At 33.6% G+C, this 57,231-nt stretch carries 64 protein-coding genes, 1 tRNA gene and 1 pseudogene (1 of these 66 only partly in view); 43 read left to right on the top strand and 23 right to left on the bottom strand.

The window, feature by feature from the left end:
• Nucleotides 1-378, bottom strand: partial view of a hypothetical protein gene (locus tag ACWA1B_RS13505; RefSeq protein WP_035643967.1) — the 5' portion only. The gene continues 27 nt to the left of window position 1, outside the view; only the first 378 of its 405 coding nucleotides appear in the window; the start codon lies at nt 376-378; its stop codon lies beyond the left edge, outside the window.
• Nucleotides 379-396: 18 nt separating this feature from the next.
• Nucleotides 397-1,260 carry a single stranded DNA-binding domain-containing protein gene (locus ACWA1B_RS13500; RefSeq protein WP_456907707.1) on the bottom strand — a complete coding sequence of 288 codons (864 nt, stop codon included), beginning with the start codon at nt 1,258-1,260 and terminating at the stop codon, nt 397-399.
• A gap of 267 nt (nt 1,261-1,527) precedes the next feature.
• Between ACWA1B_RS13500 and ACWA1B_RS13495 the strand changes: the two genes are divergently transcribed.
• The 4 genes from ACWA1B_RS13495 to ACWA1B_RS13480 all read left to right on the top strand — a co-directional run bounded on the left by ACWA1B_RS13495 (nt 1,528) and on the right by ACWA1B_RS13480 (nt 4,015).
• Nucleotides 1,528-1,959, top strand: coding sequence for a hypothetical protein (locus ACWA1B_RS13495; RefSeq protein ID WP_456907705.1), 432 nt, complete (start codon nt 1,528-1,530; stop codon nt 1,957-1,959).
• Between the two features lie 10 nt (nt 1,960-1,969).
• Nucleotides 1,970-2,617 (top strand): hypothetical protein, encoded by a 648-nt coding sequence (locus ACWA1B_RS13490; protein ID WP_456907703.1) that lies wholly within the window; start codon nt 1,970-1,972, stop codon nt 2,615-2,617.
• A gap of 98 nt (nt 2,618-2,715) precedes the next feature.
• On the top strand, nt 2,716-3,375 hold the full coding sequence (locus ACWA1B_RS13485) for a sensor histidine kinase (RefSeq protein ID WP_456907701.1): 660 nt from the start codon (nt 2,716-2,718) through the stop codon (nt 3,373-3,375).
• Entirely contained in the window at nt 3,365-4,015 is a 651-nt protein-coding gene (locus tag ACWA1B_RS13480; RefSeq protein ID WP_456907699.1) for a response regulator transcription factor, read from the top strand. The genes ACWA1B_RS13485 and ACWA1B_RS13480 overlap by 11 nt, the downstream gene beginning before the upstream one ends.
• A 145-nt stretch (nt 4,016-4,160) precedes the next feature.
• On the opposite strand, the gene ACWA1B_RS13475 is transcribed toward ACWA1B_RS13480, so the two are convergent.
• Nucleotides 4,161-4,673 carry an adenine phosphoribosyltransferase gene (locus ACWA1B_RS13475; RefSeq protein ID WP_456907697.1) on the bottom strand — a complete coding sequence of 171 codons (513 nt, stop codon included), beginning with the start codon at nt 4,671-4,673 and terminating at the stop codon, nt 4,161-4,163.
• Between the two features lie 115 nt (nt 4,674-4,788).
• Between ACWA1B_RS13475 and ACWA1B_RS13470 the strand changes: the two genes are divergently transcribed.
• From ACWA1B_RS13470 to ACWA1B_RS13445, 6 genes and pseudogenes are all read left to right on the top strand, one after another.
• Nucleotides 4,789-4,862: transfer RNA gene (locus ACWA1B_RS13470), tRNA-Arg, on the top strand.
• A gap of 201 nt (nt 4,863-5,063) precedes the next feature.
• Nucleotides 5,064-5,243: a hypothetical protein gene (locus ACWA1B_RS13465; RefSeq protein ID WP_456907695.1), complete on the top strand. Its 180-nt coding sequence runs from the start codon at nt 5,064-5,066 to the stop codon at nt 5,241-5,243.
• Nucleotides 5,244-6,004: 761 nt separating this feature from the next.
• Nucleotides 6,005-6,385 (top strand): hypothetical protein, encoded by a 381-nt coding sequence (locus ACWA1B_RS13460; RefSeq protein WP_456907693.1) that lies wholly within the window; start codon nt 6,005-6,007, stop codon nt 6,383-6,385.
• Between the two features lie 8 nt (nt 6,386-6,393).
• Nucleotides 6,394-6,957 carry a hypothetical protein gene (locus ACWA1B_RS13455; protein WP_456908111.1) on the top strand — a complete coding sequence of 188 codons (564 nt, stop codon included), beginning with the start codon at nt 6,394-6,396 and terminating at the stop codon, nt 6,955-6,957.
• Nucleotides 6,864-7,304, top strand: a complete 441-nt coding sequence (locus ACWA1B_RS13450) for a transposase (protein WP_456907691.1) — start codon at nt 6,864-6,866, stop codon at nt 7,302-7,304. Before ACWA1B_RS13455 ends, ACWA1B_RS13450 begins: the two co-directional genes overlap by 94 nt.
• A gap of 415 nt (nt 7,305-7,719) precedes the next feature.
• Nucleotides 7,720-7,881: pseudogene (locus ACWA1B_RS13445) on the top strand (IS1 family transposase); the annotation flags it as partial.
• Between the two features lie 357 nt (nt 7,882-8,238).
• Here the strand turns inward: ACWA1B_RS13445 and ACWA1B_RS13440 are convergent.
• Nucleotides 8,239-8,589, bottom strand: coding sequence for a hypothetical protein (locus ACWA1B_RS13440; RefSeq protein ID WP_456907689.1), 351 nt, complete (start codon nt 8,587-8,589; stop codon nt 8,239-8,241).
• Nucleotides 8,590-8,617: 28 nt separating this feature from the next.
• Nucleotides 8,618-10,216 (bottom strand): RHS repeat-associated core domain-containing protein, encoded by a 1,599-nt coding sequence (locus ACWA1B_RS13435; RefSeq protein WP_456907687.1) that lies wholly within the window; start codon nt 10,214-10,216, stop codon nt 8,618-8,620.
• Nucleotides 10,217-10,513: 297 nt separating this feature from the next.
• Here ACWA1B_RS13435 and ACWA1B_RS13430 point away from each other — a divergent pair, with 297 nt between their 5' ends.
• The 7 genes from ACWA1B_RS13430 (at nt 10,514) to ACWA1B_RS13400 (ending at nt 17,682) form a co-directional block, all read left to right on the top strand.
• A complete protein-coding gene (locus ACWA1B_RS13430; RefSeq protein WP_456907685.1) occupies nt 10,514-10,753 on the top strand; it encodes a hypothetical protein in 240 nt (79 codons plus the stop codon).
• 98 nt (nt 10,754-10,851) lie between these two features.
• The gene (locus tag ACWA1B_RS13425; RefSeq protein ID WP_456907683.1) at nt 10,852-11,802 is read left to right on the top strand and encodes a hypothetical protein; all 951 of its coding nucleotides are present in this window, start codon (nt 10,852-10,854) and stop codon (nt 11,800-11,802) included.
• 101 nt (nt 11,803-11,903) lie between these two features.
• Nucleotides 11,904-14,084, top strand: a complete 2,181-nt coding sequence (locus tag ACWA1B_RS13420; protein WP_456907681.1) for a hypothetical protein — start codon at nt 11,904-11,906, stop codon at nt 14,082-14,084.
• A 67-nt stretch (nt 14,085-14,151) separates the two neighbouring features.
• On the top strand, nt 14,152-14,961 hold the full coding sequence (locus ACWA1B_RS13415) for a mechanosensitive ion channel family protein (RefSeq protein WP_456907679.1): 810 nt from the start codon (nt 14,152-14,154) through the stop codon (nt 14,959-14,961).
• 133 nt (nt 14,962-15,094) lie between these two features.
• Nucleotides 15,095-16,729, top strand: a complete 1,635-nt coding sequence (locus ACWA1B_RS13410) for an FAD-dependent oxidoreductase (RefSeq protein WP_456907677.1) — start codon at nt 15,095-15,097, stop codon at nt 16,727-16,729.
• 177 nt (nt 16,730-16,906) lie between these two features.
• A complete protein-coding gene (locus ACWA1B_RS13405) occupies nt 16,907-17,296 on the top strand; it encodes a hypothetical protein (protein ID WP_456907675.1) in 390 nt (129 codons plus the stop codon).
• Nucleotides 17,297-17,505: 209 nt separating this feature from the next.
• Nucleotides 17,506-17,682: a hypothetical protein gene (locus tag ACWA1B_RS13400; protein WP_456907673.1), complete on the top strand. Its 177-nt coding sequence runs from the start codon at nt 17,506-17,508 to the stop codon at nt 17,680-17,682.
• Between the two features lie 86 nt (nt 17,683-17,768).
• Here the strand turns inward: ACWA1B_RS13400 and ACWA1B_RS13395 are convergent, their stop codons facing one another.
• Nucleotides 17,769-18,062, bottom strand: coding sequence for a hypothetical protein (locus tag ACWA1B_RS13395; RefSeq protein ID WP_456907671.1), 294 nt, complete (start codon nt 18,060-18,062; stop codon nt 17,769-17,771).
• Between the two features lie 25 nt (nt 18,063-18,087).
• Nucleotides 18,088-18,705, bottom strand: a complete 618-nt coding sequence (locus tag ACWA1B_RS13390; protein ID WP_456907669.1) for a YciE/YciF ferroxidase family protein — start codon at nt 18,703-18,705, stop codon at nt 18,088-18,090.
• A gap of 248 nt (nt 18,706-18,953) precedes the next feature.
• On the opposite strand from ACWA1B_RS13390, the gene ACWA1B_RS13385 reads away from it, so the two are divergent.
• The 5 genes from ACWA1B_RS13385 (at nt 18,954) to ACWA1B_RS13365 (ending at nt 21,634) form a co-directional block, all read left to right on the top strand.
• Nucleotides 18,954-19,343, top strand: a complete 390-nt coding sequence (locus tag ACWA1B_RS13385) for a YidH family protein (RefSeq protein ID WP_456907667.1) — start codon at nt 18,954-18,956, stop codon at nt 19,341-19,343.
• 299 nt (nt 19,344-19,642) lie between these two features.
• Nucleotides 19,643-19,789 (top strand): hypothetical protein, encoded by a 147-nt coding sequence (locus ACWA1B_RS13380; RefSeq protein ID WP_456907665.1) that lies wholly within the window; start codon nt 19,643-19,645, stop codon nt 19,787-19,789.
• Nucleotides 19,790-19,803: 14 nt separating this feature from the next.
• Complete coding sequence (locus tag ACWA1B_RS13375; protein ID WP_456907663.1) at nt 19,804-19,992, top strand: hypothetical protein; 189 nt, start codon at nt 19,804-19,806, stop codon at nt 19,990-19,992.
• Nucleotides 19,993-20,737: 745 nt separating this feature from the next.
• The gene (locus tag ACWA1B_RS13370) at nt 20,738-21,070 is read left to right on the top strand and encodes a hypothetical protein (RefSeq protein WP_456907661.1); all 333 of its coding nucleotides are present in this window, start codon (nt 20,738-20,740) and stop codon (nt 21,068-21,070) included.
• 117 nt (nt 21,071-21,187) lie between these two features.
• The gene (locus ACWA1B_RS13365) at nt 21,188-21,634 is read left to right on the top strand and encodes a YaaI family protein (RefSeq protein WP_456907659.1); all 447 of its coding nucleotides are present in this window, start codon (nt 21,188-21,190) and stop codon (nt 21,632-21,634) included.
• Nucleotides 21,635-21,800: 166 nt separating this feature from the next.
• On the opposite strand, the gene ACWA1B_RS13360 is transcribed toward ACWA1B_RS13365, so the two are convergent.
• Nucleotides 21,801-22,046 (bottom strand): hypothetical protein, encoded by a 246-nt coding sequence (locus tag ACWA1B_RS13360; RefSeq protein WP_456907657.1) that lies wholly within the window; start codon nt 22,044-22,046, stop codon nt 21,801-21,803.
• Nucleotides 22,047-22,353: 307 nt separating this feature from the next.
• Between ACWA1B_RS13360 and ACWA1B_RS13355 the strand changes: the two genes are divergently transcribed.
• The gene (locus ACWA1B_RS13355) at nt 22,354-22,482 is read left to right on the top strand and encodes a hypothetical protein (RefSeq protein ID WP_456907655.1); all 129 of its coding nucleotides are present in this window, start codon (nt 22,354-22,356) and stop codon (nt 22,480-22,482) included.
• Nucleotides 22,483-22,499: 17 nt separating this feature from the next.
• Nucleotides 22,500-22,676 (top strand): hypothetical protein, encoded by a 177-nt coding sequence (locus ACWA1B_RS13350; protein ID WP_456907653.1) that lies wholly within the window; start codon nt 22,500-22,502, stop codon nt 22,674-22,676.
• Between the two features lie 76 nt (nt 22,677-22,752).
• Here ACWA1B_RS13350 and ACWA1B_RS13345 read toward each other — a convergent pair whose 3' ends face one another.
• On the bottom strand, nt 22,753-23,241 hold the full coding sequence (locus ACWA1B_RS13345; protein WP_456907651.1) for a hypothetical protein: 489 nt from the start codon (nt 23,239-23,241) through the stop codon (nt 22,753-22,755).
• Nucleotides 23,242-23,749: 508 nt separating this feature from the next.
• Here ACWA1B_RS13345 and ACWA1B_RS13340 point away from each other — a divergent pair.
• The 3 genes from ACWA1B_RS13340 to ligD all read left to right on the top strand — a co-directional run bounded on the left by ACWA1B_RS13340 (nt 23,750) and on the right by ligD (nt 30,535).
• Nucleotides 23,750-24,124: a response regulator gene (locus tag ACWA1B_RS13340; protein ID WP_456907649.1), complete on the top strand. Its 375-nt coding sequence runs from the start codon at nt 23,750-23,752 to the stop codon at nt 24,122-24,124.
• Nucleotides 24,125-24,439: 315 nt separating this feature from the next.
• Complete coding sequence (locus ACWA1B_RS13335; protein ID WP_456907647.1) at nt 24,440-27,715, top strand: CheR family methyltransferase; 3,276 nt, start codon at nt 24,440-24,442, stop codon at nt 27,713-27,715.
• 246 nt (nt 27,716-27,961) lie between these two features.
• A complete protein-coding gene (ligD, locus tag ACWA1B_RS13330; RefSeq protein ID WP_456907645.1) occupies nt 27,962-30,535 on the top strand; it encodes a DNA ligase D in 2,574 nt (857 codons plus the stop codon).
• Here ligD and ku read toward each other — a convergent pair.
• Nucleotides 30,530-31,300, bottom strand: a complete 771-nt coding sequence (gene ku / locus ACWA1B_RS13325) for a non-homologous end joining protein Ku (protein WP_456907643.1) — start codon at nt 31,298-31,300, stop codon at nt 30,530-30,532. The genes ligD and ku overlap by 6 nt on opposite strands.
• Nucleotides 31,301-32,061: 761 nt before the next feature.
• Nucleotides 32,062-32,433, bottom strand: coding sequence for a winged helix-turn-helix transcriptional regulator (locus ACWA1B_RS13320; protein WP_456907641.1), 372 nt, complete (start codon nt 32,431-32,433; stop codon nt 32,062-32,064).
• 117 nt (nt 32,434-32,550) lie between these two features.
• Here ACWA1B_RS13320 and ACWA1B_RS13315 point away from each other — a divergent pair, with 117 nt between their 5' ends.
• The 3 genes from ACWA1B_RS13315 to ACWA1B_RS13305 are packed head-to-tail and all read left to right on the top strand — an operon-like array spanning nt 32,551 to nt 34,616.
• A complete protein-coding gene (locus ACWA1B_RS13315; protein ID WP_456907639.1) occupies nt 32,551-33,588 on the top strand; it encodes an NADP-dependent oxidoreductase in 1,038 nt (345 codons plus the stop codon).
• Between the two features lie 20 nt (nt 33,589-33,608).
• Nucleotides 33,609-34,052 carry a nuclear transport factor 2 family protein gene (locus tag ACWA1B_RS13310; RefSeq protein ID WP_456907637.1) on the top strand — a complete coding sequence of 148 codons (444 nt, stop codon included), beginning with the start codon at nt 33,609-33,611 and terminating at the stop codon, nt 34,050-34,052.
• A gap of 54 nt (nt 34,053-34,106) precedes the next feature.
• Nucleotides 34,107-34,616, top strand: coding sequence for a dihydrofolate reductase family protein (locus ACWA1B_RS13305; protein ID WP_456907635.1), 510 nt, complete (start codon nt 34,107-34,109; stop codon nt 34,614-34,616).
• Between the two features lie 431 nt (nt 34,617-35,047).
• Here ACWA1B_RS13305 and ACWA1B_RS13300 read toward each other — a convergent pair whose 3' ends face one another.
• The 6 genes from ACWA1B_RS13300 to ACWA1B_RS13275 form a co-directional block, all read right to left on the bottom strand.
• On the bottom strand, nt 35,048-36,367 hold the full coding sequence (locus ACWA1B_RS13300) for a DUF1214 domain-containing protein (protein WP_456907633.1): 1,320 nt from the start codon (nt 36,365-36,367) through the stop codon (nt 35,048-35,050).
• Between the two features lie 815 nt (nt 36,368-37,182).
• Nucleotides 37,183-38,487 (bottom strand): glutamyl-tRNA reductase, encoded by a 1,305-nt coding sequence (gene hemA, locus ACWA1B_RS13295; protein WP_456907631.1) that lies wholly within the window; start codon nt 38,485-38,487, stop codon nt 37,183-37,185.
• 255 nt (nt 38,488-38,742) lie between these two features.
• Nucleotides 38,743-39,336 carry a globin family protein gene (locus ACWA1B_RS13290; RefSeq protein ID WP_456907629.1) on the bottom strand — a complete coding sequence of 198 codons (594 nt, stop codon included), beginning with the start codon at nt 39,334-39,336 and terminating at the stop codon, nt 38,743-38,745.
• A 19-nt stretch (nt 39,337-39,355) separates the two neighbouring features.
• A complete protein-coding gene (locus tag ACWA1B_RS13285) occupies nt 39,356-39,790 on the bottom strand; it encodes a hypothetical protein (RefSeq protein ID WP_456907627.1) in 435 nt (144 codons plus the stop codon).
• A gap of 130 nt (nt 39,791-39,920) precedes the next feature.
• Complete coding sequence (locus ACWA1B_RS13280) at nt 39,921-40,760, bottom strand: DUF5777 family beta-barrel protein (protein WP_456907625.1); 840 nt, start codon at nt 40,758-40,760, stop codon at nt 39,921-39,923.
• Between the two features lie 27 nt (nt 40,761-40,787).
• On the bottom strand, nt 40,788-41,177 hold the full coding sequence (locus ACWA1B_RS13275; protein ID WP_456907623.1) for an OB-fold protein: 390 nt from the start codon (nt 41,175-41,177) through the stop codon (nt 40,788-40,790).
• A 168-nt stretch (nt 41,178-41,345) separates the two neighbouring features.
• On the opposite strand from ACWA1B_RS13275, the gene ACWA1B_RS13270 reads away from it, so the two are divergent.
• The 5 genes from ACWA1B_RS13270 to hemH all read left to right on the top strand — a co-directional run bounded on the left by ACWA1B_RS13270 (nt 41,346) and on the right by hemH (nt 44,939).
• The gene (locus ACWA1B_RS13270; protein ID WP_456907621.1) at nt 41,346-41,714 is read left to right on the top strand and encodes a hypothetical protein; all 369 of its coding nucleotides are present in this window, start codon (nt 41,346-41,348) and stop codon (nt 41,712-41,714) included.
• A 14-nt stretch (nt 41,715-41,728) separates the two neighbouring features.
• Nucleotides 41,729-42,268: a YceI family protein gene (locus ACWA1B_RS13265; protein ID WP_456907619.1), complete on the top strand. Its 540-nt coding sequence runs from the start codon at nt 41,729-41,731 to the stop codon at nt 42,266-42,268.
• A gap of 53 nt (nt 42,269-42,321) precedes the next feature.
• Nucleotides 42,322-42,867, top strand: coding sequence for a YceI family protein (locus ACWA1B_RS13260; protein WP_456907617.1), 546 nt, complete (start codon nt 42,322-42,324; stop codon nt 42,865-42,867).
• A 55-nt stretch (nt 42,868-42,922) separates the two neighbouring features.
• Nucleotides 42,923-43,810: an AraC family transcriptional regulator gene (locus tag ACWA1B_RS13255; RefSeq protein WP_456907615.1), complete on the top strand. Its 888-nt coding sequence runs from the start codon at nt 42,923-42,925 to the stop codon at nt 43,808-43,810.
• Between the two features lie 115 nt (nt 43,811-43,925).
• Nucleotides 43,926-44,939 (top strand): ferrochelatase, encoded by a 1,014-nt coding sequence (gene hemH / locus ACWA1B_RS13250; RefSeq protein WP_456907613.1) that lies wholly within the window; start codon nt 43,926-43,928, stop codon nt 44,937-44,939.
• Between the two features lie 273 nt (nt 44,940-45,212).
• On the opposite strand, the gene ACWA1B_RS13245 is transcribed toward hemH, so the two are convergent.
• From ACWA1B_RS13245 to ACWA1B_RS13230, 4 genes are read right to left on the bottom strand one after another with little or no spacing between them, the layout of a single operon-like run.
• Nucleotides 45,213-46,637, bottom strand: coding sequence for a cryptochrome/deoxyribodipyrimidine photo-lyase family protein (locus tag ACWA1B_RS13245; protein WP_456907611.1), 1,425 nt, complete (start codon nt 46,635-46,637; stop codon nt 45,213-45,215).
• Nucleotides 46,638-46,657: 20 nt separating this feature from the next.
• Nucleotides 46,658-47,308 carry a flavin reductase family protein gene (locus tag ACWA1B_RS13240; RefSeq protein ID WP_456907609.1) on the bottom strand — a complete coding sequence of 217 codons (651 nt, stop codon included), beginning with the start codon at nt 47,306-47,308 and terminating at the stop codon, nt 46,658-46,660.
• A 15-nt stretch (nt 47,309-47,323) separates the two neighbouring features.
• On the bottom strand, nt 47,324-47,740 hold the full coding sequence (locus ACWA1B_RS13235) for a DUF2452 domain-containing protein (protein ID WP_456908107.1): 417 nt from the start codon (nt 47,738-47,740) through the stop codon (nt 47,324-47,326).
• A gap of 18 nt (nt 47,741-47,758) precedes the next feature.
• The gene (locus ACWA1B_RS13230) at nt 47,759-48,064 is read right to left on the bottom strand and encodes a TIGR03643 family protein (protein ID WP_456907607.1); all 306 of its coding nucleotides are present in this window, start codon (nt 48,062-48,064) and stop codon (nt 47,759-47,761) included.
• A gap of 251 nt (nt 48,065-48,315) precedes the next feature.
• Between ACWA1B_RS13230 and ACWA1B_RS13225 the strand changes: the two genes are divergently transcribed.
• From ACWA1B_RS13225 to chrA, 7 genes are all read left to right on the top strand, one after another.
• Entirely contained in the window at nt 48,316-48,648 is a 333-nt protein-coding gene (locus ACWA1B_RS13225) for an ArsR/SmtB family transcription factor (protein WP_456907605.1), read from the top strand.
• 10 nt (nt 48,649-48,658) lie between these two features.
• Nucleotides 48,659-49,144, top strand: a complete 486-nt coding sequence (locus tag ACWA1B_RS13220) for a GNAT family N-acetyltransferase (protein ID WP_456907603.1) — start codon at nt 48,659-48,661, stop codon at nt 49,142-49,144.
• Between the two features lie 34 nt (nt 49,145-49,178).
• A complete protein-coding gene (locus tag ACWA1B_RS13215; RefSeq protein ID WP_456907601.1) occupies nt 49,179-49,652 on the top strand; it encodes a DUF6428 family protein in 474 nt (157 codons plus the stop codon).
• A 42-nt stretch (nt 49,653-49,694) separates the two neighbouring features.
• Nucleotides 49,695-50,309, top strand: a complete 615-nt coding sequence (locus ACWA1B_RS13210) for an arsenate-mycothiol transferase ArsC (RefSeq protein ID WP_456907599.1) — start codon at nt 49,695-49,697, stop codon at nt 50,307-50,309.
• Between the two features lies 1 nt (nt 50,310).
• Nucleotides 50,311-51,390, top strand: a complete 1,080-nt coding sequence (gene arsB / locus ACWA1B_RS13205) for an ACR3 family arsenite efflux transporter (RefSeq protein WP_456907597.1) — start codon at nt 50,311-50,313, stop codon at nt 51,388-51,390.
• A 192-nt stretch (nt 51,391-51,582) separates the two neighbouring features.
• Nucleotides 51,583-52,029 carry a DoxX family protein gene (locus ACWA1B_RS13200; RefSeq protein ID WP_456907595.1) on the top strand — a complete coding sequence of 149 codons (447 nt, stop codon included), beginning with the start codon at nt 51,583-51,585 and terminating at the stop codon, nt 52,027-52,029.
• Nucleotides 52,008-53,138 (top strand): chromate efflux transporter, encoded by a 1,131-nt coding sequence (gene chrA / locus ACWA1B_RS13195; RefSeq protein ID WP_456907593.1) that lies wholly within the window; start codon nt 52,008-52,010, stop codon nt 53,136-53,138. The genes ACWA1B_RS13200 and chrA overlap by 22 nt, the downstream gene beginning before the upstream one ends.
• Nucleotides 53,139-53,332: 194 nt before the next feature.
• Here the strand turns inward: chrA and ACWA1B_RS13190 are convergent, their stop codons facing one another.
• On the bottom strand, nt 53,333-53,914 hold the full coding sequence (locus ACWA1B_RS13190) for a Crp/Fnr family transcriptional regulator (protein WP_456907591.1): 582 nt from the start codon (nt 53,912-53,914) through the stop codon (nt 53,333-53,335).
• Between the two features lie 215 nt (nt 53,915-54,129).
• Between ACWA1B_RS13190 and ACWA1B_RS13185 the strand changes: the two genes are divergently transcribed.
• Nucleotides 54,130-54,864, top strand: a complete 735-nt coding sequence (locus ACWA1B_RS13185; protein WP_456907589.1) for an SDR family oxidoreductase — start codon at nt 54,130-54,132, stop codon at nt 54,862-54,864.
• A 324-nt stretch (nt 54,865-55,188) separates the two neighbouring features.
• On the opposite strand, the gene ACWA1B_RS13180 is transcribed toward ACWA1B_RS13185, so the two are convergent.
• Nucleotides 55,189-57,231 (bottom strand): DUF7507 domain-containing protein (locus ACWA1B_RS13180; protein ID WP_456907587.1); only part of this gene is annotated, 2,043 nt, incomplete at its 5' end.

Below are 57,231 nucleotides of genomic sequence, written 5' to 3'. Positions count from 1 at the left end.
ATATTTCTGGATGGCTGGCTGAATATATTTATTGAAAAGAATAAAATCTGGAACATTGTTGCCTGGTTTTCCAGTGCCGAAGCATTCAGGACAGTCTGGATTTTCTCCAAAACATTCTGTACAGGCGCCAATAGCTTTTGCTAAATCATCATTTTGATTTAATTCAAATTCCAATTGAAATTTCAGCCCTTCAATTATGGTAAAAAGTTTATGATTGATTTTTTTTAGTTTCTTGACTCTTTCCTCAAGTTCTAAATCAACTTTTGGGATTTCTTTTTCCTCTTCAGGCTCTTTTTTTTCCATCATGGGCTGCATAAGCTCAAAATATTTAGCCATTTCAGGATTATGTTCTTTCAAATATTCTAAATAAGCATCCATTGGTATAACATTTAGGTTTTATAAACTTGCAATAGAATTTTCAAGTCTATTGATTCGGTTAGGAGTATTTGTGCCAACGAATTGACCATATTGATCAATGTAATAATCTTCAGTTGGGATTAATCCTCCGTTATAATATTCATATAGAATATTTTCTGTCAGATAGTTAACACTTTCGATTAATTCGGCAAAAGAGTGGCTTTCAATTGGCGCATTTGGACTTGCAGTTCCTAAACTCTGCTGTGCCTGACCTGCCTGAAATTGAGGATTATTGATTACGCCTCCCAATTGATTGTACAATCCTTGCACCCTTCCAATATCTTGTGCTGCCTGTGGACGTAGTACTACTGGATTATCCTGCACATACTGCTGAATGGCTGGAAGAGCCGCTCTGCCGGCATCGGCCAAATAACGGGTCGTATTTCCCCATGCTTGTCGAATTGGAGAAGGTTGTGAAGGTCTGCGCTGTGGCTGTTGTGGTGCAGGTCTGTATTGTTGCGGCGGAGATGGTCGGCGTTGTTGCTGACGACTATTATCTAAGGCTGTACTACCTGCTCCTGCCAAATTACTGACTAATCCGCCTACAGCGCCACCAATTTGAGGCGCGCCAAAATAGGTCCCAACAGCAGTTCCAACTATCGGGGCTACAGCCGAAACACCACGCAAAACGCCAGAACCAATACTGCTGGCTACATTTCCTAAACTAGACCAAAATCCTTCTGCTTCACTTTCAGACATTTGATCAACTCGTGACAATAGGACATCTTCTAATTCACTTTCGCTTAAATTAGAATATTCTGGTCCCAAAACATATCGTACAGCTTCAAAATAATTGTCTTCGCTGAATGATTCTCCCTGAAAAACTTCATGATATAAACTCATAATTTTTAGTATTACAATTAACTCTTACTCTTTTATAGGCTTTTCAGATTTCGCCTATCCATTTTGTGCACAAAAAGGAACGATGTAAAATTGATTTTTTATAAATTACTACAAAACAGTACTTTAACCCATTTTTTTAAATAAATTTACCCTAAGAAAAAGGGTACATTTCCCCTTGTCAATTTTTGGGGTTTAAAATATTTTTGCTCTCAATGTTTTATCAAAACACTATTTACCAAACAATTAACCCATAAACTATTAATAATCATGGAAAGACAACCTGAAAGACCAACACAATTGATTACTAAAAAATTCGCAAAAGAATTACACACGAATTTTATGAAGTATAGAGCCAGCATTATTGCTAAATACATTAAAAAAGAAGATGCCAATGCTGTTTGGTTTTCTGTAGATGAACTCGAAAATTACATTCATTATATCAAGTCTAAAGGAGCAAAAACAGGTTATAATGTAAATGGGATACGAATTTATTTTGGAGTATATCCAGAGGAGAAAAAATATGCCGAAAAAGCAGGCTTGATGACTGTATTTTTAACCGCAACAGGCAAAAAAATCAAAACACCGAAGGCGGGAGAAATACAAGCTTTTGCTTTGTTAAGTGAGGATAACTCCGACATAGCAAGCATTGAACCAATGAATTATGGAAGCATCGGAAGACCACCTAGCTTAGACTATTAATTAAAAAATTATGTTCGAATTTTTACGATTCTATATTTTCTATTTAGCTTTATTTTCTGGAATTATCGGCTTGATTTCATGGCACAAACTTCCGGGATATAAAGCTAAATCACTCGTGATTTTAATTTGGTTTTCTGTAATTATAGAAAAAGTAGGTTATTATTTTACCGAGTGGACAGGCTTACTGAATTACTATGTTTTTAATTTTTATATGCTCGTAAGTTTTTCTGCCTATATATTGCTCCTGAGAAGTCTGTTAACTAAAGCAAATTATATAATAACCGGCTCTCTAAGTTTAATACTTTTTATATTATCCTTTTTTCTGAATATTTTATATTTCAAAGAAGATGTAAACCATTCCTATACTTACAGTTTTGCCATTGGCGTTATATTAATTATGATTTTATCCTGTTTGTATTTGGTAGAAATTTTTAATTCGGATAAAATATTGAATTTTAAAAAATCGGTCTTTTTTTGGTACATACTCGGAATATTAGTTTTTCATGTACCGTTTTTGCCCTTTATGCTGGCTTTGAATTGGTTTTTAATCAAACACGATGAATCGGTTTTTAGTTTAGTAGTTTTTATTTTAAACCTATTAGCGCAGAGTTGCTATATTATTGGATTTTTATGGAGCGAAAAGAAATACAATTATTAGTCATTTCGTTAGGTATTGTTTTTTTAACTTTACTGATCATTTTACTTGTGATATTCTTTTATTTCCTTAAAAAGAAAAACACGTATTTGGTTGAAAAAATGGAGTCAGAACTGTATTTTCAATCGGAATTGATTAAAACCCGAATCGAAATAAAAGATCAGACACTCAGCGAAATAAGCAAAGAACTTCATGATAATATAGGCCAAATCATTTCTGTAGGTATCATGCAGCTCAATATCTATTTGGACAGTGGAAAACCTATTAAAGCCAATGAACTTCAGGATCTTAAAGAAATACTCGCCAAATCATTAGATGAAATAAGGATTTTATCCCGAATCATTAATAAAGACAATTTACTGCAGAGCAATTTCATCGAAGCCATTAAACAGGATTTAGAGCGCATAAAAAAACTGAAAAACATTCAGTATAAATACAATCTTACGGGCGAAATTCCGAAGATCAGTCGAGAACACGATTTGTTCATTTACAGAATTTTTCAGGAAGCACTGCACAACAGCTTAAAACATTCACACAGTGATCTATTTGAAGTAAATATTGGCACTATTGATACCCTTTTCCGATTAGAAATAAAGGATTTCGGAATTGGTTATGATGCAAGTCAGATAAATTCTGGGATAGGTTTAAACAACATGAAATTAAGAGCCAAATTAATTGGCGCTAAATTAATTATGGAATCAGATTCATCAGGAACCACAGTAACTTTAGAATACCCCTTAACCTTAACCAATGAAAACTAACACTAAAAACCGAATTATTATTGTAGATGATCATCAGCTTTTTTCACAATCTCTGGAACTTTTAATCAACAGTTTCAAAGATTTTGAAGTAATTAATCGTTTTGAAAACGGCAAATTATTTGTCTCCTACTTGCAGGAACATACTGATGCTAATGTCGATTTAATTTTATTAGATGTGAATATGCCTGTTTTAGACGGTGTAAGCACAATGAAATGGATTAAAGAAAATAGGCCAGACTTAAAGGTGATCGCACTATCTGTAAATGATGATGAAGAAATTATCATCAAAATGATTACAAACGGTGCCAAAGGTTATCTGCTGAAAGATACTTCGCCCGAAATATTTAAAGAAGCCATAATATCTGTCATTGAAAAAGGTTTTTATTTCACCGAATTAGTTTCAGGCATGCTGGTCAAAAAAGCAAATAACGATTCAAAAAAAATCAATTTAAAAGAAAAAGAAATTGTTTTTATAAAACATGCTTGTACGGAAAAAACGTATAAAGAAATTGCGTCAGAAATGTGTTTAAGTCCCAAAACAATTGATGGATATCGAGAATGTTTGTTTGATAAACTCGAAATCAAAACCCGAATTGGATTAGTACTTTATGCGATAAAACACAAAATCGTTTTGGTTTAAGTACTCCTTTAGACATAATTATTTTCAAAACGTAAAGCATAGCTTTTGACCGCACTAAAAAGACGTTTCACTTATTAAACAAACATAGTTGGTATCTGAAAAAATATCTTTTTCTATTTGGTAAAATTATACCTAACAGATTACACTAATATGTAATGGCAGCAAATATGGGATATTCTTTAATTTTTTCTCTTCCGTTAAGGAAAGATAATTCCATTAGGAAATTGCATTGTACGATTTCACCTCCTAAACGCTCTACTAATTCGCAAACTGCTTTTGCGGTTCCCCCAGTTGCTAACACATCATCGTGAATTAAAACACGATCTCCTTTTTTAATAGCGTCAGTATGCATCTCTAAGCTGTCTGTACCATATTCAAGTTCATAAGAAGCTGCAATTGTTTCATAAGGCAGTTTTTTAGGCTTTCGAACTGGAATAAAACCAGCATTTAATTCCTGTGCCAATAAAATTCCGAAGAAAAAACCTCTGCTCTCCGCTCCTACTACTTTGTCGATTTTCTGATCTTTTAAAGAATTAACCAACACCGAAAGGCATTCCTGTCTTGCAATTGGATCATTTAAGAGCGGTGTGATATCTTTAAATAAAATTCCTTCTTTTGGAAAACCTTGAATATCACGTATATAATTTTCTATCTTCATTTTTTTTTATTTTTATCGTATTTTATGTTTGTATATCTCACATTTATGTCTATCTTTGCACCCGCAATAAGCAATCAACAAAGCTAATAAAAATTAGCTTAATGATAACAAAAAAGGCCTCGTGGCGCAACTGAATAGCGCATCTGATTACGGCTCAGAAGGTTACTGGTTTGAATCCAGTCGAGGTCACTCTTAAAGAAACGTTAAAACATTAGTTTTAGCGTTTTTTTTATGCGTTGTTCACATAATTTAACCCACTTTAACTTATAAAAATAAACGGCTTGTAAATCCAGTTAAGTTAACTCTACAGTATACAAACCATCTTTAAAACTCTGTAAACATTGATATTATAAAAAATAACTACCTTCATCTTAACATTAATTTAAGTTTATGGAAATTGAAGAAGAAAAATATAGAGGAAAAATCACAGCTAATAAAGCTCAAAAAATACTTAGCGATGAAGGAAAGAATGTTACTCTGGAAGAAGCAGAAGAGATTTTAGAATTTCTACAAAAAATCGCATATGTTCAAGTAAGAAAATTTCTAAATGAAAAAGATGAAGATACGTAATACCAAGATTGGGCTTGATATCCAAAAAAAGACTAATAAGAAGATAAAATATAAATAGAGTTTTAATTTAAATTGAGTACAGAATCGGTGTATTTATCTCAAAATACTGAATAAAAACAACTTACACGCAATCTTTAATTTGAATCATTACTAAAAAAGATCCTATATACCTTCGTTCTAATTCACTGCGTTCTTGCTTTACATACTCGAATATTACAAATTAAAAAACAGCCAATTCGACCAAAAGTTAATTACACTCCCAGAAATTAACTAAACATCTTTGGGTAAATCAAAAAGACTTTGAGATACAAAAAAGGTACAATTTGCAGTAGTACATTTCGAAAATAAAACCAAGGCTATTTTTTATAATCAATACTTAAAAATAAAATACGCTTGCTTTTTAATCGAGGTTTGAAACCTATCAAAAAAATTCTAATAAATCCTTTTTTTCATAAATATAGAAAATCTAAAAAATAAGTAATATCCTGCATAAAATTCTTTCATGCGAACGATAAAAGTCGAGAGACTTTTGAGAAGATTACAATTTATACGAAGCAAAAAAAATGCGCAAAGTCAGAGACATTTGCGCAGCTTTTTATGAGAACTCTTCAGTGATCTGGAGGGATATTACTAATGAAAAATAAGCTCGCTCTCATGTTCTAAAATACAGAAAACCTCGTCTTCCTGGCGAGGTTTTGCTTTTTAGAATTTACCGAATTTCTGTCTTGTCCTAAAATAGGTTTACACAAAAGTGTAAAAATATGGAAAGATATTCAAGAACATCATCTTCAAAATGGCAATCTCAGTATAGCGAAGAATTTAAACAATTTGTCTGCAATGATTTTTTAACTGGAACTTTGACGAAAAGAGAAATTGAGAATAAATACAGTATTGGACATTCAAGATTAACTTACTGGCTCAAAGAAATAGGTTTTGATTATTCAAAACCCAGTATTGTATCTTTACCTAAGATGAAAGATTACACAAACAAATTAGCGGATAAAGAAGCAGAAGAATCTGTATCGCAGTTAAAAAAAGAACTGCAGGAAGCTCGACTTTTAACCGAAGCGTATCGCAAAATGATTGAAATTGCTGAGCAGGAATTCAAAATTAAAATTGTAAAAAAGTCCAATACCAAGTAATTCAGGAGATGAAACACAATTATCCCAGGATTGGTTTAGGCAAATTTTGTCAATTACTTGGAGTAACCAGACAGGCATATTATCAGCACTTTTGGCATCAGCAGCAACTTGCTTTTGAAGATGAACTAATTGTTTTTGAGGTATTGAAAATTAGAAAAAATCATCGTCATATGGGAGGAAGAAAGTTATATGAACTTTTACAGCCTTTCTTATTAGAGCATCAGATAAAAATGGGCAGAGATAGACTTTTTGATATTTTGTCTGCCAATTTTTTATTAGTCAGACGTAAGAAAAAGCCAAATATCACTACTGATTCGTTGCATAGATTTAAGAAATACCCCAATCTTATCAAAGAATTTGTACCGATTTACCCTAATCAATTATGGGTAAGTGATATAACATATTGGAGAATTAAGGATAGTTTTATGTACATAAGTTTTGTCACTGATGCTTATTCTAAAAAATTATCGGTTATCATTTGGCGAATAATTTACAAACCTCAGAAACGATTCAAGCTTTACAAATGGCAATATCAAATCTTTCAGAAGAATCTAAAGATGAATTACAACTGATACATCATTCAGATAGAGGGACACAATATTGCAGTAATGAATATGTGAGGTTATTAGAAGCCAATAACATTGGTATTAGCATGACAGAAAATGGAGATCCTTTGGAAAATGCAATAGCAGAACGAGTTAATGGCATTATAAAAGAAGAATATTTAGATGATTATCAAGTTGATAATGTACAAGAGGCTAAAGAATTATTAGACGCGGTTATTAAGTTATACAATAACGAAAGGCCTCATATGAGCATAGGAAATCTTACACCAAACTATGTGCATCAAAACAATATAAAAACAGAAAAATTATGGAAGAATTATTATATGAAAAGTCCTACTATTGTAAACGAATAGAAGGACTAAAATATAGTTGTAAATCTATTTTAGGATTAAGTGTTAATATGTAAACTTTTTTCAGGACGAGACAGGGGATATTACTAATGAAAAACAAGCACGCTCTAACGTTCTAAAATACAGAAAACCTCGTCATCCTGACGAGGTTTTTGTTTTCTATACTTTGTCAAATTTCTTGCGTTCACGAACAAGATGCTCGCGCTAGCGGGGAATTACTGTATAATTAATAATTCTGTAATGTTTTCAAATATAATTCTTAAAATCTAAATTGTCTAATTCCTATGTTAATTGACAAAATCCAATTAATTTAAATAGTCACTTACGGTTCGATTGCTTTTCACGGATACGACATATTACCTCAGAAAATCTTAAGCTTAATTAAAGCCAAAAATAAAGCTTCAAACCATAATTAAGATTATCACATGCCAGAAAAATTGTCATGCCAATTATTGGTAAAGGCAAAACTTATGAGTTGATTAGTTATGTACTATATCAGGCAAACGAAAAATTATATCTGGCTGGTTATGCTCTGGAAAAGAACTCTAAAAATATTGTTAGTTTTAATGTCTATAAACAATAAAAAACCTCTTTGGTTAATTGAATGATATTTTGATTTATATCTGATTGTAAGATTGATCTATATACTTATATAAAACAGTAACAGCAAATTTTACAATATTACTGCTGTTTACTATTTTTCATTCTCCCATTTCTGCTAACCTTTTTCTCTTTAGATCGTGGACAATTTATCATCGCTAACTATGAAACACGAGGCAACATTTTTTCTCACTTTTAGTTCTTTTAAGGCAATATTAAAACAAAAAAGATGAGCATTACTGCTCATCTTTAAATTATTAATTGCTCATATTCGATATATTTGAATATGTTAGAAATCAAAAACTCATATTACTGACTCTGAAAGCGATACCAAATTTTAATCTCTTAAAAAATATGCACATACCAATAGGGCTATTGCAGAAAACAAAGCATACAATCTGTAAATATAACTTTTGAATTTCGGAACCCTATTCTTTATTTTTTCTTTTTCACTTAATCGATTGTAAATGACATAATTTATTAAAAAAATCAAAATAGTAGTTACAATCATATATTTGAAATCTGTTATTTTAAAATTAATTAATTTAAAAACAATGACTAATACTAAATTAACATTCAATGACTGAACAAATGAAGTATTTAATAATACATCAATTTCAGGATCCTTATCTTTTTTAATCAATTTATGATACCTTGAAGCTGCATAGTCTAACCAAAATTGTTTCATTTTTTATATTTTTATATATCTTGCTAAATTAAGGCTTATACCAGTGGTCAAAATACCAACCATTCTTTAAACCTCTCTCTCTGTAAACATCAGACTCTTTGCCAAAAAAAAGTCTATTGTACCATTCTGTTTGACTAACACCTTTATCCATCACTTCCCATGTTAATGTAAAGGCTAATCCGTACCCCCAACCTTGAGTGATAGCAATCTCTTCGGCAGCATAATTCGAGCCGGCTGATGTAACACCACCTTTTAAATCTCCATGTATTGCCTTATCTACCCCTTCCAAATATCCTAAATAATAACCAGTTTTTCCTACTACCTTTGAAACATCTTTCAATAATTTTAATTGAGATAGGGATTCTTGATATCCTCTTTCATAAAGATTAAATTGACCTGGTACAACATTACTGCCAAAATCTATTGCATTTGAAGAGTTATAAGAACCTATTAGAAAATCAGACTTATTAATAGAGGATACTAAAAAATTACCTGACTCTGCTCCAATTCCCACATAATTCAAAAAATCATATGCCTTATCATGGTTTCCTGTCTTGGGCTCAACAATAGCATCATTTTGAGTAACACCAGGAATATGATTTTTCGAGTCATCATAACCAAAATTAGTAGTTACTGTTGCTCCAAAACTAATTCCAGCATTATTTGATGCCGCATTCCAATCCCCCGTTTTAGTATACTCAGAATATGCAGCACCAAAGTGCGCAACTCCTGCTCCAATTAATACAACTCCAACTGCGGTTCCAACTCCAGTAGCGGACAAAACTGTTCCAACAGCTATTGAAACTCCTGCAATTATGTCATTCCAATTCACTTTAAACTCTCCACTAAAATCCGTATATTTTAACGGATTGTTTAATACATATCCATAACGGTTATAGTCCTGAGTATTAAATGGATCTGCTACATAATTATCTGGTTGCAGGAAACGGTGAATCTTAGGATCATACAAACGTCCATTCATATGTATGAGACCTACGCTCTGCAAATGCTCATGACCAGTATAACCTCTATCCAGTACTGTTAATCCAGTCAACACATTTCCTGCTGCATCCTGAACTTTTACCAAACTTCCCCAGGCATCAAATAATCGTTTTTCAACTACTACGCCTGACTGATCACTAATAGCAACAATTGTTCCCTGATAATCTCGATGCAAATATAGATAATTTTGTAATGTACCATCACTTTTCAACACTAGTGGTGCGGTGTACCCATTTCCTCCTATGTAAGTGACAAATTCAATCGCACCTGTCGTTATATTCTGTTTGATCTCCATTGTACCATCAGCAGAATAATGCTTTCGGTATGTCCTTAGAAACTTGTCTGTCTGCAAACCTCCATAAAAGATGCTACTGCGATCATTACCGTCATTATAAGTAAAGCTAATTTTGTCTACTCCTGTTTCCTCAATTTGTACAGGACTCTTAAAAGTATTATAGCTTATTATCTGAGTGGGTTTTGCCGTATAATAACTCAATGCCTCCGGTGTCGGGTTTATGGCTTTATTCTGATAGGTTTTTGTTCCATCATATTCATAAGTTCCAACACTGTTTTGTGTGATCCTCCCTCTGTCGTCATAAACCTGTTTTTCTTGAACTCCTCGCATTTGCATGATCTCTTCAACATCCCTATAACTAAGTGTAAATTTTAGTTTGAAATATACTGGCTGAAGAATTATGCATTTTGGATAACAATGACCTTTAGTATTGATCTTTTGATCGGTTTAAAATTCTAAAGATAAAAGTTATTCCCAGATGCGACAGAATTACCAGAAGGAAGCATAAATGAAAATTTAAAAATCTTTGACAAAAATTGTATAAATCCTCCAGCTATAGAAACTGTACTTTTACTATGCTAATTGAAAAATCGATAATTAGCTAATTATTAATTTAAAAATAATGATATGAAATCCGAAAATTATTTTGATAAATCTGAGAAATCTACTGGCGATATTTCATACTACGGACAACAGCTTTTATTAAATGATGATTATCTTGATAGCGCTTTTCAAAATGCATTGAAAGCAAGCAACCATTTTAACCTAGAACTTGGAGATTTGGAAGAGGATCTTGAAGATGATTTATATTCAGAGTACGACGAAAATGATTGGGAGGAAGATGAATTAGATGATGAAGCTGTTTGAGAACGAGCCAAAAATAAACCAGACTATTAAAGTGATATAAGATTGTTTTGATACAGATTTTATTTTTGAAGAGATAATGCAGAAATAAAGAAAACAAAATGAAAACATATCTTTTTTTTATATGCTTGGCATTTACCAGCCATTGTTATCCGCAGAAGCGAGATTATACCCCTAAAGTAATGCTGGCTATTGAAACATATGCCTTTCTTAAAGGTCAAAATGCTGCTCTGGAAAAAGTTTCTCTTCAGTTTCCAGAATTTAAAGACGATGTAATTGCAATTGAAAACAGCTCAAAAATATTTCAACGGGCAGAGCAAAACATTGAATCCTTTTTGAGAGATGAGCTTGGCAATTCAAAATTAAATTTGATAAAAAACAAAATTGATTCTCTTTCAAAAGCACAATTGCAAGCTCCAATTCAAGATAAAAAATACGCCCATGATTTTCTTGAAAAAGTTAAAAATAAAATACACTTAAGCGAGGATGAATATATTCCAAGGGGGATTTTTTCCTTCGCTTATCATGATGTCCCTCATCAAGAAGTCATTGACGGTCATACAATAAATTTTACAACAAAAAATCATCCGAAAGCAAAAGAGGCTGTAGTAAAATTGACAATACCCAAAAGTTGGAGCGTTGAGGAAGCGGAACTGCCTAATACAATTCAGCAGTTCACAAGTTATGACGGCAGAGGTATTGAAAAAATATTAATCGTAGTCCATAATCTGTCTTCTAAAGGTGATGAGTTGGTTTTGAATGAAAAGTCTGTTTTCCGTATGATTCCACCAGAAAGCAGACTAATCCGGACCGAAGACATTGTAATTGATGGGAAACCAGGAATAATGGTCGAAATTGAAGAGATATTGAATTATGCCAATGAAAAGATGAAAATACGCATGATGCAGTTTATGTTTGCCCACAATCAGAAATTATATTGTTTGCAGGGGAGCATCGGGCCATCAAAAGCAAACAACAATCTGGATCGTCACTTAAAACAATATGAACCACTCTTCCGACTGATTGTAAATGGAACGAAAATAATTGATTAATACTTCTAATGAAAACTTAGAGGTAATCTTTGGATAAAACGGGCAAAAGCTTGAAAATTAATTGATACACAAAAAAGAATCTTTAATTAAAACTTATCATTATGCATACAGTTACAGCATGGAGCACAACAGTTCAGGCAGATATTGAAAATAGTGACATACTTTTAGAAAGAAAAATTCTTGACTATAGCTATCAATTTTACAATACAGGTGATTCTCTTTGGATCGTTGCCAATATACCTAAAAACGGCAAAATAGCATTTCGGACAGCATTTGCAATGAGTAGTAGTTTTGAAGTTGCCAATCTTTTTGATGAGGAAGATACTATTGTTTTTGAACTCGTTTCTAAGTTAGGCAGTTATGAGGTTCATATTGATTTTCCAGATGAATTTTCACCTATATTGCATTACAAGACTACTTTTAAGGCAAATCTTCCTTTAATGATTCCTTTTTGGCCACGAGATATAATTCCGCTAACACAAAATGGAAAAATTGAAAATACCAGTGGACAAATTCATATGGAACAATTCGGCGCAAGATCGGGATTGATATTTGCCAGCATTATTGAACCAAAAACAGGATCCTTTTTTTATTTTCAAAATCTTACTTCTTTGTCCGAGTATTGTGAGGCAACCCAAACCGAATCGAAAAATTCTGTTGGCGGAAACTGGCCAGAAATTGGATTCCAGCTGCCTACTACCGATAAATTTCCGCTTCCGGCAAATAAAACTTTCACAATATCAGATACATATGTGGTCCTTCAAAATGAAATACTTGAAAAAACACCGGCTGTTTGCGAACATTTTTTAAATAATTTGGTTAAGATATACAAAGTGCTGGAACAACCAAGAATTGAATATCACGATTGGCCGACTATCGCTAAAAAAGTTTTAAATGATGTCCATAACAACAAAGGTGCCTGGACACAAACAAACGGAATCCCGTATCTAAATGCCTATTTGTGTGATTATGAAACTCCTGCTGAAAGTATGGTTCAGCTTGCTGTATTATCTCCATTTAAAGAATATGAAAAATGGAGTAATGAAAAACATCCGCTTTACAATGATTTAATTAACGGATTACCTTCATTTTATGATTCTAAAATAAATTGCATTAACCGATGGCTTCCAGCACTTGCAGATAAACTGGATGAGTCTGAAGAACAAAAAAAAGAAATGGTGATGGATTCCTGGTATCTGCATCATCCATTAATGAATTTGGCTAGACTGGCTCTGCATGGAGACAAAACAGCGACAAAACTGGTACTAGATTCTATCGATTATGTAATTAAAGTGGCGCATCATTTCAATTACACATGGCCTGTTTTTTATAATATGCAGACTCTTGAAATAATCAAAAAAGAAACAACGCCGGGGGCCGGGGGAGAAAAAGATGTTGCTGGCTCCTACGCACACTTAATGCTGCTGGTTTTTAGGCTAACTAAAGAAAAACGCTATTTAAATGAAGCAGAAAAAGCAGGGAAAAAATTATCAAAAGAAGGACTTAATATTTTGTATCAAGCTAATAATACAGCTTTTGCAGCCGGGGCCTTATTAGAATTGTTTAAAATTACCAACAAAAAAATATATCTGGAGACCAGTTATACCTGTTTAAGCGGCTTATTTAAAAACATACAGCTTTATGACTGCAAATACGGATTTGGTAAAAATTATAGCAATTTCTTTTCCATATTCCCTCTCAACGATGCACCGTATACCGCTGCATACGAAGAATTAGAAGTTTATGCAGCCTTATCGGAATATATACTTCAAGCAAAGGATGTTGCTATTTTGCCATCTATAAAAATCTTAATTCCAGAGTTTATTAAATATGCAGTCAACAGAATTGCCTATTATTATCCGCCAATGTTGCCAAAAGAAATGCTTTCGGAAGAAGTGAAAACTGGCGAATTACAATCAAATTTATGGATACCTTTAGAAGATTTATATAATGGATGGGAAAAAAGCGGTCAGGTGGGTCAGGAAGTTTATGGCGCCGGAATGGCTTTTGGAATTGTACCAAGGCAATACATCAAAATTGATGAAGACTTTTTGATTTTTATTGATTATCCCAATCAATTTACCAAAAGAAGAAAATCTGTTATGATACATCTTGATGGTGATAAGGATATGTACTGCAACTTGAAAATTATGGCGCTGAATTCAAATAAGATTCAAATGAAGGTTTTACAGGAAAACGAAATTCGTAAACCTTATAAGAAAAACATAAAAATACACGAATATAAAATTGCTGGTCAGGGTACAATTAAAATTCAATGGTAAGATTTATCTGTTAAATAAAAATGGAAAAAAACAGCAAGTTAGTCACATCAAATTTAAACATTAAATTATGGAAAAATTCCTGCACGACATTGCACAGCATATTGAAGGCTATTATCAAAACATTGTAGCTATTACCCCAAAATTAATACTTGCCATTTTAGTAGTTTTAATTTCATGGTTTATCGCATCACGTGTTCGTGCCTTTGCCGATCAAAGATTAAAGCACCGAATGCAAGATCCCTTATTGGCTACCTTTATTGCAAATCTTATTAAAGCGGTACTTATTGTCATCGGCTTTTTGTTCATGTTTCATGTTATTGGTCTTACAGGTGTTGCGCAAAGCGTTCTTGCCGGCGCCGGAATCTCAGCATTTATTATCGGTTTTGCCTTAAAGGATATTGGCGAAAACTTTTTGGCTGGAATTTTACTTGCTTTCAAAAGACCATTTTCTGTTGGTGATATTATTGAAAGCAATGGTGTAAAAGGAAAAGTTGTAGCCTTAAATCTACGTGATACACAAATAAAAAGCGACAGTAAAAATATTTACATTCCGAATGCCTTGCTGATAAAAAATACATTGGTAAATTTTAATAGTGAAGGTTTTTTGCTTCAAGATTTTACTATAGGCCTTGAATATGGATCCGACTATCAGAAAGCACTTGACCTCATAACCAGTGTGCTGAAATCCGATACTGAAATTGTTGATAAAGGATATTCAAATTCGGCAGTGGTGTCTGGTATTATAGGTCCTATCGTGCAAATCAACATAAGATATTGGGTCAAAACAGATCTAAAAGTAAGCGACGGAAAACATAGATCTGAAATTGTAATCAAAGTCGCTCAAATATTGAATGCGAACGGCTTTTTTTTAAAATAATTCAACTGGCAATCATATAAGATTTTCAAACTAACTTATAAAGTTTCTACGCAAATCCTTATTAGATTTGAAAATATTTACCTCATAATCAATCTATTAAATATTTTAGAGCTAATTTCAAAAAATAACAATCATGGACAATAAATCTGATCATAGTTTAAAAAGCTCTAGTATAACTTCAGGTAAGAATGTTTCATTTTGGATTGATTCTACACAGTTTATCTCTTGCAATACACCAAATAGTGATGTAGAAACTGAGGCACTAATTATTGGAGGGGGTATTGCAGGTTTGACTACCGCATATAAATTGCTTAAAGCCGGAAAAAAAATAGTTCTGGTCGAAGACGGCTTTATTGGTAGTGGAGAAACTGGTCGAACAACGGTACACCTAACCTGTGCATTAGATGATCGTTATTATTTTCTGGAAAAAATATTTGGCGAAAATGCAGCAAAACTTGCAGCAGAAAGTCACACTGAGGCCATAGATGAAATTGAAAAAATTGTTACCGAATTAAATATCGATTGTTCGTTTAAAAGAGTAAATGGCTATCTGTTTCTTCATCCAACTGATAAAGAAGAAAATTTGGATAAGGAATTTCATGTTACACAAAAAGCAGGATTAAAAACTTCTATTTTAAAAGGAATTCCTTCATTAGCAAATGCTGAAAATCAACGATGTCTGGCCTTTGCTAATCAAGCACAATTTCATATTCTGCATTATTTAAAAGGACTTACTGAAGCAATTATTTCTTTAGGAGGCATTATTTACACCGAAGCGCATGCTCAAGAAATTACGAAAAAAGGTGCAAAAGTCAACGGATATAACTTTTCTGCACAACATATTGTCGTAGCCACAAACAGTCCTGTAAATGACATTTTGACTATGCATACCAAACAACACGCATATAGAACATATGTCATAGCCGGAAAAGTTCCTAAAGGACAGTTGCCGTATTCACTTTGGTGGGACACTGGAGACCAAGAATCAAAATGGGTCTCACAACCTTATCATTATGTGCGTCTGGAAAGTTATGATGAAAAATATGATCTATTAATTTCTGGCGGAGAAGATCACAAAACAGGACAGGCAGATGAAGAAAAAATAACAGCTCTCGAGCGTTATGACCGACTCGAAGCATGGACACGAAATTATTTTCCGATGCTGGAAAATGATCTTACATACAGATGGTCTGGTCAAGTAATGGAACCGGTAGATTCGTTAGGATTTATGGGGAAAAATCCAGGCGATGATACTATTTATATAATTACCGGAGATTCTGGCAATGGTATGACACATGCTACAATTGGTGCTCTGATTATTTGCGATAGCATAATAGGCATTAAAAATAAATATGAAGATTTATACAACCCATCCCGAATTACACTTAAAACTACAGTTGATTTTGCAAAAGAGCTTAGCAATATGGCTTCTCAATACGTCGACTGGATCACAACATCGGACTTAAAGAATACAAAAGATTTACCCGCCGGAGAAGGTGGCGTAATTTCATCGGGATTAAAGAGAATTGCTGTTTACCGCGATTATGATAATTCCCTAGAAGCCTTTTCAGCAGTTTGCCCTCACTTGGGATGTATTGTTAATTGGAACACAGATGAAAAATCTTTTGACTGTCCCTGTCACGGTTCACGATTTTCTACAGACGGGTCGGTTATGAATGGTCCAGCACAAACAGATTTATACAAAATTCATATCAAATCAGAAACAAATGAAAGCGATAACACTTCTGGCCAAACTCAAAAAGAATAGCCGCTCTAATAGTGAAACTCTTGTAGAATTTTTTGTTGAGCATTTTAAAGTGCAAAAAATTGATCATGAAATTATAAAATTAATGGACCATTATGTAGTTCCGGTAGGATATACGCATTGATTATGGATTTCCATATACTATCAATATTAATTTCATCAATATTAGCAACATCTGCCATGACAGTATTCAGTTATGTTATTTCGGCAAGTGCCAGAGAATTGTATAAAGAACCCGTATTGCTTGCCTATATTCTTTCGTCATTAAAAGTTGACGTATCGCCTCAGGTACAAACTTTTTTAGGCTGGCTTTTGCATTATTTAATCGGAGTTGTTTTTGTATTGATTTATCATTATTTGTGGTTGAATAATATCATTGAAATGTCTTGGCCGGCAGCTTTTGTTTTGGGAGCCGCCAGCGGTATAATCGGAATTTTGAGTTGGGTTTTCCTATTCAAAATTGTACACCAAAAATCTAATATAGTTGTCAAGGGCTATTATGTTCAGTTGTTTTTTGCGCATGTAATTTTTGCAATCGTTGCTTTGATGATATATAAACTTTTCTCTTAATTCGTTGCTTTTGCCACAGATAAAGATTCTCAGGGATTTTAAATCTGTGGCATTTTTTTAGAGTGAAAAAAATAAGGTTAATCTACACCCAAATGGAGGGCAAAAGGTCCTGTTGGAATAGGCGAAATAACTTGGAAGGCTTGAAATTGTTAAAGATGAAAAAGAGAGATTAATCAGTGGGAATTCACTTCCCGATTCATCTGTGAAAAATGCCGGAAAAGTTATTTTCAAACCAAACGGAAAAAAACCAAATTATAGCAACCGTTTCGTATCATGCTCCGCTGGGAGTTGCGGGCGAAAGCACTACAAAATTGCTTAATCCGTATTATGAAAAACTAATGAAAAATGATATTATGAATTTCAAAATGTATTTAGAATCTGTTTAGGTTTGTTAGAATGTTAGTAAACTTTTTTAAAGAAGAAAGGCCTGTCATTAACATTGCAGGCCTTTCTTTTTTATCCTCCACGCAAATTATTGTTTTGGATTAGTAGTTTTTGTAGTATCTGTTTTCACAGAAGTATTCCCTTTTTGTGTAGTTCCTGCTGCACCAGATCCTGTTGAACCTTCGCCAGTTGCACCGGTGGTTCCGTTTGTGCCCGAATTAACAGTTGCAGTGTCTATAGTTGTATTTACACTGTCTACTGTAGCTTGCGTTGTGTCTACATCATAGGTATCTGCAGGAGCTGGCTCATTTTTTTTACATGAAAATGCAAGTCCGGCTACCAGAACCAGGAATGCCAATTTGGTTTTGAATAGTGTTTTCATAATTAATGATTTAATTTTTTCTCAATTATTCCTCTTCTTCTTCTTCACCTTCTGCATCAGAAGCTTCAAAATTAATGTTATTGTATGCTACTTCAGTCAAAAGTATGTCTGCTTCTTTTTCTTCGTCTAAAGTTTGCTGTAATAAATCCAGCGCATCATCTTCTCCTAAAGTATGGGCAAAAGCCGCTAATGTACCATAAGTAGCAATTTCATAATGTTCTATTTTTTGAGAAGCGGCGATAATTCCGGCATCACGAACTGGTCCTTGCTGGGTTTCCTCCATAATGCTTTCCCCTTCTTTAATCAAACCTTCCATCGCCTCACATTTTTTTGCTGTTGATTTCTCTCCAATTAAATCAAAGACTTGTTCTAATCTTGTTACTTGTTCCTCTGTTACAGCAAGATGGTCGTTAATTGTTGAAATAAGATTTTCTGAAGTCGCATTTTTTGCCATTTTTGGAAGCGCTTTTGTCAAAGCTTTTTCTGCCCAATAAATGTCTTTAAGCGAGTCTACAAATAATTCTCTCAAGCCATCCGCAGCCGATGATTTTGCCTTTACAGCTCCATTTCCTCTAGACTGAGATGCTCTGGCACTTTTAGTTTTAGTAGCCGTTGCACTTGTTTTAATTTTTGTCGTTTTCATAATAGTTCTTTTAATTAATTTATACCTCTCAAAAATATATCTAACACACAATCAACTATTTACAACATTACACTTCGGTTTTATAAAATTGGCACGAATTATTTTTAGGTCAATTTTTTTAAATATTGATATTGTATAAATATGAAGTACAATTCTATAAACCAAATCAAAAACTCTAGTTATACTTTTGATGATGAACAAAATATAAATTAGGTAGAAGAAAAATTATAGCAATAAATATCAATTTTATGGAGAATAATAAAAAAATGATTAATGAACATATGGCAAATGAAAGGACATTTCTTTCCTGGGTGCGAACCGGCATAGGAATTATGGTGTTTGGATTCGTAATTGTCAAATTTTCATTGTTTGTCAATCAATTGCCAGCCAGCTTTCACGATCCGAGTATTCCAAAAAATGGTTTTACTATATTTCTTGGTATTGCTTTAGTTTTCACAGGCGCTATTACTATTTTATTATCGTATTGGAAATACAGAAAAACACATATACTGCTTCAAAAAGGCGAATATTTGTATTCTACCTTATTATTGACCGTTTTGACTGTTGTTATTTTTGTAATGAGTATCATCATAATAGCTTATTTAATTATGGCTGCATATCCTTTTCCTTCAGAATAATGAATAAAAATAAGTTACATACTTCCTCAAACTTCAAACAGACAATATCTTAATATCTCAATAAAATGGAATATTATTAGAGTGGTATGATACTGTCCTTTTCATAGGAAAGTTATAAAACTTCTTTTAGAACATTCTAATCCAGAAACTGAATGTAATTTTGTAGGACAAACAAGCCACACCCAACAATTCAAAGTAACTACCTGTAAATTATATAATTACTTCATCCTTGTTTTGTAAAATTTTAATTTCTAGTACCTGTATTTTAGCAGTATTATAAATCTTAAAAATTAAATATTATGGACACTTCAAAACAAAAAAATAACGGTACATCAAGTACAAAATCATCAGATAAAAAAACTGATTCAAAAGGAGCTTCTTCAAAAAGTACCTCTAAGTCTAAAGATGCAGATAGCAAAAAAGGAACAAATCAAACTAAAAAATAATTAAAAAAACAATTATGAATAGTAGAGATGAAGAAGAAAAATTTGGTCGAGATGAACTGAATTTTCAAGATGAAAATCAATACGATGATCAAAGAGACGATATTGACGACGATGATGATCTAGATGATGAAGACGACTACAAAGACGTTAACGATGATGACTTAGAAAATGATGGTGATCTTTACAAAGACGCTGATCTATAAGATGAAATAAAGCATTGTGAAGAAGTCGATGCGATAAATCATCAAACGAAATTATAAAGCAATTGCTAAATTAAAAAACCGCTTAAAATTATTAAGCGGTTTTTGTGTTTTTCTACTTACTATTCTACTACTGTTAATCGCCTTTGTATTTATTATTCCATAATAGCATTAATAATAGTGTTACAATTACACACGAAGCTGAACCTTCAAAGAAAACGCAAAGGACATACGTTGTTACTGACGGAAGCTTTTATACTAAGAACTACACCTGTAAAAGAAGTCTCCATTGCTGATATGGCATTAGGAAGAAAAGTATTTTTACCCTCCACAAGATTCATTTTTTAAGGTTCTATTTACACCATAAAAAATGAAAAGTACATTTAGTAAACGTAAATAAAATAAATGGAAAAGATTTAAAACTTCCATTAGTAAGAAGAAAAGTGTAATCCGAAAATATATAAACTCCGTTGATTATTTCTTTACGTATTTTCATAATTCATTCAAGTTAAATAATACACAGTTTTAAATACTTCGTATTATCAAAATAAATAAATAAATAAATAAATAAATAAATAAATAAATAAATAAGGAAAATGGAAATGTTCTACCATTTCAAACTAAGATTACAAAATACCCACAAATAAATTAAACAACTGATAATAATACAATTACAAACTAAAAAGTTATAAATTTCTCTTTTTTGCGAGTATTAAATTTGTCATTATTAACTATTAAATTAATTATTATGAATAATTCAAACCACAGAAACAGCAGATCAGATAATGAAGCGATTAATTCTGAAACAATGGAAAACAAAGATCCGGCAATTAATCAGCATCAAAATAACTATCAGGACAGAGCGCCCTATAACAATGGTACTTCCAATGATCAAAAACTGGATGACAATGATGATATCAATCTTCAAAAAAACAGCAATCGGACAATAGATGCTGAAAGAGATTTAAGCAACAAAAACGATCCTGATCGAAGAACTTTGGACGAATACAGTGCCAATAAGTCAGAACCAGATGAAGATGAAGATGAAGATGAAGATGAAGATGAAGATGAAGAAAGATGAATAAACTTTGAAAAATGAGATTAACCATTTTATTAAATTTATTTCTAAAGCTTCACTAGACATGAAAACATCTTTCTAATAACGTGGTTAAAATAGTAACTCTTAAATCAAATTACAATGAGAAATTTAAAAATGATATTGTTTGTTTTGCTCGTAATGGCAAATTATAATATTTCATCTGCACAAAAGCCTGCCGTTGTTCTCAACGATAAAAGCGGATGGCATAAAATAGGTGAAACAACTGTTAATTTCACTACCGAAAATGATCAGATTTTAGTAATAGGCGCTAATAAATTTAGCGCAGTTAAAATCAAAGTGACGGATGCTCCCGTAAATTTCAAATCATTTGAAATTCATTTTGATAAAGGAAATGTTCAAAACATCGCAATTGGGCAAAACATTAAGTCACCCGGAGAAACTAAAGATATACAACTTGATGGCGATGGGGAAAGAATTATAAAAAAAGTTACTTTCACATATCATACAGCCAATGCGAATGCCAGCAAAAAAGCGCATATAGAACTTTGGGGTTTAAAGACAAATCCTGATAAAAATGATAAGTAATAAATCATAGATTTTCATAAAAAAAATAGGTATAGCAAAGCTCTTTTTGCTGTACCTATTTTTATTAAAAAATGCCGCCACGTATTCAGCTTATATTTTGCAATAGAAAATATTAAAAAGCCTGTTTTCTCATTTAAGAAAACAGGCTAAAAAAGCTATTTTTAAATTACTTCAAAGTATCTTTTCGCTGTGGATTTGTCTTAACAGCAGATTTATTGGTTTTTGCTTTTTTCTTAGGATGGATTGTATCCTTAACTGAATTGCTTTTTTTTGAAACGCTTTCTTGATTTTTCTTATAATACGTTGTATCAATCTTATTTTTAGACTGTTTAGGCGTTTTGGGAGGATTTTGCTGTGCATTTGCCCAGCAAAAAGATAACATAAGAAAGGAACTTAGAATTAAATTTTTCATAATATTTCATTTTTAATTTAACTTACTTATACTGAACTATTCAGCAAGTTCTATACAGTAAATTTTAAAAATATGTCTACTTTTTTTTTCTATAATACGCTAGAAAAATTATAAAATTTTCACCTCTTATCCTTTTTCTCTACCAATTTAATTAAGCCTTTTTACTTTCAATCTGGTAAGAACTACAATCTTGAATTCATTTTTTATAAATGCATTGTAATTATGTAAGTTTTAGATCGTTCAACTATAACCTTTTATGACTAAACGCACCTAAATTTATCCATTAATAATTTAAAAATTAGATATTATGAAAACTTCAAACGACAAAAAAAACCATACTGCAGATATGGAAAGAAAAAGTGATAAAAAAAACACTACTTCGAAAAGCAGTAAATCAACATCTGCTACAAAAAAAAACGATGATTCAAAAAAGTAATTCAAAACTGTAACTTTATGGAACCACAAAAAATTGAAACTAAGAACACACAGTTTCAGCCACCTCAAAGTCCTTCGTCAAACATAAGGAAAAAAATTTCCCTTTATGAGTCTATTACTGTTGGACCTGAAAGTGAAATAAGCCAACATATTAGAAAACAGCGACCAAAACAAGAATGGGATGATGAATTTTAATTTATTGAGGAAGAAAAATAAGCCACAGTTTACTAACCGCTCTGAAATTTCATCATTTTATTTATGAAAAAGCCGTCTAATCAGATGGCTTTTTATTTTTAAAAGTTTTAAATTCTATTGTTTTTTCTAATTTGTTTTGTGCAGACCTATTTAATTGTAACGAAGTTTTACTCTTACGCCAATATTTTATAACAGATGACAAGCAATCTTTAAATTTTCTTTCACTATAGGGGTTTATGAAATAACTCTGGTTGGGACTCGAGGATGGATCAATTATATAACATTGAGAAAAAAGAAGCGAAAAAAAAATGCAAGGACATTCTAACTGATAACATAGGTCAGTATGATTTTTGTAATTTGAAGAAATACTCTGGTGAAACTGGAGCACATTTGAAAAAATTAAAAAAGGTTTCAGTTTTTTTGAAAAGATAAAAAATTCAGCTTCGCTTAAACTATTAAAGCATAAAATTTGATTTTTTATTCCTAACTCTAAAAAAGTATTTTCAAACAATTTTTGGTCTTCTCTCATTTCTTCAATTAAAATAATAGGGCCTTTTTTGTCCATATGCTTATTTTTTAAATTATTACTATGAAATTTTGACTTAAAGAGCACTTATGTTTACACAATTACTTTTTTAATTTCTATAATTTCCATATTTTATATTTAAAAACAGAATATTGAAAGCGCCATAACATCACGATAGATTTATTGAAAGGAGAGTTTCCATCCATAAAGTAGAACACATTGGACAAAGTCAATATGATTATGCAAAAAGCAATATGGCTAACAGTAAAATTGCCTTAATTGTACTCTTAACAATTAGGGAATTTTTAATTAAGACAATTTTATTTGCTTTAGTTTAGGTTCAAAAACTATTTTTTTAAAATTAAATAGAATGATATGAATATTAAAGTAATTGAAATAGGTTTTTATTCAAACAAATAAGAAAAAATTCACAAAAAGTGGTAATTATATAAAAAAAAAGTAATTTTATATAAAATCATAATTAAACTCGTAATTATTTTTACGAAAATTCATATAAAAAATGCTCTGAAAACTATAAGATATGCCTATGAAACAAAAATATATTTTACAAATCGATGATGATCCTGATGATTGCCAATTCTTTCAAGAAGTAATAGCTTCATTTTCAATGATTGTATATTCTTGTATACAAAACCCGATAGAAGCATTAAATAAATTGACAGCAAGAGAGATTTCTCCTGATATTATTTTTTTAGATCTTAATATGCCTTTAATGAACGGAATAGAATTTCTGAATAAAATTAAAAAAATAGATATTCTAAAAAATATACCCGTAATTATATTCTCTACATCCTCGGCAGACCAAGATAAAAAAACAGCATCAATTTCAGGAGCACAAAGTTTTTTTACTAAGCCTTACAGTGTTTCTGATCTGCGTGAGATTCTTCAAAAAATAATTTAATTATTATTTGCCCTTTATCTGCTTTATTCCATAAGGCAATCTATAAGCCCCTATAACTCTTATTTTGTTAAGAATTCTCCAATAAGATGAATTGTTGAGACGTTCAATGCATATTTATTATGGCATTATTTCTTTTGTTCTCGTTAAGTTCGTCTTTATTATGAAAAAACAATTTCATGATACGATTAAGTATGTAAAATATACTCTATTATTTAAACAAATTCAGCTAAAAAATTAATTGAATAATTTTCATTTAAGCATTCCATTTTAAAATTTTAAGAAAATCTTTTTTATTCCCTGTAAATTCTTCTTTATATGATTAATCAAAATGTATCTGGACAAAAAACAAAAGAAAATTTTCCCATCATAGGAATAGGTGCTTCAGCCGGAGGACTCGAAGCTTTCAAAAAAATATTGTCTGCTATTCCAAAAAATTCAGGAATGTCTTATATAATTATACAGCACCTATCTCCAGATCATCCAATCGGTCTTGCAGAGATACTGAGTCAGTATGCCCCTATTCCTGTACATGAAATAGTACATGATATTAACCTGCATCCTGACACTGTTTACGTTATTCCAGAAAATAATTTGGTAAAGGCTTATGATGGAATTTTGAAACTTGAACAGAGAAGCCGCAATGAGAGAAGGAATTCAACAATCGATATTTTTTTTGAATCACTGGCTGAAATTTACAAAAGTTTTGCTGTTGGGGTTGTGCTCTCAGGAGCCGCTTTTGATGGAACTATCGGGTTAAAAAAAATCAAAGAAAATGGAGGCGTCACAATTGTGCAGGATCCTGAAACGGCACTCTTTAAAGGCATGCCTCAAAATGCAATTGATGCTGATGCTGCTGATTACATATTAGCTCCAGAATTTATTCCTGCCAAATTAATACAGATTCACAAAAGCTATAAAATCAATCACGGATACTCTGAAGAAGATCATGTCTCTGCTTCTGATGAAGATGTACTTGGGCAAATTTTCAATACTGTACTTCTTAGAACCGGAAGTGATTTTCGCCATTACAAGCAGCCCACAATGAGAAGACGTATTGCAAGAAGAATGGTTATTGTTCAAAAAGACAATCTTCTTGATTACTATAATTATCTCCGAAATAATAAAGATGAACAGGAACTGCTGTTTAATGATTTACTCATCCATGTTACCTATTTCTTCAGGGATCAGAATGTATATGATAAAATATATGAAAATGTTTTTCCAGAACTCTTTAAAAATATTTACAATAATACGATTAGGTTATGGATAGCTGGCTGTGCGACTGGCGAAGAAGCTTATTCTATGGCAATACTACTCCATGAATACATCACTGAAAGAGGATTGAAGGAAATCAAAATCCAAATTTTTGCGTCGGATATATCAGAGAAGTCTATAACAAAAGCAAGAAAAGGAATTTACTCTGCCCAGGATATTCAAAATATGCCCGCTCAAAAATTGCAAAATTATTTTACAAAACGTGATGGGCTGTATTATGTGAATAAAATAATTCGGGAGAAATGCATTTTTGCAGTTCATGATTTCATAAAAGATCCACCATTTGCAAAAATCGATCTGGTTTCTTGCCGCAATGTTCTTATTTATCTTGATCAGTCGTTGCAGCATAAAGCGCTTGGATTGTTTCATTATTCTTTAAACGAAAACGGATTCATAGTCCTTGGCAAGTCTGAATCGGCCTCTAGCCTGCCCGATTTATTCAAAAATGTCGAAAAACAGGAAAAAATTTATGTGAAAAAGTTTGACATCAATACTGAATTAAAAAAAATTAAAATCGAAGTCCCCTTTAATGTTAAGGGTGCAGAAATTCCAGATAAAATTAAATTTGCTGAAGCCGATTTTCGAAAAACAGCATTTGATATCCTATTTCTTAAATATACTCCGGCAAGCGTTATAATAAATGAACATTTAGATATTGTATATTTCCATGGCGACACGGGGCCTTATTTGCTTCCTTCTCCAGGAAAACCAAATTTCAATGTCTTAAAAATGGCAAGGGGCGCGATTAGTTTTGAACTACGTAGTGCTATTAGTGATATTAAAAATGGCCATAAAAGTATTATACGAGAAAATATTTCGATACCAAATCAAACATATTTAGTTTCTTTTGAAGTGATAACTATTCCGAAGCATAAAAATCATTTAATGATTTTATTTTATCAAAAACCAATAAAAGAAACTTCTTTTGACGAAGTTAGTTCTTCAAAAAACGAAGGTCTACGTATGATCGAACTTGAAGAAGAATTACAAGATCTTCGTGTAGAATTTAAAAGAGTCGCCGAAAATCAGCAGATGGCATTCGAAGAACTGCAGGCCTCAAATGAAGAACTTTTAAGCAGCAGTGAAGAACTTCAGGCCCTAAACGAAGAACTCGAAACTTCTACCGAAGAACTTCAATCTTATAATGAAGAATTGCTGTGTGTAAACGACGAGTTGCTGGATCGTCAAGAACAGCTTATTGCAATGCGAAATTATTCAGAATCAATTATCAACACCATAAGAGAGCCACTGCTGATTATAGACAAAGATTTCATAATTAAAAGTGCCAACCCAGCATTTTATAAATACTTCCAAACAAATGAAAAAGAAACAGAAGGACATTCTTTTTTTGAAATAGGAAACTGTCAATGGGATATTCCTGAATTTAAGGAACAGATTTTTAAAATGAATCTTGAGCATCATTCAGTCGAAGATTTAAGAGTTTCAACAGACTGTAAAGATATTGGACAAAAAATAATGATGGTTAATGGACGTAAAATTATTAATTCACAACCTCCTGGATTAATTCTCTTGGCGCTTGAAGATATAACAGATCTCGTAAAAACTAATGAAATGCTGACCGACAAAAATTTAGAGCTGGAAAATTATAATAACCAGCTTGAGACTTTTACTTCGGTGGCAAGCAATGATCTTCAGGATCCTCTGCGTAAAATACATATGTTCTCTAAGAGAATTCTGGAAAAAGAAAAAGAGATATCAGAAACGGGCAGACATAATCTTGAAAGAATTCTTTTTGCAACGGCTAATATGAGTCAGCTTATAACTGATCTTATTGAATATACAAAAATTAATTTCCAGCAAAAAGAATTCAAAAAAACAGATCTCAATGCGCTTTTAAAAAAAATCAACAGCAATCTTAAAAGTGAAATTGTCCTTAAAGGCGCCATAATAAACATCGCTCCGCTTCCAAAATTAAATGTTATTCCATCTCAGATGAAGCAACTTTTTAAAAATTTGATTAAAAATTCACTCGCTTATTCTCGCCCGGATATCATACCTGAAATAAATATAGAAAGTAGTCAGCCTGACGAAGCTGAAATTCTAGAATTGGGGGGAAATCCTGCAATCACCTATGTAAAAATTTGTTTTACTGATAATGGAATTGGCTTTCAGCAAGAATATGAAAATAAAATTTTTGTTCCATTTTATCGATTGCATAATAATGATCAGTATACCGGGAGTGGTCTTGGACTTGCAGTTTCGCAAAAAATTGTATTAAATCATCGCGGATTCATAAAAGCTTCAGGCAGAATCAATAAAGGAACTGTTATTTGTGTATATCTACCACAAAATTAAATACGATTTGAAATAGTGCCTATTTCATTCATAATTTTAATTTTTTGAAATCCGCAACATCATTCAATTCAAAAAAACTGCACTTATCCTGATCCATTTCAACTAGCTTGTTCTTATAAGCATCATTTAGACCAAGAATTTATTTTACTGACAATTATATAATTTGTGATTTTAATCTTATAATTTAAAAAAGCGCTGTCAAAGTAAATTTGAATAGTAAAAATTGATTTTTGTAAAAAAAAAATTATGTCACTTTCCAAATACAACCAAAAGAGAAATTTTAAGCAGACGCATGAGCCGGAAGGAAAGGTCCAGAGATCGGCCAGCGAATTGGTTTTTGTGGTTCAAAAACATGCAGCTTCACATTTACATTACGATTTTAGATTGGAAATGAATGGAGTACTTAAAAGTTGGGCAGTCCCAAAAGGCCCTTCAATGAATCCTGAAGTTAAACGTCTCGCCATGATGGTTGAAGATCATCCGTACAGCTACAAGGATTTTGAAGGAACTATTCCCGAGGGAAATTACGGTGCAGGAAATGTAATCGTCTGGGATAATGGAACTTATTCTTCAGACGAAAAAACAAGTTCTGATGAAAAACAATTGCTTGCCGATTTAAAAAAAGGACGTTTGAGCTTTATTTTAAAAGGGAAAAAACTTAAAGGCGAATTTTCTCTCGTAAAACTTTATGGGAAACAGGAAAATGCCTGGCTCTTGATTAAAAAACAAGATAAATATGCTACTGAAGATGATATTTTGGAGAAAAATAAATCTGTTGTTTCTAAAAGAACTTTAGAGCAATTAGAAACCAAATCAAAAAAAATAATATCGGAGCCTGCTGATGATGAATCCGAAAAAAAATCCATAAAAAAAAAGACTAATGTAAAAGCAGCGCAAGCCGAATTTATAAAACCAATGCTTGCCAGAACTATCGAAAAACCTTTTGATAGTGAAGAATGGATCTTTGAGAACAAATACGATGGCTATCGCACAGTAGCTGTAATCAACAGTAATAAAATAGAGTTATTCAGTCGCAATAAAATTTCATTCAATGCTAATTTTAAGCCTATTGCTGATGAACTGAAAAAAATTGATCATGCCGTAGTTTTAGATGGAGAAATTGTCGTAGAAAATGATTCAGGACGTGCAGATTTCCAAATGCTTCAGAATTATTTAAAGACAGGAATTGGAAACCTAAAATATTATGTTTTCGATTTACTGAATTTAGATGGGAATAGAGTGACCGAATTATCGTTACTTGATAGAAAAGAACTTCTCAAACTTTTGTTTAATAAATATTCTTTTTCGAATATTTTCTATTCCGAACATACAGTTGGCAAAGGTATAAAACGCTTTGAGAAAGCTGAAAAACAAAAAAGTGAAGGAATTATAGCCAAAAAGGCAGACAGCCCTTATACAATAGGAAACCGAAGCGGTAATTGGATGAAAATTAAAACTTCAAATCAAGAAGAAGCGATTATCATCGGGATAACAGAACCTAAAAACTCCCGAAAATATTTTGGAGCAATTTTACTAGGTCAATACAATGGAACAACACTAAAATATATTGGAAAATGTGGTACAGGATTTTCAGATTCTGTTTTAAAAGAACTATATAATAAACTTCAGCCGTTTTTTATATCGAAATCCCCGCTTGACCAAAAAGTGCCTTTAAGAGATGTAATTCAATGGGTTAAACCCAAATTGGTATGCCAGATCAGATATTCAGAATGGACCGAGGATGATCATTTGAGACATCCTGTTTATTTGGGATTACGAGTAGATAAAAAAGCCAACGAGGTTTTATTTATAGAAAATTCAGATGTAAATATCAATAAGATAACTCATAATCAAGACGAAATGGAAGGATTAAAAGAACAGAAAACGGAAAATAATTATGATTTTAAGGTAGGGAAAAGAATTCTTCATTTAACTAATCAAAACAAAATATATTATCCCGCGGACCAAATTACAAAGGGAGAAATCGTTCAGTATTATAATGAAGTAGCGCCTTTGATTTTGCCATATTTAAAAAATCGTCCTGAATCAATGAATCGCTTTCCGAATGGAATTGATGCACCCAGTTTTTATCAAAAAGACGTTGATTTGGATAAAACGCCTTCTTGGCTAAAAACTGAAAAAATTTTCTCTGAATCAAACAATGAATATATAGATTACCTAATATGCAATGATAGGGAGACGTTGATTTATATGGCAAATTTAGGTTGTATTGAAATGAATCCTTGGAATTCTACCATAAAAAACATTGACAATCCTGACTGGCTTGTAATGGATCTGGATCCTGCAAAAAAAGAAGATTTTAATATTGTCATCGAGACTGCGCTGACTGTAAAACAGCTTATGGATGAATTAGAGACAGAATGTTTATGCAAAACTTCAGGTGCAACAGGGCTTCATATCTATATTCCGCTTGGTGCAAAATACGATTATGATTCGATTAAAATTTTAGGCGAACTAATTGCCAAAGAAGTGCAAAGCAGAATTCCAGATATTACTTCAACAGAAAGAAGCATTAAAAAAAGAAGCAATAAACTTTATATCGATTATCTTCAAAATCGCCGTGGCCAAACTTTGGCAGCACCATACTCTGTACGTCCAAAACCAGGAGCAACAGTTTCGACGCCTTTAGAATGGGATGAAGTAAATGAAAAATTGCATCCTACGCAGTTTACAATCAAAAATGTTTTGAAGCGTTTTGATAAAAAAGGAGATTTATGGGTACCTGTCCTTTCAAAAGGAGCTGAAATTAAAAAGATTATCAAGAAATTGGAAGAAAATCAGTCGAGTGAAAAGCTATGAAGATTTCTTCTCTAAACTTGCTTTTAGCATTGAGATTAAATCATCATTTTGTTTATGAACCACTTTCATTTTAGGAGAAATTTTTTGAATTTTTCCTTTGGCTTTCTTTTTAATAATATTTAAAAGCTTGGCGGTATATTCATCTTTGAAACCTGTGATGTCAAATTTTTCGGTAAGCTGATCAATGAGCTTTTCTGCCATATCCATTTCTTTCGTAGCTTTTTTAGAAATTGGAGGAAGTTTTAAGTCATCTGTAGTTTTTATTTCTTGTTCAAATCTTATTCTGTTTAAAACGATCACATTTTGATATGGTTTTAAAATGGCAAGGCTTTCTTTGTTTCGTAAAACAAAACGTGTTACGCCTACTTTTCCTGAACTCTCAAGCGCATCTCGCAGCAAAGCATAAGCATTCATTGCTCCTTTATCTGGTTCGAGATAATAAGGCTGTTCATAATAAATACTTTCAATTTCTTTTTCCAAAACAAAGCTTTCAATATCAATTGTTTTGGTCTTCACAGCATCTGCCGCTTCAAAATCTGAATCTTCCAAAATGACATATTTATCATCAATTTTATATCCTTTGACAATATCTGCATAATCAACTTCCTTCCCAGTATTTTCATTGATACGCTTGAATTTGATATTTGCGTTATCTTTTTTATCAAGCATATCCATATCCAGACTGCTTTCCTGAACTGCAGAGAATATTTTGATAGGAATATTTATCAATCCAAAACTCACCGAACCTGTCCAAATCGATCTCATAAGCTTTCTTTTCTAAATTCGATTAAATTTAATACAGAATTCTGGTTTTACTTTATATCATCTTTTGAAAGTTTTATAAAATAACAATGAAACAATTCTTAAAAACTTTTTAATAGTTTCTAAAATATGATTCGAAATACAGATAAGGTACAGTATAAAGAATTATAATTCTAAACCGAATTTGATTTATTTTACTGAAAGAATCTGATACTTAAAATTTTATAGAAAAGCTGCTAATTATTAAGAAGGTTTAAGCGCCGCTCCCGCTAAAAGCAGAAGAGACGACTGCTTGGTCGTCTCGTCAATTCATAAAAAATAATTTATACTCTTTTTTTGCTAGTTTGATTGTTATTTTACAAAAACGACTAGTTGGAAAAATTCGCCATTCCTCCAACACATGAACAAATTAATGCTCTTTCTCAATAATATTAACTATTTATACATTTTTGCCGATATCAGATATTTGCAAACGCTCCAATCTACATTTTTGGAATAGGCAAATCCATATTTTATAATAACCTTCCATATATTGTAGCCAACTATTTCCATATTTAAATTAAGTTTAAACATGTCCAAGTACTTTTTATTTACTGATTAGGTGCAAAAATAATAACGAGCCTTTTTCTCTTTAAATTTCTTATTAGTCATGCGCAGCCCAGCCATTAAAAGAGCTTAATAGTATAGTAATAACACATAATTTTAACTAGTATAGTCTCTTTAATACCATGTCTGGTCAAAAAGACTACGCGCTTCCGGTCTGATTATTTAACAGCCATACGGCCGCCTTCTTTTTGCTGCTCTTTTTCAATCTGTTTGTCCCCCCACTCTTTTAGATAGCTTACAAATGGAATCAGTTCCTGACCGACTTCACTGAGGGTATATTCTACTTTAGGAGGTACTTCGTGATATACTTTTCGGTTTATCAGATTATCATTTTCCAGCTCTCTTAATGTCTGTGTAAGCATTTTGGTGGTGATATCGGGCATATTTCTGCTCAATTCTCCATAACGCAGAATCGAATACTGGTGGAGATACCATAAAATTCTTCCTTTATATTTCCCTCCGATACGCTTAAATGCGTAATCTACAGAACATGTCACCACTTCGGGACATATTTTTTCTTTTTTATTCATTTTTAAAATACTGATATTCAACAATACATTCCTAAAAGTGTGTAAGATACAAAAAAGTACATACTTGACAAAAGTATTGCTAAGTTATAATTTTGATGCTCATTAAAATTAAATACTATGAGTTTAAGTACTGAACAGAAAAAAGACAGACCGGTTGCCATGAAAGCAATCAGACAGCACACATTTGGGGGCCCTGAGGTGCTTCGCTACGAAGACGCTCCAATACCGAAAGTAAAAAAAGGAGAAGTGCTGGTCAGAGTAAAAGCAGTTGGACTGAATCCTCCCGACTGGTATCTGCGAGAAGGATATAGAATGCTACCGCCTGAATGGCAGCCAAAGGTCCCTTTTCCGGTTATTCTTGGCACAGACATTTCCGGAATAATTGTGGAGACGGCCGACGATGTAAAAGGATTTTCAGCCGGTGATCATGTATATGCTATGGTTAAGTTTCCAAGTTATGGGGAAAGCCAGGCATACGCGGAGTATGTCAGCGTTCCGGCTTCAGAAATAGCAATAAAACCTATTGGCATAGATTTCGTTCATGCGGCAGCTGCTCCAATGTCACTGCTTACTGCCTGGCAGTTTTTAATTGCGCTGGGCCATGATGAGCCCAACCCGCTACAGACTTACAGGCATGAACCTGTTGCTCTTCAAGGCAAAAAAGTGCTCATAAACGGAGCAGGCGGAGGCGTTGGACATTTCGCAGTGCAACTAGCCAAATGGAAGGGAGCATATGTAATTGCCGTTGCTTCAGGAAAACATGAAAATATGCTGCGTACCTTGGGAATAGATGAGTTTATTGATTACACCACACAAGCTGCCGAAAATATCGCCACTGATCTTGACCTGGTTGTAGATGCCGTTGGCGGTCCAGCTTCGGAAAGATTCATAAAAACCCTTAAAAGAGGAGGCGCCCTGTTCCCTATTTTTCCTTTAGGATTTTCGGGTAATGATGAGGCTGAAAAATCCGGTATAACAGTATCTGCCACACAGGTACGATCAAATGGCAGACAGCTTGCAGAAGTGGCCGACTTAATCAGCGCTGGAACAGTGAAAGCCGTTATCGACAGCATTTATCCCCTTGCAGATGCCGCTAAAGCGCATGAAAAAGCTGCCAAAGGAAATATACAAGGAAAAATAGTGCTCACAGTCTGAAATTTAATAATCTAGAAAAAATGAATGTAAACGAATTAGCAGACAGAATTGCGATCAGAGAACTAATTGACCGCATTTCAATGCTTGGCGACCAGAAAAAATTTGAACAGCTGGCGCAGCTATTTTCAGAAGATGCCGTCTCGGAAACAATCTTAGAGGGAAATACAATCCTGCACATTACTGGCAGAAAAGAGATGGCCCGCACATTTGCTGAATTTCTTCAGAAAGTTGAGACTGTTTACCATTTCAATGGCCAGCAGATAATCGAATTTGATGGTGATAACGCTAGAGGTACGTGCTATTGCTTTATTACGCTTATTGGCAGTGAAGATGGAAAAAAAATAAAAACCAAGATTGGGGCTGTTTATGAAGACCACTACATACGCACCAACAATCAATGGCTTGTATCAAAGAGGCTCGGGCGTTTTGAATGGCAAGAAAAAAATGCAGAAATACCGTGCTGAGCCCTAAAATGAAATTGTAAAAATTTTAATAAGTATTTTTTAAATTTAAAGATCATGAAAGTTAATGTAATTGCGAATATTTCGATTAACGGCCAGGTTCTGCTTGCAGGAAAACCAGATCATCAGGTGCCTGAGCAAGCTTTAGGCTATTTTATCCAATACATAAATGAAGTTAAGAGCGTCGTACTCGGAAGCGCCACTTATGATGTGCTCGAAAGTTTCCCCGGCGGGGCAAAAGGTGTATTTCCGGGAGTTGAAATAGTGATTCTCTCTGGACAAAAGCACAACAACATTCAGCATAAAGTTGCCGTTACTCCTCAAGAAGCACTCAACTACCTGTCAAGTAAAGGGTTCACTGAAACAGTATTGGGCGGCGGTGCAAAAACATATAATGCTTTTCTGAACAGCGGATTGGTTACAGATATCTATTTTAATTTCATCCCAATCACGATTGGAGACGGCGGAGTAATTGGAAATCAAGACAGCGATACCAGAAAATTTAAACTTGTAGAAAATAAGATGCTCACTTCTGAAATTTTGCAGGTTCATTACTCTGCCGTCTAATTCTCGCTAATGATTAATGCGAAGCTCTGTAAAAATCATATAAAGTGTAACCTTAAACACTGCACTTTTTATTGTTTATGCCCATATGGATATTAACTATACATGCAAGGTATTACATGTATATTGTTGCTCAAGGAATATGTTTTAACATTTTTTAACGTTAACCCTTATGATACATACAAACCGTTTACAAATAAAAATTTAAAATAATTATCTTTACAAATTCACTTGGAAGTAAGCCAATTTCTTCAAATCATCCAAAAAAAATGTTGAAATTTGTCCCGTTGAGGTCACAAAGCCAAATGGCGCCAATTGAAGACAATTGGCGCCATTTTTTTATGCGATTGCTGTTATTAGTAAAAGCAAATCTTTTCTACTCTTATTAACTTAGCCTCGAGATCATATAATTATAGTTAATTAATTTTTGACGTTTATTGCTTTAGTAAATCCGGCGGAGAATAACTGCCATCGATTATATCCTGCGATGGTCCATAATATCTAAAAGTTAGGTTGTATTTTTTACCCTCAGGCGTCGGTATCCAGTTGGATTCCGGCAAATTTTGAGGTTTTTTAGTGCTATAAATAATAGTCAGTGAACCGTCATTATTGAATTTTAATGGTGATTGATTATTTAAAAGATATCTTTTCAGAGGATTTGGAATTACCTTAAACTCTTTTCCGTCAACACAGATCACAGACCAGAAATATTTTACTTTGGACTGAGGCAGTTCATTTTTAGCAAAAGTCTGAGTGTAGACTGCACTTCCATCATTTCCCGTTCTGATAAAGTAAATGGCTTCTTGTAAATTATTAGCCCAGATTCCTCCCAGATTAACAACGGTTCTGGTTTTAAAGTTTGATCCATAATTTCCTATTCCAACAGGATGCGACCATCCATTTTGTTTTTCTCCGGGCGTTTTAATTAATTCAGCAAGCTCCTTTAATGACTTCTGTTTAATTATTTGATCCACTCTGGTTCTAGCTTCACTTCCTGATTTTACCAATTTTTCTACCTCCTTAACTTTAGCTCGTACATTTTCCATTCCTTTGTTAATATCTGGCTCGCTGTCTAAAATTCCACTGGCGTTATCAAATAGTTCTGCTCCCGGCAATTTATCATTTGTAAAGTGAGCTAATTTATAAAATGGCCTTATCTGTGGTTTACCGCTTTCAATTACTTTAAACTGCTTTTCAAGAATTACAGCCTCCTGAACATTTTTACCTAGTTCCAAACGCGCCAAAACCCGCGATGTTTTCACGGGAAGATCAACTCGAAGTGCATCACCCGGTATTTTTGGATTACTGCCTTTCAAGCATAAAGCATATTTACCGTAAGGTTTTTGAGGAAAGGTTCTCTCGTTAATATTAAGTATGGTTTCTCCCCATCCATTTAGCATATGCCAGGTGTAATAACGTCCCTCAATTTTAGGAATTTCCAATATCACATAATTATTCTCATCAACCGCTATCCAGGCTTCCATGTAGACTACGTCCAAATTTGGATTTGCCCAGTTAACTCCACCCGGTGCGCGATACTGAATTTTATTCCATTGAAAACCTTCTTTTTCAAAATCAAGACGCTGTTGTCTAAGTACAAATGCTCTCCCAAGCAGATACAAATAGGCATCTGAAATATCATTATCTGATAATGCTTCAACTTTAGAGACATTATTATTATCAATTACTTTTTGTTCTTTTTTACAAGACAGTAATAACAAAAACATAGAAAGGTATAGAAATGATTTTTTCATAAAAAAATTTTAAATAGTTAAATATCAAAATCGTTATTTAAAATTATTTATAAAAGTTCATTTACCCTTACAAATTGAAAAAAAATACGTTTCATCTTATAAAATGAAACAAAACATTTGACCATTCTAATTTTTCTGGCAAAATCGTGCCATGCAAATATTGGAGTAGCTTCTGATTTTGCCACAAAAAAGCAAAGGCGATTTTAATAAAAATAGGATAATATATATTTTTTTGATGCTACATTTTCCACAAATCCCCTACAGGACATCTAAAGCAAATTACCAAAGCCACTGGAGGTTCGAACTTCCGTTAAGGATATAAGATTTTTTTCTCGGTTCTTTGGCATCTCAAGTAAAGATATAAACTTATAAACCCGACGCTGAATCGTGACATAATCCACAATCACTCCTCTGATCTTCATTATTTCCTCAACATCAATGACTTAGTGTAAATCTTAATTTGAAATATACTGCCCGAAGTATTATCCATTTTGGTTAAGACATTATAAAATAAAAAAACAGCCTCAACGGCTGTTTTAATTTTATGTGATATTATTATAAATCTCTGATTTTCTGTAAATGTCAAATAGAATAATTAATCACCATCATATGTGATGTATTGCCATAATACATTTTCTTGAGATTAAATTTTTTGGATACCTAAACTCCTTCCGCTATCAATAATTTTCCCCGAACCAGCTCTCTGTGATCATATAGAAAAATTTGGGCATCATTTCAGTACCGCCAGATCAGGATTATCTTTTGAACTTTATACTTTTAAAATTCTAGAATTGAGTCCTATTGTTTTAGAATTTTTATGACAGGTTAATTTTATATTTTTCTTCTGCTGGTGAAGGACTTATTTTCTGCGTAAACTGTCCAATTTGGAATACTTTTTCAATAAACTCTATTTTTTGATCCAAGGAAGTATTTTCATTTTTTAAGTGGGCCGCAAAATGGTTTGTTAATTTTTGAATAATTCTGGAACTTATTAAATCAATCTGAACATCATCAAAATTGGTTGTTTTCTTTCTTTGAAAAGCAAATTCAGCCGATACAATATCATTTAATTTAGCTTTTAAGGCATGAATAGTTGGTGCACATTTTCGACCGTTTACCCAAGTATTCAGTTCTAGTTTCATATCATCAATAATAGCTTCTGCAGCGGGAATATGCTGTTTTCTTCTTTCCAGCGTGTCATCAGTAATTTGAGATAAATAATCCAGATGTATTAAGGTTACACCGGGTATCTCTTCTACATTAGTATCTACATTGCGTGGAATAGACAAGTCCAGAATCAATAATGGTTTCTGTAGAGCAAGCGATGTTTTGTCAATAGTCGGTTTTTGTGCTCCTGTAGCTACAACCAGCACATCGGCCTGCTGTAATTCTTTTTTCAAATCGTCGTAATCTTTTACAATAACATTCAGCTTTCCAGCCAATAATTCAGCTTTACTTTTTGTTCTGTTTATAAGGGCAATATGGCTGTTTTTAGTATGTTTTACTAAGTTTTCGCAAGTATTTCTTCCTATTTTCCCTGTCCCGAATAACAAAATATTTTTATTTCCAATATCTGCTACATTTCGGATAATATATTGTACTGATGCAAAAGAAACGGATGTTGCACCAGAAGAAATTTTAGTCTCTGTTTTAACTTTTTTGCTCGCTTGAATAACAGTATTTACTAAACGGTTCAGAAAAGTGTTTACCAAACCTTCTTGTTTACTATGATTAAAAGCGATTTTAATTTGGCTGATGATTTCAAAATCGCCCAGAATCTGACTGTCTAAACCTGTCCCTACACGAAACATATGGTTAACAGCTTCTTCATTCTTATAAATATACGCAGCCTGCTGAAATTCTTCTACAGAACCATTGCTGTTTTCGCAAAGCAATTTGATGAGTTCATAAGGATGATGGGCAAATCCATAAATTTCAGTTCTGTTACAAGTAGAAGTAACAATCAATGATTCTATACCTTCTGCTTTGGCTTGCATCAATAAATCAGATTGTGCTTTAGTATCTAAACTAAATTTTCCTCTTATAACTGCATCTGCTTTCTTATAGCTTAACCCTAATGCGTAAAAAGTGGTAGATCTGGACATATTAAAATTTTCCATATTTATGCTTTCCTTAAAAAGTTCAAAAAATTATTACTAAGTAATTTATATAACAAGGCTAGAAGGACTTACTATATCGCTTTACAATACATCGATTCAAATTGGCGATTTTATATAATTGCCTGCCATTATACATGATAGTAGACTTTCAAAATATTTATATACTGATTCTAAAATATTGTTAAGAGTCCGGCACTTCAAATAGTATTGATATATAAAACGCTGCCTTTTTCAGGCAGCGTTTTGAGAAGAAAATTATTTTTGAACTATAGGAGTTCTCAATGATTCCAAAACAGCAACAATATCCGTGTAAAGCTCTGTATTTGAAGCAACTCCATTTGCATTGGCGGCTGCACCTACATAACCTTCGAATTTTGTATAATCTGCACTGCTTGATTTTGTTCCCATACGAGGATTTTTCGCAGGATCATGCGCTGCAACCATATTCAAACCAGAATATGTATTTACAGCATTGGTACCTCCCGTATTAAATGAAAAGAAATCAGTCAGATTATCTGACAATTTAGCAATATTGGTCGACTGGGTAGTTCCGGTTTCTGCCAATAAAGGTGCAAAATGTGCCTGCAAATTACCTGCCGCATTGGATTGAATATCAGCAACAATTAATCCAATAGTTGAATTTACGACTTTACGGAAACTCAAACGACCCTGTTCGATCATCTGCCCTGAATTATCCGGATCGGAAACCATTTTAGTTCCGCCTAAGCGTTCATAAATTGATGCTTTTACAGGAGGTGTAGGGGTTTCGTCGTCATTACTGCTGCAAGAAATCATAGCTGCAGATGCAGCAAGCAATACACTAAGTGTAAGTTTTGAATAAATTTTCATAAATTAAGGTATTAAAGGGTTAATTAAAAAAACGATTTATTTTTTGAGATAATTTGTAGCTCAAACTATTTTGATTCATTGGGCAGACTTCTTTGTTTGCTAAATTTGCCGGCAGAATATAACGCTTAGCATCATAGTGTCTTTTAGACATCAACTCATTGAAAACTTTCTCCGAGTTTGTAATTTTATTGTTGTGGAAATACACCACAACGTTTCTTTTAACAATAATAGAATCAGATGTGAGGCCTTTTATACTTCTTAAATCGGAACAGATTTGTCTGGCCTGCAAAGAATCGATATCTAATTTAAAATCGATTCTGCTTACCTGCAGATTTGGCGTGTCATAAACAGGTGGTTTTACTGTTATAATGTGGAAAAGCAAAATGGCGATAAATAGCCCAAATACTCCGCTCAGTATAAAAAGTCCTTTTTTGATTATTTTATTAGTTTTCATAATTTTTTTATGGTTTTAAAATTATCTACGTTTACTTTACCGTTGCGGTTTTATAAATAATTGCAAATCGATTAATTTAGAATCGTTTTAAATACAGAAATTACCTAATAATTTAATTATAAAGGAAATACTAGAAAACTCTGGCAAGATTAAATCCAAAAAATATATCTCCTTTTGTCCAGTCGCCAGTTGTTCTTCCAAGATATCCAGCTTCATCAATTGCCTGAGAACTGGTAAAATGCATTTGAAAAACATGCCCGCCAGTTTCTAAATCAAAACCTATAGATAGTGGATTTTTATAAATAGAATTCGGTGCTCTGTTTAAATGCGCCGCATAGTCCATGTTTAAAGACCAACGTTTAGCGAATTTATATCTTCCTCCAAAACCTATGGCGTATTGAGTGTTGCTTTGATCTACGTCTTCAACAAAATTTTGATGAAAGAATGACGGCACAATTTCTAAAGAAAGTTTTTCAGAAAATTTTCGGGAGATTAACAACTGTGCTACATAAGTAAGCCTGTCTTTAAATTCAAGTTTAGGGTACAAGCTTTCTTTTAACGTGTTATTAATAGACAAACTATTGAACCCGGCGATAGTGACGGGAAAACCCTCTTTTATTTGAGGAAATAGCATATACTTTGTTGCAAAGTCATATGCAAATTCACTTCTGGCCGCACTTACATTAAGTCCATTTGTCAAACCGTAAATAAATTTAATTTGTGTATTGGCATTATCCAGTCCGTAGAAACCTTCAAAACCATCTTTAATAGAACCAAATCGGTGTGCAACAACAAAATACAAATCACTTTTTGCAGCCAATTTTGTAGACTCAAGATTAACGATTTTTAAGGCTTTGAATGCAGATGTCACTTTTTCTTTTGTAGAAGGAGTTTCTACACCAGACAACAAATCGGTTTGGGAGAAAGTTGATATCGGAAATAAAAAAAATAATAGAATAAAGTTTTTCATGAAGTTAGTTTTAAATTGTTATTTGTATTAGTGTACAACTGAAGATTGGTCTATTTTAAATTCCTGGAGCAATTCGTCATATCCTAAAAACCTCCCTTTAATCTTGAGGGTTTTCCCGGAAGTAATACTTTGAGGTAAACGGTTTTTGAATGTCACAAATATTTTTTCGCTCATAACAATTCCATTACCAGCTTTATCGATACTTGTTACTCGTGCAGATAATTCAATTGTTTTGTCCTGATATTTGATGTAAGCCAGACTGTCGTTTGAAGCAAACTCTCTTTCTAGTTCGTTAACGGTTACAACATAATCGGCAGTTTCTGATTCTATGTCCCTATGCCCTTTGTAGATGTAGAAGAAGGACAAAATTCCGATTATTATAAAAAGGGAAATTGTAGTTAGTATTTTTTTTCTCATAACTGGTTTTTAGTATTTGGTTTTATTTACGTTAAAAAATACCTATTGGATTTAAACCATTAAATATGCCTTTTGTTAAATCTGTATTATTCTTTTCAACGTATATGATTTTGAAATGCCTGATGATTCTTAAAATCATGCCTTTATTTATAACTAAAAACCAATCTTATGAATCTAAAAACACTTTTCGTTATCTCATCATTAGCTTCAATCTTTGTAAGTTGCGCCAACGATGATCCAAGTACCTTAATTGACTCTACACCAATTAATGGTTTGGCAACATACAACCAAAATGTAAAATCTATTATTGATAATAACTGTGTTGTATGCCATGCAGCAGTTCCTAAAAATGGAGCGCCTATGTCATTAGTTACCTATGATCAGGTGAAGAATGCAGTTTTAAATCGAGGATTGCTTACACGAATTTCTTTAGAAAATGGAAATAGTTCCTTAATGCCGCAGGGCGGACCAAGATTACCTCAAACCACTATCGATATTATAAATAAATGGAATCAGGACGGATTATTAGAAAAATAATCTAGAACAATATCATGAGGAAAATCATAATAATGCCAATGCTATTGGCTTCTTTTATTGTTTTTTCGCAAGAAAAAATAGTAACTAAATCTGCAGCAATAACGTTCGAAGCTTCAGTACCTTCTTTTCAGCCGGTTGCAGGAACTAACAGCAATGTAACTTTTGTTTTAAACCCCGCAACAGGAGAAGTGGCAAGCCTTGCTTTAATGAAAGGATTCCAGTTTGAAATGGCTTTGATGGAAGAACATTTTAATGAAAATTACATGGAAACCGATAAGTATCCAAAAGCCATTTTTAGAGGCCAAATTGAGGGGTTCGACATTAAAAGTCTAACAGAAGATTATAAAGATTATATCATAAAAGGGAAGTTAGAACTTCACGGTAAATCTAAAGATATAAAAGCCACTGCAAAAATTACCAAGACGGGGCCACGAATCACCATCATTTCTGATTTCGACGTAAATGCCAGTGAGTTTAGCATCCCTATCCCATCGCTTATTAAGTATAAACTTGACGATAGGGTCAAAATTCAAATTATTGCGGTTTTAAAATAAGTGCTAAACCAGATAAATCTTATCCATTAAAAACAATGTAAAGCCAAAAAAATATGAAAAAAAACATACTCATTGCCATGCTATATGTCTGTGCTATTGGCCTCTCACAAGAAAAAATGATCACTAAATCAGGAAAAATCACTTTTGAAGCATCCGTTCCTTCTTTTGAAGAAGTAAAGGCGACAAATACCAACGTTACTTTTGTGCTGAATCCTGCAACGGGTGAAATTGCAAGTTTAGCCTTGATGAAAGGATTTCGATTCAAAGTCGCTTTGATGGAAGAACATTTCAATGAAAATTATATTGAAAGCGACCGCTATCCAAAAGCAATCTTTAAAGGAAAGATAGAAGGATTTGATCTACAAAGCCTAAACGGAAATCCTACCAATTTAATTATTAAAGGTAAATTAGAGCTCCACGGAAAATCGAAGGATATAAGCACCACAGCAAGGATAAGCAAATCAATATCAGGAATTACTATTGCATCTGAATTTAGTGTAAATGCCAGTGATTTTAATATTGAAATACCTAGTCTTGTAAAAAGCAAAGTTTCCAATAAAATAAACATTCAAATTACCGCAGTTCTTAGGAGTAAATAGACATAACAAGAAAAAATAATCTTGAATAGCAATTATTCACTACATCAAAAAAAAAATGGAGGAAGAAATAAAAATTGAAGACGACCTTACCCTTATCCGCTTTCAGAATGACAGTTCAGAGCCTCTTTTTGTCAACCGTGAGCTCGGAAGTGCTATGATTCAGTTTCATTTTGGACTGAAGGGCAATAGCAATTTTTTGTTCAGTCAGGATAATCATGCTTTAGAATTAAAAGAGGAAAAATCGCTGCTTTTGTACCATCCGCAGAGCCAGCCATCACTTCATTTGGAGGTTGCTCCAAATTCATGGGTGGTTTCTATTATTGTATCGATTAAGAAATTTCACTCGCTGTTTTCTGCCCAAGTAGATTATATTACGCTCTTAAGTTCCGATAGTAACAATAATGAAAAATACTATACTGAAGGAAATATCAGTCCCTCGATGGCAATTGTTTTAAGCCAGCTGTTTCATTATAATCTTCAACCATCCCTAAAAAACCTTTATTACAAAGGAAAAGGATACGAACTGCTAAGTTTGTTTTTTAACAGGTCTGAGAATCCAAGTGCGGAAAATTGTCCATTTTTAATAGATAAAGTCAATATATTGAAAATCAGAAAAGCCAAAGAAATTATTATTGCAAATATGAATGAACCACCTAGTTTAGATGAATTGGCAGATGAAATTGGCCTTACTATGAAAAAACTCAAAATGGGTTTCAAACAAATTTACGGCGATACTGTGTATGGTTTTCTGTTTGATTACAAAATGGATTTCGCCAGAAAACTGCTTGACAGCGGTTCCTATAATGTAAATGAAGTGGGATTAAAGATAGGTTACAGCAGCGGAAGCCACTTTATTGCAGGATTCAAGAAAAAATTTTCAACAACTCCAAAAAAATACCTGATGTCGATTAATACCAATTTTAAAACAGCATCGATCTTGTAGAATGCAGCATAAAAAAAATAGTATTGATTATATTTCTAGAAGCGGCAAAAGCTCCTTTTAGCAGAAATTTAAACAACAAACACATAAAGGTCAAAACTCAAAGTAAAAAAACATAATGAAAGGCGTATTATTAGTAAATCTTGGATCTCCAGAAAGTCCAACACCAAAAGATGTAAAACCTTATTTAGATGAATTTTTAATGGATAAATACGTAATTGACGTTCCGTATTTATTGAGAGCATTATTAGTTCGCGGAATCATTTTAAGAAAAAGACCAGAAGAATCTGCGTACGCTTACGCAAAAATCTGGTGGGATGAAGGTTCTCCTTTAGTAGTATTGTCTGAAAGAATGCAGAAAAAGGTTCAGCCTCTTGTAAACGTTCCAGTTTCTTTGGCAATGCGTTACGGAAGCATGACCATCGAAAAAGGACTTCAGGAATTGAGCGATAAAGGAGTTACAGATGTAATGCTTTTTCCACTATATCCGCAGTATGCAATGGCTTCAACTTTAACTATTTTAGTAAAGGCTGAAGAAATTCGCAAAAAGAAATTCCCTCACATGAAATTTACAGATGTTCCAGCTTTTTACAACAAACCGGATTACATCAAGAATTTAGCGGATTCTATTCAGAAACATTTAATTGGTTTTGATTATGATCATTTATTGTTTTCTTACCACGGAATTCCAGAACGTCATATTCGTAAAACTGATGTGACTAAATCGCATTGTAAAATTGACGGTTCATGCTGTAATACGCCATCTCCGGCGCATGAATTCTGCTACCGTCACCAATGTTACGAAACAACAAGAAAAGTTGTTAAATTATTAGGACTTCCTGAAGATAAATACAGTCTGACATTTCAATCGCGTTTAGCGGGAGACAAATGGTTAGAACCTTATACCGATGTTGAAATTGATAACATGCCGGCAAAAGGAATCAAGAAATTAGCAGTTGTAACTCCAGCTTTCGTTTCAGATTGTTTAGAAACTTTGGAAGAAATCGCCATGCGCGCCAAAGAAGATTTTGAAGCAAAAGGAGGAGAAGAGTTTTTGGCAATTCCTTGTTTGAATGATGGCGACGAATGGTGCCAGACGGTTTCTAACTGGATTAATGACTGGGCCCAATAGTACTAAAATAGCAATATTGAATATTATTTATCTCTCAGCTCGCCCCTTTATAAGAAGGGGCTTTCATAATTCTTCTCTCGAAGCATTTGGTGATTCGCCAAATTTAATATTCAAAAGTAAAATTTATCTCAACTCATTATTTCAAAGATTTACATCTTCAAACAACAATTTTGAAAGAACTAAAATATCGGCAACGTACTCTCAAATCTTGTGAGAAGTTGCAAACATCATCTTCTCGAAACCAATGTCAAATTCTTCCATATTCAACTCTTTTTATTTTTCCCCTATACTCCACTTTACATTAGCATTTTTTTGATTATTTCTAAAACCCCAAACAATATCACTCGCGTATTTGCGAGTTTCTTCTATGTCAACTATAGGCTCTGGATAATCCTTACCTATTTCGCATTTGTAAAATTGCTGCTCAATACGATTTAATTTCCATGGCTCATGAATTAATTGTGGTGGAATTTCAGATAGTTCAGGAAGCCATTTTTTAATAAAAATACCCTCCGAATCGTGCTCCTGTGAGTTTTTTATGGGATTATAAATTCTAATGGAGTTGCCAGTTGTTGTGCCGGCTTGCATCTGAATCTGCGGATAATGAATTCCGGGTTCATAATCTAAAAACTGCCTGGCCAGAAAATGAAGTTCACGCCAGTCCTGCCAGAGATTGAATGTGAAAAAGGAAACTACCATAGCACGCATTCTAAAATTGATATACCCTGTTTGAACTAAACATCTCATACAGGCATCGACAATGGGAATTCCCGTTTTTCCTTCCTGCCACGCTTTTATATAGGCTTCATTTCTGGGTTTTACCAGGGAATCATAATCTTTGTTTATGTTTTTAAATTCAATTTGACAGTTACTTTCAAATTTTTGCATAAAATGGCAATGCCAATGCAGTCTTGAAACAAAATTAAGTATGGCTCTTTTATGGGGAGATGCTTTATAAAACTGATTGGTATATTGATAAACCATTCGCATACTTATGTTTCCGTAAGTTAAATAGGGAGATAAACGACTACAGCCTTTTCGGCTTAAACCGGGTTTGGAAATGTGTTTGCTGTAATTTATGTGCCTCTCTTTTGCAAAACTTTCCAAATATCTCCATGCCCAATATTCGCCACCCTGTTGAAAGTTTTCATTTCGGCTCACAATTTCAATTGAAAGTTCTTTTCCTTTGAACTTTACATAGAAATCAGAATCTAAATTTTCAAATTTAAAAGCATTAAGGTCAATCATTTTAGGAGCTGCACGCATTGTTTCTTCCCAGCGTTTCTCCCAATCCTCTCCGGGAGGAAGCTTTCTAATTACACCATGGAGCTGGGATTGTTTCCAAAGAATGTTATGATCATCAAAAAAAGACTGCATGGCAATATCCCTGCAAAAGGTGACCTTATTGCCTATTTCCTGATGCGAAAAAACGGTTTGAACATTATAAAAACTGCATAACTGCTCAAAAATAGTCTGAACTTCGTTATGAAAATAATAAATCTGCGCGTCAATTGATTTTAATTTAGACTGCATTTCCCTTAAGGATTCATAAACAAATCGCCAATGACGTACATCGGAATCATTGCAGGCCATTATTGAGGGCTCAAAAAAATAAACCAAAAGAAGAGGAATATTTTCCTGTTGTGCCATAAAAAGAGGTTCATGATCTGTAAAACGAAGATCACGTTTGAACCACATAATATTTATCCTTTTTTTATTCAACTTTTAAGTATTGTTGTAATTTTCTTATCAGGTTTTGCGTAGCTTAGCCTGTCTAATTGAATGGTTTTATGGTAGCTGTCCAGACCTGAACAAGTAATGGTATTGGCTTTTTCTAAATTGACAAAACCATCCTCGGTTAAGCAATCTTCGGGAATAAAAATCTGGACTATCTCCCCGATAATCATACTGGTATTATTGATTGAAATGTCTATTTTTTCTTTAAATTCAATACCTAATTGTATGTTACTTTCAAGTACAAAGGGAGCTGGAAATTTATTTTTATATTCCGCACAGAGTCCTGTAGCATCAAATTCTGAAATTTCTTTATTATATCTCGCTGATGTCTGATGTGCCTGCTTGTAGATCTGCTCGTTGATATGATTAATGGTATAAAACCTCATGTTTATAATATTTCTCATTGTATCGCGCTCGGGCGGGCTGGGGCGAAAGATCATGCCTATTAATGGTGGATTTGCACCAATATGAAAAAAAGAATTAAAAATGGATAAATTGGTGTTTCCCTGTTCATCTGAAGTTCCAACCAAAGCCACACTCTTAAAACCGCCTAGACTATTTATTAGATGCACGACAGTTTGCTTTTCCATTTTTTCCAGATCACTGGTTTTAAAATTTATTTTGTTTTTCATTATCTTGGAATTTTATTAAAAAATAAAACTTTTCAAATCAATGAATATCCATTTCTTATCACTGTTAGGTCTAAAAGTGCCAACATGTTCCCTATTCCATTCTTTGGGTCCTATTAGTGAGAGAAAATTGGAACCGTCCCGGTCTTTGTATAAGTGATATATTTCACCAACAATGGGCTCAAAAGAAAATCTGGCATTGTATACCAATTCATTCCACTGGAATTCCTCGATTAAATCCTGGTATTGCTTTTTTAGTTCATTGAATTTACTTTCAAATTCCTTGTTTACCTTATTTATGCCCATGTTTTTCCAGCCTGCCAAATCATCTGTTTTTATTACAGGTGCACCCACATTTGTAGCATAAGGCAATAGGCTTGCATTATAACCATGCTCAGTAGAAAATACTACATTATCCGGTTTAATTTTTTTAATCATCGTCGAATATTTTGATTAACGCTTAGATATTTTATTATTTGAAATCGATCTTTGCCTGCTACATTTAAATCTATCAATGGTTTCGGATCTCCTGGCTGAGTGTTTTGTTTTGCAATTTTCAACCCTCTCGCGCCACAATTTGTAACTGCTGAACTTTAATTCTTTCTTCATCAAAGCTTTCACATCGGCTTCAGATAAATTAAATTGAAATTTTATAGCATCAAAAGGTGTTCGGTCTTCCCATGCCATTTCTATAATCCTATCGATCTGAATTTCACTCAAGACATTATCATCGATTTTCACAATAATTGACTTTGCCATGTTTTTTTTGTTTAACGATTATTAAACAATATTAAACAAAAATAACACTTTTACATTTATGGGAGCATTAAAATTGATAATATATCTAATCCTAAATCCGTATTTTGCCTTATAAACTCAATTTGTAAGTGTTGCACAACTGACATAAAAATTAGTTTATTCCTTTTTCAAATTGCTAAGTATTTTAATTAGGGCGATTTTTTTCTTTATTTAAATTTATTATCGTAATATTGCAATATAAATATAAAACGATGGGAGCAACAAAAACAGATCATTTTACAGATAGCCAGAATGAGCTGGCTGTTTTGGCCAAAGCACTAGGCCATCCTGCGCGTATTGCTATTATAGAATATCTATTGAAAGTAGATGCCTGCATCTGCGGGGACATTGTAAACGAACTTCCCCTTTCACAGCCTACTGTATCACAACATCTAAAGGAACTAAAGAATGCTGGACTAATAAAAGGAAGCATTGAAGGAAACTCTATCTGCTACTGCATCAATGAGCCGGGTCTCGAAAAGATAAAAGGCTTCTTTGAGCACATCTCAAATCATCTTGCCAAAAAGAGAAACGAATGCTGTTAATCTAAGAAATATGGAAATTAGAAAACTTACAGAGGAACACTGGGAACAGGTAAAATTAATTTATCAAAAAGGTATTGATACCGGCAATGCCACCTTTCAGACTATTGCCCCTTCATGGCAAGACTGGGACCAATCTCACATTGCATCCTGCAGAATTGTTATAACTGAAAATGAGAACGTAATTGGATGGGCAGCCCTCACACCTGTTTCTTCACGCTGTGTTTACGCTGGAGTTGCAGAAGTAAGCGTATATGTTGATCCTGCACACTTAGGAAAAGGAATAGGATTAACTCTTTTAAATCAACTTGTAAAACAGAGTGAAGCAGAAGGAATCTGGACGTTGCAGGCCGGCATCTTTCCCGAAAATAAGGCAAGTATGCGCATCCATGAAAAGGCAGGTTTCAGGATACTTGGAATAAGGGAAAAAATCGGAAAACAGAATGGCATCTGGAGAGATACTGCGCTTCTTGAAAGAAGAAGTGCACTTATTATTTAATAAAAAAATATAGTTTAACTAAATATAAAAGATTATGAAACTTTCAGAAATTAAAGAAGTGCTTAAAACAGTGGAGACCGTAAATTTTGAACTGCCTGACGGAACATTCGTACCAGAGTATTTCCACGTGACTGAAGTAGGTCTGGTTACCAAAAACTTCATCGACTGCGGAGGAACAGTAAGAAAAGAAACGGTTGTAAATTTCCAGCTTTGGGATGCCAACGACTACGAACACAGACTTAAACCTCAGAAACTGATCCACATCATTGAACTTTCAGAAAAAGTATTGGGAATTGAAGATTATGAAATTGAAGTGGAATACCAAAATTCTACCATCGGGAAATATGATTTGGATTTTAACGGCAAAAACTTCACTTTACTAAATAAACAGACAGCCTGCCTTGCTCAGGAGCAGTGCGGTATTCCATCTAATAAGCCTAAAGTAAAATTATCTCAGTTAAATACTGACAATGCAAATTCATGTACTCCAGGTGGAGGGTGCTGCTAATCATTAAATAGATAATTATTAAACCTTAACAGCCAAAAAACTATGTTATACTCAGAAATTGAGAATACCGTTAAATCATTTGATTTTAAGCAGATCTCAGAAGATCGCAAAGCAGTCCTGCAGCCATTAATCGACTTTATTCAGACTAAAACCGACAGTAAACTGGAAACCAGATTAAATTTAATCTGTACTCACAATTCAAGAAGAAGCCACCTCTCGCAGGTTTGGGCGCAGGCCGCAGCTGCGTATTACGATATAAAAAATGTTTCCTGCTATTCAGGAGGAACTGAAGCTACAGCTCTTTTCCCAATGGCTGCTGAAACTTTAAAGGATTCAGGATTTAAGATAAAAACTCTTTCAGAGGGTTCAAACCCTGTTTATTCCATAAAGTATTCAGCAAATGAAGTTCCTGTCATCGGTTTTTCTAAAACCTATGATGATGATTTCAATCCTGAAAGCGGATTTGCCGCAATAATGACCTGCTCGCAGGCAGACGGGGGATGCCCTTTTATAGCTGGTGCCGAAAAAAGAATCCCGATTACCTTTGAAGATCCTAAAATTTCTGACGGAACGCCTCAGCAGAAAGAAACATATCTGGAGCGCAGCCTGCAGATCGGAACTGAAATGTTTTACGTATTCTCACAAATAAAAAAATAAAATGTCAGCAAATAACTGTGCACCAGTCACCGGACGCAAAAAACTAAGCTTCCTTGACCGCTTCTTAACACTTTGGATTTTCCTTGCTATGGCTATAGGCGTGGCAATTGGGTATTTTATTCCTTCAAGCGGAGATTTTATTAATTCTTTTTCCAGCGGAACAACAAATATTCCATTGGCAATAGGGCTTATCCTGATGATGTATCCGCCGCTGGCAAAGGTAAAATATGAACAGATGGGACAGGTTTTTAAAAACACTAAAGTCCTAGGTGCATCATTATTCTTAAACTGGGTTGTCGGACCTATTATAATGTTTTTGCTTGCGTTGCTATTTTTGAATGGATATCCCGAATATATGATTGGGGTAATCCTTATTGGTCTGGCACGCTGTATTGCAATGGTTGTGGTTTGGAACGATCTGGCAGACGGAAACCGTGAATATGCCGCAGGACTTATTGCCCTTAACAGTATTTTTCAGGTACTGCTTTACAGTGTTTACGCTTATATTTTTATTACCATCCTCCCTCCCTATTTTGGATATGACGGTTTTGAGGTGAACATCAGCATTGCTCAAATTGCTGAGAGTGTCGGTATTTATTTGGGGATTCCTTTTGCGCTGGGAATCATAAGCCGTTATACTTTGATAGCTTTAAAAGGTTCTGAATGGTTTGAGAATAAGTATGTGCCGTCTATCTCGCCAATTACACTTATTTCATTACTGTTTACAATTATTGTAATGTTCAGCCTGAAAGGAGAACTTATTGTTCAGATCCCTATGGACGTTGTGCGTATTGCAATACCGCTTGTTATTTATTTTACATTAATGTTTATCATCAGCTTCTTTACAGGAAAATATTTTGGGGCTGACTATTCACAGGCTGCATCTATAGCTTTTACCGCTACCGGCAATAATTTTGAACTGGCAATTGCAGTGGCAATCGGCGTGTTCGGGATAAACAGCGGGCAGGCTTTTGCAGGCGTTATAGGACCACTTGTCGAGGTGCCGGCTTTAATTGCATTAGTAAACCTTGCGTTTTGGTTCAGGTCAAAGTATTTTTACAAAACCGCTAAGAGTTCATAATTATTCTTACCCTAAATTTCTGCAGAAAGCAGGTAATAAAATCTACAGATTTAGAAATAGTTTTATACTTTTTGTTATATTGTGAACTCATGTTTCTGAATAAGTGTTTGTTATTTAATATGACATTGGGATAAAAGCAATATGTTTTTTAGCATTTGTAAATTAAAATAAGCCAAAATAAACGGTATTACTATGATATTTGAAAAAATAATTCATACAGACAAGTCAAAAACTACACTTTTGATTCGTCTTATGGTAGGCACGGTCTTTCTTTCAGAAGGCATTCAAAAATTTTTATTTCCCTCACTTCTCGGCGCAGGACGTTTTGAAAAAATAGGTTTGCCGGAACCTGAATTTTTAGGAATCCTTGTAGGAAGTTTTGAAATACTCTGCGGTATTCTTATTCTAATCGGATTCACTACAAGATTAGCAAGCATTCCTCTTATAACCATAATAATTATAGCAATTGCTTCTACCAAATACAAAATACTAGTTAATAAAGGCTTTTGGGAAATGATGCATGAAAGCCGAACCGATTGGTCAATGCTTCTTGGAAGTACTTTTCTGCTTATTAAAGGTTCCGGGAGATGGTCTGCCGACAAAATTTTAACGGAAAAATGGAGCAAAAAGCAAACTTAAAAGAAATTTTTCAAGTATTCATAAAGCTTGGAACAATTGGCTTTGGAGGTCCTGCATCACATATTGCGATGATGCATGAGGAAGTGGTCATAAAACGCAAATGGATGACCGAGCAGTATTTTCTGGATCTGATTGGAGCAACCAACCTTATTCCCGGCCCCAACAGCACCGAGATGGCGATCCATATTGGTTATATTAAGGGAGGCTGGAAAGGACTGCTTATTGCAGGGCTGTGTTTTATCATGCCTGCAGTTTTTATTACTGGAATTTTCGCCTATTTATACCACAGTTATGGACAGCTCCCCCAAGTGCAGCCTTACATTTACGGCATCAAACCAGCGATTATAGCCGTAATTATTGGGGCAGTTTATCCTTTAGCCGTAAAATCTGTAAAATCTATATTTTTAGGTGTGACCGCGATAACGGTCCTGACTTCATCTATATTAGGAGTTAATGAAATTTATTTGCTGTTTGGATCAGGTCTGCTCGCATTCACTGTTTTCTATATTCAAAAAATGAGGATTGACAACCTGCAAAGTTTTGCCCCATTTGCTCTAATGACCGTTCCTGAAACTGTATTTTGGTCAGCAGTAAATTCCAAACTCTTTGTAACCTTTCTAAAAATAGGCACTATTCTTTACGGAAGTGGATATGTGCTATTTGCCTTTTTAGATACCGAACTGGTTGCAAAAGGGTTACTCACAAGACAGCAGCTTATAGATGCCATTGCAGTCGGTCAGTTTACGCCCGGCCCAGTATTTTCATCGATAACTTTCATTGGTTATCAAATCAATGGTCTTTCTGGAGCAGTAATTTCAACCGTTGCAATTTTTCTGCCGTCATTTATATTTGTTGTCCTTCTTCATAAAATGATGGAAAAATTACGCATTTCAAAAGGATTAACTGTATTTATGGATGGTGTCAATGTAGCTTCTATAGCGCTTATTGCAGCCGTATGTCTAGTCATGGCCAAAGAGACCATTACCGATTATCGGTCAATTGTAATCGCTATGACCAGCTGTATAACCATCTTTAAGTTTAAAAAATTAAATAATGCTCTGATTGTAATAGGCGGAGCTCTTCTTGGTTATATTTTGACTTATTTGTAATATAAATGATTACGAGCAAAATAAGTTATTTACAAGTGTTTGTTATTTAAAATAAATACTGGTTTTGGATATCTATCATACAAGTTAAAACCTACTCGTTTATATTGAATCCAGGCCGAAATCTAAATTTCTCCAAATGAATTTCGGAAGTTGATTTTTTAGTTTCTTTCATCATCCTTTATGAGATGACTATTTTATTTAATATTCCTTCGAATCCTGCTCAGAGACTGTGGTGTTATTTCAAGATACGCAGCAATGTCACTTAGCGATACACGAGATGCAATATCGGGCTGCTGCTCTATAAATTTTCTATATTTAGTTGTCGAATCCTGTCCCAGATAACTATTCCGGATCAGAATCTTGTCTAAAAGAGTTTGTTGAATAGTTTGTGCTATAATTGATTCAATAGCAGGAATCTTTAAATAAAGTAGTTCCAGTTGTTTTTTTGAAATTCTAAAAACCCGTGCATTACAAGCTGCCTGGATGCTTTCTGCAGCAATTGTCCCATTCCTGAAATTGTTTAAAATTGTGCAAAATTGATTTTCTTTTAAAAAGAAGTGGGTCACATTATTACCTTTTTCATTATGGACTAAAATTCTGAGGATACCCGAACTGATAAAGAATAATTCATCTGGTACATGCCCAGAATGAAAAAGATAATCTCCTTCCTTATGGCTGCTTTCCATAAAATATTCTGAAATTAATTCTTTTTCATTTTCTTCAAATACATGATACTGCTGTAAAAAAGAAATGAGGCTGTTAGTTATGACTGGCATGTTGATCCAAATTAGTTAGGTAATCAAAATTATAACTTAATTTTGATTAATACCTGACAAAAGACCCGATTCGTTTTTACCATTTGTTAAGTGTCGTAAGTTTTATTTTCAGGAGATTTGCAATCATAATTAAATAATGGGAATTAAAGAAATATCGATAATGCCAATTGCTCTTTTTAATTATTACTAATCTCCATTTATCTAAATTTAATTTTATGAATACAAATTTAAAAACCCTTTCAGGTAAGAAAATCATTTTATTAGGCGCCAGTTCCGGCATTGGATTAGCTACTGCTATCGCTGCTTCACAAGAGGGAGCAAAAGTTATTATAGTATCTAGTAACCAGGATCGCATCAATGATGCTCTAAGTCAGCTAACAAAAAATTCAGAAGGCTTTGCGATAGATTTAAGCAAGGAGGATAATATTGAAAGCTTCTTTACGAAAATTGGAAATTTTGACCATCTGGTTTATACAGCTGGTGAGAATCTTCAATTAAAACTTATTAGTGAAACCAATATTGATACTACAAAATCTTTTTTTGATCTGCGTTTCTGGAGTGCGGTTGCGGCGGTAAAATATGCTACACCTTTTATAAATAAGGGTGGTTCTATTTCCCTGACCAGCGGAACTGCCAATGCCCGTCCGGGAGTGGGATGGTCAGTGGCTTCCGCCATATGCGGAGCCATGGAGGCTTTTGTAAGAGCTATGGCTGTTGAATTGGCCCCTATTCGTGTTAATTGTGTAGTGCCGGGTGTTTTAAAAAGCAATTTGTGGAATGCAATGTCCGAAGCCGATCGCGAGGATATGTATAAGTATTGTGCAGATACTCTCCTCCTAAAAAGAGTGGGCGAAACTGAAGATGTTGCCGACGGATTCTTATATCTGATGAAACAACAGCACGGAACAGGACAAAGTCTGGTTATCGATGGCGGTACATTGTTAATATGAAGCAAAAAAAATACCCAGCCTAAGCGAGATTAATTCTAATGATTTCCATCAATCCCCAACAGGACATCGAAACCAAAATCTTGAAGACATAATAAAGATAACGCCTGCATATAGTAAGCCAATCTCCTCAAATCTTCCATAAAATTTATAGAAATTTGTCCTGTATAGTTCACTATAACCAAATGGCGCCAATTGAAGGTAATTGGCGCCATTTTTTTATATCTCTTAATATTATTTATAAATCTTCTACTATCATGATCTCAAATAGTAATTGTTGCTTGACTAAGTCAAAAAATGGTTTATTCCTATACATTGCAACAAAAGTTATTGATTCATGCTTAAATAAAAATAGCCTGCCGTTGATATTTCTCTATCCTCTGAATTTTGATATCTGAGAATATAATAATATGTGCCCGTTGGAAGCCCCTTACTTTGATTGATCACTACTCGTCCATTGGAGTACCCCCTAAAAGCATTATTTTCATTATTGTATCCATCGGTATGAAAAACTACGACACCCCAGCGGTTATAAATTTCAACTGTATTTTTTGGATAACATTCTATACCATCTATTTTAAAAGTATCATTTATGTTGTCTCCATTTGGAGAAATTGCATTATGAACTATTACTTGACAACCCACTATGTCAATTACGGTTGGATCATTGTCTTGATTGGTAGGTGATGATTTATCCGATAAGTCGTTAACATCTTCTCCATTTGGATTTATTGGTGTTGGAGGCCCTGTCGCTTCTGCTAAAGCCTGATTGACAACTTTACCTTTTGCTAAATCATCTGAAGTGATAACATATTCAGCTCTATACAGCCACTTCTCATTGGTATCTAAATATCCGTTTGAATTAAGATCTCCCGTTTTATTGCCCAAATCTATGGGATCAAGAGCAGGTGTTGACAATCCAGGAAGCGGATCCGTGACTTTCACATTACTTAAACGAGTATTTCCAATATTGCTGACGGTAAAAAGATAATTTATCACATCACCAACTTTCGCATTATTAAAATCTCCGCTAAATGAAAAAATTTCTTTAACAATTGCGATTTTTGGAATATTTGGCAAAGGAACTACAGTACAAGTTGGGCAATTCGGATCGTAGTAATCATCATCCGGTTTAACAGGATTAGTTGGATCTTCAGATATGTCATTAACAACTGTGCCTCCTGGATTATCTGGTGTCGGTGGTGTATTTCCTTGAGCAATTGCGCTATTGTAAATTACTCCTTTCTCAAAATCGGATTCTTTAATAATATAATTTAATTGAGCCCTGCCTGTTTGTCCAGGATCCAGTACACTCGGCGTAACGACTAAATTAGTTATTCCTAAAAACTGATCATCAATTTTCACATTTTCTAATCTTATATTTCCCGTATTCTGTGCAGCAAATGTGTATGTAATTGTTTCATTAACATCAGGAAGGCCATTTCCATTACTATCGTTAGCAGCAGAAAAAGAGGCATCTTTATATAATAAAATTGAAGGCTGTGGTATCATTGGCGTTACAATGATACTATCTTGATCATTCTCTGTTGGATCATTGTTGTTTGGAATTGAATTTGGATCAAAATTATCCGAAGAAATTATTTGAGCTACATTTTTGTATTCGTTGGTTGTTCCTGTCGAAGTATTAATTCTGACCTTGTAAGTCAATAAAACAGGATTATTAATAGAAACATTAAAAATTGGCCAAGTAATCGTATTTCCAGACAATATTCCTCCATTGCTTGCGCTGATAAAAGTATAACCAGATGGCAATACGTCATTAGCACTTACGCCTGTAGCATTATTTGGACCAAGATTATTTACGGTGATTGTAAAATCAACCTGATCGCCAACAAAAGGAGACATATTACTTACAGATTTGGTTAAAGCAATATCAGAACATAAAATAATACCTATATCAACTTTTAAAGCATTACCAATACTATTTTCACAGATAGCATTATTTTGTACTGTAACATAATAAGATGTATTTGCTGTAATGGGAGGTGTTACAAAGGTTGAACCTGTATAAAGTAAAACAGATAAATTAGCATCTTGATACCATTTGAAAATAGGATTATTAATAGAACTTGTTGCTGCAATTGAAGCAGTACCTCCTGTACATAACGAAGCATTTGCTGTGCTTACCGAAATATCAGAAGCCAAAGCCAAAGGATTAATCACTACAACGACAGCCTTTCTGGTATTGATGACATTCTCGCAGACCCCGTCACCGCTCACGCTGACATAATAAGTCGTTGTTGTTGCTGGACTGACAGTATAGGTAGCTCCCGTGCTGAGCACCGTTGTGGTCGTCTGGTCGGCGTACCATCTGAAGACCGGAGTGGTGACTGTAGTGGATGAAGCCGT

This window comes from Flavobacterium xizangense (genome assembly GCF_054075145.1).
The sequence above is the reverse complement of the archived record's forward strand: the minus strand, read 5'-3'. Positions and strand labels throughout refer to the sequence as shown.

Coding starts and splice junctions, on each gene's coding strand:
- ACWA1B_RS13185 (WP_456907589.1), top strand. CDS start 54,130: ATGAATACAAATTTAAAAACCCTTTCAGGTAAGAAAATCATTTTATTA.
- ACWA1B_RS13245 (WP_456907611.1), bottom strand. CDS start 46,637: ATGTGGTTCAAACGTGATCTTCGTTTTACAGATCATGAACCTCTTTTT.
- ACWA1B_RS13490 (WP_456907703.1), top strand. CDS start 1,970: ATGTTCGAATTTTTACGATTCTATATTTTCTATTTAGCTTTATTTTCT.
- ACWA1B_RS13340 (WP_456907649.1), top strand. CDS start 23,750: ATGAAACAAAAATATATTTTACAAATCGATGATGATCCTGATGATTGC.
- ACWA1B_RS13240 (WP_456907609.1), bottom strand. CDS start 47,308: ATGAAAAACAAAATAAATTTTAAAACCAGTGATCTGGAAAAAATGGAA.
- ACWA1B_RS13230 (WP_456907607.1), bottom strand. CDS start 48,064: ATGGCAAAGTCAATTATTGTGAAAATCGATGATAATGTCTTGAGTGAA.
- ACWA1B_RS13435 (WP_456907687.1), bottom strand. CDS start 10,216: ATGCGAGGAGTTCAAGAAAAACAGGTTTATGACGACAGAGGGAGGATC.
- ACWA1B_RS13440 (WP_456907689.1), bottom strand. CDS start 8,589: ATGAAACAATTTTGGTTAGACTATGCAGCTTCAAGGTATCATAAATTG.
- ACWA1B_RS13265 (WP_456907619.1), top strand. CDS start 41,729: ATGAGGAAAATCATAATAATGCCAATGCTATTGGCTTCTTTTATTGTT.
- ACWA1B_RS13225 (WP_456907605.1), top strand. CDS start 48,316: ATGGGAGCAACAAAAACAGATCATTTTACAGATAGCCAGAATGAGCTG.
- ACWA1B_RS13310 (WP_456907637.1), top strand. CDS start 33,609: ATGAATGTAAACGAATTAGCAGACAGAATTGCGATCAGAGAACTAATT.
- ACWA1B_RS13255 (WP_456907615.1), top strand. CDS start 42,923: ATGGAGGAAGAAATAAAAATTGAAGACGACCTTACCCTTATCCGCTTT.
- ACWA1B_RS13270 (WP_456907621.1), top strand. CDS start 41,346: ATGAATCTAAAAACACTTTTCGTTATCTCATCATTAGCTTCAATCTTT.
- ACWA1B_RS13285 (WP_456907627.1), bottom strand. CDS start 39,790: ATGAAAACTAATAAAATAATCAAAAAAGGACTTTTTATACTGAGCGGA.
- ACWA1B_RS13480 (WP_456907699.1), top strand. CDS start 3,365: ATGAAAACTAACACTAAAAACCGAATTATTATTGTAGATGATCATCAG.
- ACWA1B_RS13500 (WP_456907707.1), bottom strand. CDS start 1,260: ATGAGTTTATATCATGAAGTTTTTCAGGGAGAATCATTCAGCGAAGAC.
- chrA (WP_456907593.1), top strand. CDS start 52,008: ATGGAGCAAAAAGCAAACTTAAAAGAAATTTTTCAAGTATTCATAAAG.
- ACWA1B_RS13355 (WP_456907655.1), top strand. CDS start 22,354: ATGAAAACTTCAAACGACAAAAAAAACCATACTGCAGATATGGAAAGA.
- ACWA1B_RS13380 (WP_456907665.1), top strand. CDS start 19,643: ATGGACACTTCAAAACAAAAAAATAACGGTACATCAAGTACAAAATCA.
- ACWA1B_RS13370 (WP_456907661.1), top strand. CDS start 20,738: ATGAATAATTCAAACCACAGAAACAGCAGATCAGATAATGAAGCGATT.
- ACWA1B_RS13465 (WP_456907695.1), top strand. CDS start 5,064: ATGGAAATTGAAGAAGAAAAATATAGAGGAAAAATCACAGCTAATAAA.
- ACWA1B_RS13275 (WP_456907623.1), bottom strand. CDS start 41,177: ATGAGAAAAAAAATACTAACTACAATTTCCCTTTTTATAATAATCGGA.
- ACWA1B_RS13460 (WP_456907693.1), top strand. CDS start 6,005: ATGGAAAGATATTCAAGAACATCATCTTCAAAATGGCAATCTCAGTAT.
- ACWA1B_RS13455 (WP_456908111.1), top strand. CDS start 6,394: ATGAAACACAATTATCCCAGGATTGGTTTAGGCAAATTTTGTCAATTA.
- ACWA1B_RS13410 (WP_456907677.1), top strand. CDS start 15,095: ATGGACAATAAATCTGATCATAGTTTAAAAAGCTCTAGTATAACTTCA.
- ACWA1B_RS13430 (WP_456907685.1), top strand. CDS start 10,514: ATGAAATCCGAAAATTATTTTGATAAATCTGAGAAATCTACTGGCGAT.
- ACWA1B_RS13300 (WP_456907633.1), bottom strand. CDS start 36,367: ATGAAAAAATCATTTCTATACCTTTCTATGTTTTTGTTATTACTGTCT.
- ACWA1B_RS13485 (WP_456907701.1), top strand. CDS start 2,716: ATGGAGTCAGAACTGTATTTTCAATCGGAATTGATTAAAACCCGAATC.
- ACWA1B_RS13420 (WP_456907681.1), top strand. CDS start 11,904: ATGCATACAGTTACAGCATGGAGCACAACAGTTCAGGCAGATATTGAA.
- arsB (WP_456907597.1), top strand. CDS start 50,311: ATGTCAGCAAATAACTGTGCACCAGTCACCGGACGCAAAAAACTAAGC.
- ACWA1B_RS13190 (WP_456907591.1), bottom strand. CDS start 53,914: ATGCCAGTCATAACTAACAGCCTCATTTCTTTTTTACAGCAGTATCAT.
- ACWA1B_RS13200 (WP_456907595.1), top strand. CDS start 51,583: ATGATATTTGAAAAAATAATTCATACAGACAAGTCAAAAACTACACTT.
- ACWA1B_RS13415 (WP_456907679.1), top strand. CDS start 14,152: ATGGAAAAATTCCTGCACGACATTGCACAGCATATTGAAGGCTATTAT.
- ACWA1B_RS13375 (WP_456907663.1), top strand. CDS start 19,804: ATGAATAGTAGAGATGAAGAAGAAAAATTTGGTCGAGATGAACTGAAT.
- ACWA1B_RS13475 (WP_456907697.1), bottom strand. CDS start 4,673: ATGAAGATAGAAAATTATATACGTGATATTCAAGGTTTTCCAAAAGAA.
- ACWA1B_RS13320 (WP_456907641.1), bottom strand. CDS start 32,433: ATGAATAAAAAAGAAAAAATATGTCCCGAAGTGGTGACATGTTCTGTA.
- ACWA1B_RS13385 (WP_456907667.1), top strand. CDS start 18,954: ATGGAGAATAATAAAAAAATGATTAATGAACATATGGCAAATGAAAGG.
- ACWA1B_RS13220 (WP_456907603.1), top strand. CDS start 48,659: ATGGAAATTAGAAAACTTACAGAGGAACACTGGGAACAGGTAAAATTA.
- ACWA1B_RS13365 (WP_456907659.1), top strand. CDS start 21,188: ATGAGAAATTTAAAAATGATATTGTTTGTTTTGCTCGTAATGGCAAAT.
- ACWA1B_RS13360 (WP_456907657.1), bottom strand. CDS start 22,046: ATGAAAAATTTAATTCTAAGTTCCTTTCTTATGTTATCTTTTTGCTGG.
- hemA (WP_456907631.1), bottom strand. CDS start 38,487: ATGGAAAATTTTAATATGTCCAGATCTACCACTTTTTACGCATTAGGG.
- ACWA1B_RS13390 (WP_456907669.1), bottom strand. CDS start 18,705: ATGAAAACGACAAAAATTAAAACAAGTGCAACGGCTACTAAAACTAAA.
- hemH (WP_456907613.1), top strand. CDS start 43,926: ATGAAAGGCGTATTATTAGTAAATCTTGGATCTCCAGAAAGTCCAACA.
- ACWA1B_RS13210 (WP_456907599.1), top strand. CDS start 49,695: ATGTTATACTCAGAAATTGAGAATACCGTTAAATCATTTGATTTTAAG.
- ACWA1B_RS13290 (WP_456907629.1), bottom strand. CDS start 39,336: ATGAAAATTTATTCAAAACTTACACTTAGTGTATTGCTTGCTGCATCT.
- ACWA1B_RS13260 (WP_456907617.1), top strand. CDS start 42,322: ATGAAAAAAAACATACTCATTGCCATGCTATATGTCTGTGCTATTGGC.
- ACWA1B_RS13305 (WP_456907635.1), top strand. CDS start 34,107: ATGAAAGTTAATGTAATTGCGAATATTTCGATTAACGGCCAGGTTCTG.
- ACWA1B_RS13280 (WP_456907625.1), bottom strand. CDS start 40,760: ATGAAAAACTTTATTCTATTATTTTTTTTATTTCCGATATCAACTTTC.
- ACWA1B_RS13335 (WP_456907647.1), top strand. CDS start 24,440: ATGATTAATCAAAATGTATCTGGACAAAAAACAAAAGAAAATTTTCCC.
- ACWA1B_RS13395 (WP_456907671.1), bottom strand. CDS start 18,062: ATGAAAACACTATTCAAAACCAAATTGGCATTCCTGGTTCTGGTAGCC.
- ACWA1B_RS13215 (WP_456907601.1), top strand. CDS start 49,179: ATGAAACTTTCAGAAATTAAAGAAGTGCTTAAAACAGTGGAGACCGTA.
- ACWA1B_RS13425 (WP_456907683.1), top strand. CDS start 10,852: ATGAAAACATATCTTTTTTTTATATGCTTGGCATTTACCAGCCATTGT.
- ACWA1B_RS13405 (WP_456907675.1), top strand. CDS start 16,907: ATGACAGTATTCAGTTATGTTATTTCGGCAAGTGCCAGAGAATTGTAT.
- ACWA1B_RS13495 (WP_456907705.1), top strand. CDS start 1,528: ATGGAAAGACAACCTGAAAGACCAACACAATTGATTACTAAAAAATTC.
- ACWA1B_RS13400 (WP_456907673.1), top strand. CDS start 17,506: ATGCCGGAAAAGTTATTTTCAAACCAAACGGAAAAAAACCAAATTATA.
- ACWA1B_RS13345 (WP_456907651.1), bottom strand. CDS start 23,241: ATGGACAAAAAAGGCCCTATTATTTTAATTGAAGAAATGAGAGAAGAC.
- ACWA1B_RS13350 (WP_456907653.1), top strand. CDS start 22,500: ATGGAACCACAAAAAATTGAAACTAAGAACACACAGTTTCAGCCACCT.
- ACWA1B_RS13315 (WP_456907639.1), top strand. CDS start 32,551: ATGAGTTTAAGTACTGAACAGAAAAAAGACAGACCGGTTGCCATGAAA.
- ku (WP_456907643.1), bottom strand. CDS start 31,300: ATGAGATCGATTTGGACAGGTTCGGTGAGTTTTGGATTGATAAATATT.
- ligD (WP_456907645.1), top strand. CDS start 27,962: ATGTCACTTTCCAAATACAACCAAAAGAGAAATTTTAAGCAGACGCAT.